Origin of the sequence: Exiguobacterium sp. UBA1053, from assembly GCF_002316465.1 — a bacterium.
Lineage (GTDB): Bacteria > Bacillota > Bacilli > Exiguobacteriales > Exiguobacteriaceae > Exiguobacterium_A > Exiguobacterium_A abrahamii.
Genome location: NZ_DCDO01000013.1, coordinates 922744 through 980414, shown reverse-complemented (window position 1 = coordinate 980414; position 57671 = coordinate 922744). Strand labels below are relative to the sequence as shown.

Genomic DNA, 57671 nt, shown 5'->3' with positions numbered 1-57671 from the left:
TTCCATCATACGCACGCCAAGTATTCGCTGAATTAATTTCAGATGGCTACATTCCGATTGTTGCGCATCCAGAAAAGAACAAGGCAATTATTCAAAATCCGTCCCTATTATTTGAATTGATTTCGAATGGTGCGATCAGTCAAGTCACATGTGCTAGTTTAGTTGGAAAGTACGGTAAGGATGTGCAACGCTTTGCGCTAGCTCTGTTAGAAAATGCACAAGCACATCTCATCGCTAGTGATGCACACCATATCGAGAAACGCCCTTTTTACTGGAAACAATGTGAACGAGTGCTTGAAAAAAAATTAGAAGACTGGCTGATTGATGAAATTTATGAAAATAATGAAGCAGTTTTGTTGAATCAGCTAATTACGATTAACCCTCCAAACCCAATTGAAAAGAATTGGAAAGGACAATGGGTATAACATTTTTTGTTAAGGTAAGGGAAAGAGAGTGAAATCACACTCTCTTTTTTCTATGTTAACGCTTACATTATGAAATTATGGAAAACTTTATAGAAAATGCAATAAGTTGTATGGTATCTTAATTTACATAAAGTATGGAATTATATTTATAAATTGGTAGTAAGAAAATGAATGCTCATTAGTGTGATTACTTAATTTGAGTAATTGAAAGGGGTTTGAAATAGACTCAATCAAAACATGATTAATGAATTCTAAAAAATATGATAAATAAAACTTCAATCTTGAAGAGAAAGGAAGTGTAATTAATGAAATTTTACTACTATTATCGAACGCTGACATTAGCATGTATTGATGCGGTAGCTCTTTGTATAGCAATTGCATTTACATACTTTTTCTTGTATCCAAGAGAGCTATTCAATCTTATTGATAGTCATGTCCTAGTTCAGTCAGCTGTACTCTTTTCTTTATTGTTTGTGACGATTGCATTTTTTATGAAGTTATACCGAGTTAATTGGAAATATGCCAGTATTCAAGAAGCATTGATTCTTTCTTTATCTTTAGGTGCTAGTTCGATTGGACTAATACTTTATCAAAAAATGTTTTTTGGACAGGTGTTTGAGCGGATCACCATTTTAAGTTTTTGTATCTCGTTACTTTTACTAGGTGCAATTCGATTAGCACTACGGTTGCTCGGAATTAGCCAACATTGGCGTAAATATGCCTTGCCGCGTCGTTTAGTTAAAGTAAGGAAACGGACATTGGTAATCGGGGCAGGAAGAGCGGGAAGAGCGCTTGTCCGTCAGTTATATTTGTCACCTTTTCACGAGCTGAAGCCTATTGCTTTTGTAGATGATGATCCTAAGAATATGCACTTTAGAATTCAGGGGATTGAAGTAGTTGGTACAACGAATGATTTAAAGTCAATCATTGATAAACACAACATAGAGGCTATAGTGTTGGCGATTCCTTCTTTAAATCAACAAAAGCGAATTGAATTGATTACTGAAGCAAAATCATTGTGTAAAGATGTTCAGACACTACCAATGATCGAAGAGTTAGTAACGGGAAAGATTTCTGTTAATGCGATTCGTGATGTTTCGATCGAAGACTTATTGGGTCGTGAACCAGTTGAATTAGATATTTCGGGTATAAAGTCGGAAATTGAAGGTCGAACGGTTTTAGTGACAGGAGCAGGAGGGTCAATCGGGTCTGAAATTTGTCGTCAAATTATTCAATTCAATCCAACAACTTTATTGTTATTAGGTCATGGAGAAAATAGTATCTATTTAATTGAGCGAGAACTGAGGGGCTTACAACTTCCGATTAATTTAGTACCAATCATTGCGGATGTTCAAGATCGTACGCGGTTGGAGCACGTTTTTGCACTACATAAACCTCATGTTGTATTTCATGCGGCAGCACACAAGCATGTACCTTTAATGGAAGCAAATCCGTTCGAGTCTGTTAAAAATAATGTTTATGGAACTAAAAATGTCGCAGAAGTAGCCGATATTTTTGAAGCCGAACGATTCGTCATGATATCGACTGATAAAGCAGTTAATCCTACTAATGTCATGGGATCAACCAAACGAATCGCAGAGATGATTGTGCAAGACTTAGGACAACGAAGCAACACTAAGTTTGCTGTAGTTCGATTTGGAAATGTATTGGGAAGTCGTGGATCAGTCATTCCACTATTTAAATCGCAAATTTTAGCGGGCGGTCCGGTTACGGTGACACATCCTGATATGACACGTTTCTTTATGACGATTCCGGAAGCAAGCCGCTTAGTCATCCAAGCAGGAATTTTAGCAGACGGTGGAGAAGTTTTTGTGCTCGATATGGGTGAACCTGTCAAAATCATTGATTTAGCAAAAAATATGATTGAATTAAGTGGGTTTACAGAAGATGAAATGCCGATTGCATTTTCCGGAATTAGACCAGGTGAAAAGATGTATGAGGAGTTGTTAAAAGAAGGAGAAGTAGATCCTGAAGCAATTTATCCTAAAATATTTGTAGGAAGAACGAAACAAAAAGAACCAATCATGAATATTCTACATTTAGTAGATCGTCATAAAAATTCTCCAATTCATTTAAGAAATATACTACTTGATATTGCAAATGATATTGAAGTGAGAGAAGAAAATTTAGTTTAAAACATAAGGAGGGCAGAGCATGAACTATAAAATGATCAAAAGACCGTTAGGATTCATACTTGCATGTATTGCTTTTATCATTTTAATTCCATTGCTTGCATGTATTACCCTTGCTATCAAATTTGAGTCACGCGGACCCGTTTTATTCAAACAAAAAAGAGTTGGTCTAAATAAACAACATTTCAATATTTTTAAGTTTAGAACAATGTATATTGAGACACCAAACGACACGCCTACACATCTTTTAGCTGATCCAGATGTGTATATAACACGTGTAGGAAAAGTTTTGCGTAAGACTAGTTTGGATGAGCTTCCCCAGTTGTTAAATATTTTAAAAGGTGAGATGAGCTTCATTGGTCCACGACCTGCTTTATGGAATCAGTATGATTTAATTGACGAACGAGATAAGTACGGTGCGAACGACACGTATCCAGGTCTTACCGGATGGGCGCAAATAAATGGACGGGATGAACTTCCGATTGATGTCAAAGCAAGGTTAGATGGGGAATACGTCGAAAAAATGAGTCTTACAATGGATGTAAAGTGTTTTATTGCTACTATTTTTGCAGTTCTTAAAAGTGATGGTGTAAAAGAAGGTGTTCATATAAATGATTCAAAGGAAGAAGTTGCCGCCACAAAGGAGATTTTGAACAAGTGAAAAAAGTACTCATTACTGGAATTACTGGAAATGTGGGTCGTGAAATAGCACATTCCTTAAAAGGTAAGTATTCAATTTTAGGAACTACAAGAAATACTGTAGTTGAATCACCATTTAAAACAATCACCTGTGATTTAAGTAATGAAAGTCAAGTTAATCAACTTTTAAACGATCATTCTGATATAGAATATATCATTCACTGTGCGGCTTTAGCACATAATAAAGGAAATGATTTAAGCGAGAGTGCCTTTACGAAAAATAACTTCATTCCAACAAAAAATCTAACGAATGCAGCAAATTCATTAAAACACCTTAAATCATTTGTATATATCAGTAGTATTTCAGTGTACGGTGAACAAATCAACAAAACCATTTATTTAGAATCAGATGAATGTTTTCCAGAATCACCCTATGCAAAAACAAAATTTGAATCTGAACAGTATTTAAATCAGAACGCCAAATTTCACTACACATCGTTAAGATTAGCACCCGTATACAGTGACACATTTTTATTAAACATCGATCGAAGAATTCGGATTCGCAACGTAAATTATATTGTTGGCAATGGGAAAGCTAAGTTGTCGATGTGCTCAATGAAAACAATTTTAAAAGTAATTAATCATGAATTACAAAAGAAAAAGGTAACTAATGAAATTTATAACGTTGCAGATAAATTACCATTGACGTATCGATTTTTAAAGCAAACATATGGTACCAAAAAAGTTACTATCGTTATTCCTAGGATAATCGTTACCTTGATGAACAAAATAAATAAACGAACGCTTCAAAATCAATTTGTTCATGAGAACACCTTGAAATTAATCGAAGATAAGATCTATCCAGCAGATAAAATTTTTAAAGAAATGGATCAGGTGTTTTAAATGAATTTGTTGTTGATTACACAATACTTTTGGCCAGAAGGATTTCGAGTAAATGATATAGCAACAGAATATCAAAAGCGCGGAAATAAAGTCACTGTATTAACTGGATTACCTAACTATCCATCAGGATCTGTTCCAAAAGAATATAAAAACAAAAAAAATCGAATTCAAATCTATAATGATGTAAAAGTAATTCGTTCATTTTTAGTTGAAAGAGGAAAAAAGTTAAGTGGATTAGCATTAAATTATGCATCGTTTGCAATTGCATCAATTGTTCCTGCTGTCACAAAAATACCTAAAAATGATTATAAGATTATTTTAGTTTATCAAGTTTCACCGGTATCAATGATTGTTCCCGGAATCGTATTAAAGTATCTATATAAAAAACCATTAGTTATTTATTGTCACGACTTATGGCCTGCTAGTCTAACGACCGTTGGTGTAAATGATAAAGGATTACTCTATAAAATTGTAAAACATATCAGTCGATTCATTTATGCACAAGCAGATGAATTGTTAATTAGTTCTAAATCATTCGAAAAGTATCTAAGAAAAGAATTATCATTAAAAAATGAAATTACTTACTTACCTGTTTATGCTGAAGATTTATTTGGAGAGGTTCAGTCTAATATAGAACAGAGTGAAAAGTTGAATTTAGTTTTTGCAGGAAATGTAGGAGAAATTCAAGGGGTAGACGACATTATAAAAGCAGCAAATATTTTAAAAAATGAAGAAAATATCGTCTTCCATATCGTCGGTGATGGAACAGCTCATGCAAGTTGTTTAGAACTAGCTCAACAATATGGGCTAAAGAACGTAGTTTTTCATGGACGTCATCCAATCGAAAAGATGAGAGAGTTTTATGATAAAGCAGATGCTTTTTTAGTATCAATGAAAAAGAACGAAGTAGTTTCGTATACGTTACCTAATAAAGTCCAGTCTTATTTAGCAGCTGGAAAACCTATATTAGGAATGATCGATGGTGAAACTAAATCAGTAATAGAAGAAGCAAACTGTGGATACTGTGTAGATGCTGAAAATTATGAAGAACTCGCAAAAGTGATTCTTCGATTCAAAGACGAGTCAATAAAGTACGAAATGTTTGGTCAAAATGCTAAAAAATATTATGAGCAAAATTTTTCTAAAGAAGATTTTTTCGAAAAGTTGGATACGATTTTACAGACAACATATAAAAGAGTGAAGGAGAATGAATATGTTTAAAGATAAAGTTTTGTTGATTACCGGAGGAACAGGATCATTTGGAAATGCGGTCATGGAGCGATTCCTCCATACAGATATTAAGGAAATTCGTATTTTCTCGCGTGACGAGAAAAAACAAGATGATATGCGTAAAAAGTATAATGATGAAAAGTTAAAATTCTACTTAGGTGATGTACGTGATATCTCAAGTATCAAAAATGCAATGTACGGTGTAGATTTTGTTTTCCATGCGGCAGCATTAAAACAAGTTCCGTCATGTGAATTTTTCCCATTAGAAGCAGTTAAAACAAACGTACTCGGGACAGAAAATGTCCTCGATGCTGCTGTAGAATTAAAAGTGAAAAAAGTTATCTGTCTATCAACAGATAAGGCTGCATACCCAATCAATGCGATGGGAATTTCTAAGGCGATGATGGAGAAAGTTTTCGTGGCTAAGTCCTTGAAAGTATCACCTGAAGAAACAATGATTTGCGGAACACGTTATGGAAATGTCATGGCGTCAAGAGGATCAGTTATCCCGTTATTCATCGAGCAAATCAAGAGCGGAAAGCCATTAACGATTACGAATCCCGATATGACACGTTTCTTAATGAGTCTTGAAGATGCAGTTGAACTAGTCATCTTTGCATTCAATAATGCAGTCGCTGGAGATATCATGGTTCAAAAAGCACCAGCCGCAACGATTCGTAATTTAGCTGCTGCGTTGATTGAATTGTTCGATGCAGACAATGAAATTAAAATTACAGGTACAAGACATGGTGAAAAATTATACGAAACATTATTAACACGTGAAGAACATCTTGTATCACATGATCTTGAAGGATTCTACCGTGTACCGGCGGATACGCGTGATTTAAACTATGATAAGTATTTCGTAGAGGGAAGCCAAGAATTATCGACAGAAACGGAATATAATTCACACAATACAAGACAATTAAATATTGATGAAATTAAAGAATTGCTTCTAACAGTGAGTTATGTACGTGAACAACTAGAACTCGTTAAAAGAGAGGCATCTGTAAATTGAAAATTTTAGTATTAGGTGCTACGGGTATGGCCGGCCATATGATTTCTTTGTATTTAAAAGAAGTCGGTCATACTGTTGTCGGTTTTTCTAGAAAAGGCGCTGACTTCCTAGACGATAATGTAATTGGAGATGTAACGGACTTCAATAAACTTCAACAAGAAGTTTTATCGAATCAGTATGATGCAGTCGTGAACTGTATCGGAATTCTAAATAGTGATGCTGAAAATCATAAAAGTAATGCTGTTTTATTAAATGGTTACCTGCCTCATTTTCTTTCAGATATTACTTCAAATATTAAAACTAAAATCATTCACATGAGTACGGATTGTGTTTATTCAGGTTCTGAAAATGTATTGTTCACTGAAAATCAATTACCAAATGGACCTACTTTTTATGATCGATCAAAAGCACTTGGAGAAATCATAAACGACAAGGATTTAACATTCCGTAACTCAATCATTGGTCCGGATATTAGTGAAGATGGAATTGGGTTGTTTAACTGGTTTATGAAACAGGAGAAGCCTGTAGGAGGATATAGTTCTGTCATGTGGACAGGAGTTACAACTCTTACTTTAGCTAAAGCAATTGACCAAGCACTACAAGAAAATTTGACAGGACTATATCATCTTGTAAACAATGACTTGATAAGTAAACATGACCTTTTAATATTATTTAATCAATATTTTAAACAGAATGAATTAGAGATTCATAAAAATGATGAAGTGAAAAGCTTGAAGGCTCTCTATAATACAAGAAGAGATTTTTCGTTCGTAGTACCTTCTTATGAAACGATGATACAAGAAATGTACGATTGGGTTATGACACATCAAGAATTATATCCATACCGAGTCGAGATGGAAGTGGGAGAATAACATGACAAAAAAGCTTAAAGTAATGACGATCGTAGGAACACGCCCTGAAATTATTCGTTTAAGTGAGACGATTAAAAAGTTTGATCAGTACTTTGATCATGTATTTGTCCATACTGGTCAAAATTATGACTATTCTTTGAATCAAGTGTTTTTTGAAGACTTCAATTTAAGACAGCCAGATCATTTTCTAGAAGCAGTCGGTGAAAACTTAGGGGAAACAATGGGGAATATCATTAGCAAATCGTATGAACTGTTTCTTAAAGAAAAACCAGAGGCTTTATTAATCTTAGGCGATACAAACTCTGCATTATCTGCGATTTCAGCCAAGCGACTTAAAATCCCGATTTTCCACATGGAAGCAGGAAATCGATGCTTCGATCAAAACTTACCAGAAGAAATTAACCGTAAAATTGTTGATCATATCGCCGATGTAAACTTACCTTATACAGAACACGCTAGAAGATATCTCATCAGCGAAGGATATCGAAAAGAACATATCTATGTAACGGGATCTCCAATGGCAGAAGTGTTACATATTTATAAAGAATCGATTGAAAAAAGTAACGTAGTACAAAAGTTAAACTTAGAAAAAAATAAATACATTTTAGTATCAGCACACCGTGAAGAAAACATTGATAATGAAGATAACTTCTTATCGCTCATGGGTGCAATCAATACGATCGCTGAGAAGTATCAAGTTCCAGTCATTTATTCTACACATCCACGAGCAAAGAAAACAATTGAAGCACGTCAATTTAAGTTTCATCCTTTAGTACAAAACCTAGAGCCGTTCGGATTTTTTGATTATAACAACTTGCAGCTCAATGCACTTTGTGTTTTATCAGACAGCGGAACAATTCCAGAAGAAGCATCTATCTTAAATTTCCCAGCTGTGTCAATTCGAACATCAACAGAAAGACCTGAAGCGCTTGATAAAGCAGGAATAATATTAGGCGGTATTAAAGAAAAAGACGTGGTTCAATCGGTCGAGCTTTGTTTATCTATGCATAATAATAAAGAAGCAGCAGCTTCAGTTATTGACTATCAAGATCAAAACGTATCAAATAAAGTAATTAAAGTAATTCAAAGTTACACTTCAATTGTAAATAAAGTTATATGGGGAAAATAATATGGGGAAAATTATAATTTTTAATGTTCCTGCAGAAAAATTAGGTGCATTAAGCATACTAAACAGGGTTTATAATGAAGCAATTAATGATTTAGAAAATGAATATGTATTTGTATTGAGTGGGAACTATTTAAAAAACGAAAAAAATATAAAACAAATTCATTTAACCTGGATAAAGAAAAGTTGGTTTCATAGATTATTTTTTGATTATTTTATAGCTCATAAAATAATCAAAAAAGTGAAGCCAGATAAAATCATAAGCTATCATAATATGATAGTCAAAAGTAATTTAGACGTTAAACAAACAATTTATTTGCACAATGCCATACCTTTTGCAGATTTTAATTTTTCCTTTATTAATGATACTAAATTATGGATTTATCAAAAAGTGATCGGTAGGAAAATATTTAGTTCAATAAAAAAAGCTGATGAAATTGTTGTTCAAACAGAATGGTTAAAAAGAAAAATTTTAGAGCGATTCAATATAGAAAGCAAAAAAATCAAAATAGAAAATCAAGAGAATAATTTTAATGCTCCAAAAATAAATAATTTTTTAAATTATAAAGAATCTAATATTAAATATTATATATATCCTGCAGCACCATTTTCCTATAAAAATCATAAGGTTATATTAGAAGCTTGTAAGCAATTAAATGAGGAACAGAAAAAAAACATAAATATTAAATTTACATTCAAAGGCGATGAAAATAAAATTTCAATGAAAATAAAAAAAGAAATAAAGTCTCATAATTTACCCATTAGCTTAATTGGAACAATAACTCAAAATGAAGTGATGGAATATTATTTAACACATCAGCTAATATTTTCTTCTAAACTTGAGACATTAGGTTTGCCACTGCTGGAAGCACAAGTAACAAATACTCCAATTATCTATCGAAGTGATGAATTATTTGAAGAGATATTAAACTCATATGATAAAAAGAATAGTTTCGAATCCTTTTTAGATCTAAAAAAATTATTGATTAAAGAGTAGGGAAGTAAATGATTAATAATGCACACAATTTAAAAGTAAGTAATTCGTTAAAGCATTTTTTAATATTAGGAGCAACTGTCATCTTTTTTATGTTCCTAATGTATGAGTTTAATGATTTGTTAACATTATCAAAAATAAGTATTGTTTTATGGTTATTCATTTTTGTAACTTGGACTATTATTGAAAAAGATATAATAAATTTTTACAGCTTTTTTTTGATATTTATCTTTATGTTTTTCTTAGGAGATTTTTTCCTATACGCCATTGACTTTAATTTTAATAACAATAGAAATATTACTTCTGGTTTAGTTCCATTTTCAGCAATTAAAATAAGTTTAATGTTTCTCATGAAATTTTTACTTATAATGCATTTCTCTGTCTTAATTGTATATTACTATCTAAACAAAAAAGGAAAAAAAGTTTTTAAGGAAAAAAAGCAAATCTCTAACAAGATGCTAGAGGCTTTAAAGATTGCTTCAACAATTATCTTTGTAATTACGTTCATACCTTCTTTTGATATTTTATTTAGAAATATTTATATTACTTTTACTCAAGGATATGGAGAAATATTCAATTCAGTAGAGTACTCTTTAGGAGGGTTTGCAAATATTAAAAGGTTCATAAGTAGTTTTTTTATACCAAACCTTTTTTTAATGCTTATTGTATTTAAAAATACAAAGTATATCAAATTAATTAGTTTTATAGTGATTATATATTTGGGACTGTACTTCTTAAGCGGATCTCGTATAAATGCAATTTTAATAATTTCAGCTTTCATTATGATAAAGCACTATTGGTACAGTAAAATAAGTAAAAAAGGCTATGTATATTTAACTATATTGCTTATCGTAATGTCTGTTCTGTTACCATTAATATCTGAACTTAGAAACATTCTTTTTAAAACAGGTTTGAGTCAAGAGATGTTTATTAGTATTTTTAATAATTTAATAGATCAAAATCCTATTTTTACATCATTAGAAGAATCAGGTTACACATTTTTAGTTATCGCAACGGTCATTAACAATGTTGGAATAAATGTAGAATATTTGTATGGAATGTCATATATGAACAATGTGTTAATGATTTTCCCTAACCTATTTTGGGATGTGCATCCCGCAACTTCTTCTAATACAGATTTAGCTTTTCAAGATTTTTTAACAATTTATGGAGGTGTCGGATCATCTTTTGTTGCTGAAGCCTATTATAATTTCGGTAAATATTCAATAATTTTAGCAATATTTTTCGGCACTATAGTTTCTCATATTACTTATAAAATAAAAAGTAGTTCTGAAAATAAAGACGTAATTATATTTTACATTTATGTTTATGCTTCTTCTTTGCTCTTAATTTATGTGAGAAGCGATACAGTTAGCTTTTTAAGAAACATGATTCTTTATGCTATAACTCCTTTAGTTTTGGGATGGTTCATTAGCAAACTAGGTAGAAAAAATGAGAGGGAATTATGAATTTACTTCTATTAATTATTTCACAAGTTTTTGGATTAACATTGGGACTAATTAAATCCTTAGTACTTCCAAAATACCTAACTATAGAGGATTTTGCTTTATGGCAAATTTATTTGTTGTATGTTGGGTATATAACGGTATTCTCATTTGGATTTAATGATGGATTGTTAGTAAGATATGGGAAGTTTAACTTGAGTAAACTTCCCGTTAGTTTAGTAGGAAAATCTATAAAGTATTTTATGAGCTTTATAATACTATTCACAGTAATATTACTTATATTTTGTTTAATATATCCTTCCGATGATAAAAAATTACTATTTATCTTTATATCCTTAAATATACCTCTTGTAGTATTAAATGGGATTTTTTTGTTTTTGTTACAGAGCACAAACCAGATAAAAAAATATAGTTTTTATTCTGTAATTGATAAATTGATAATGTTAATTACATTATCAATGTTTGTATACTTTGGTTTTAATTATTTATTTTTAATTATAATAATAGATATGTTGTCAAGGCTATTACAAATATTTTTAATGTATTTAGAATTTAAAAAGCTTTTTAATACTAACAGTACATATATTGATCGTAAAACTGTATTTTTAGAAATAAAGGAAAATATCTCTAGAGGACTCTATATTTTAGTTTCAAATTTAATTAGTATGTTGCTATTTGGATTTAGTTTATTTGTAATTGAACGCTTTATGACTTTAAAAAATTACTCAATGTATTCTTTAGGAATTTCAATAACAAATATTTTATTATTATTTATCAATGCTATTTCCGTTGTTGTTTTTCCTTATCTTAGTAGGTTAAAAGAAGATCAAGTTATGAGAAAGGCAAGTTATATTACAAACTGGATAGTGATATTATCAATAATCATCTGTAATATTTATGTACTCATAACATTTACTGTTGAAAATTTTTTAGATAAGTATGTAGAAATATTATTATTTATGCCTTTTATTTTTTTAAGTATAGTCTTGCAAATTAAATTTAGTATTATTTTTTATCCTATGGTAAAAATTTTACAATACGAGAAAAAAATTTTTAGTTTAAATTTAGTATTACTATTAATATCAATTGTTTTTACTATAATTACTGTAGTATATTTTCATTCTCTCTTGTACACTTCGATTGTGATGTATATTATACTATATTTAAGAAATTATTTTTCGAATAAAATAGTTTTTAAAATAAATTATTTTAGAGAATATATAGAACTTATAAGCCATATAGTTTTTCTAATTGTTGTTTATCGTACCAATACATTTTATGTATTTAGTTTATATTCAGTAATAGCATTTTTGTTAATAAAAAAATTTGATTATGAAAGGAAACTTTAATTGAAGACTATAGTTTTTTTGACAGGGAGCTATTTTCCAGATCATTCGGCAGTAAGCAATTGTATTGAAAGAGTGATACTTCAGTTAGAAGAATCATTTAATATAATTGTTATTTGTCCTCAAACAAGTACAGAGCAACTTTTAAATGAAAAACATGAAAATCACACCATTATTAGATTTCGTAATAAGGATATTGAAAATAAAATCAGTCGAAAAATGAAAAGGATGTTTAATCGCTATTCTTTATTAGATAATTTAGTAGATGGCTATTTGTCCGAAATGGAAAAAATAGATAATATAGATACTATATTTCCAGCTATTATGCCTTTCGAAACGGCTTTGGCTGCGATGAATTTAAAAGAAAAAAATAAAAAAGTTAATATAGTTCCGTTCATGTTTGATCCTTATTCAAATAATAGTAATCTGCATTATAATGATGTAATTAAAAAGATAAAATCTAAAAGTCTTATGAAATTAGAAAAAGGATTACTTGAAAATTCTCAATACATAATTTTTATTCATCATTTAAAAGAATACTTTAATAAAAATTATAGTAAATATAAAAAAAAGTTTGTATTTATAGAGCATCCATTATTTGAAAAAAAAGAATACTTTATAGATAATCAAAAAAACGATACTGATGATATTAATCTTGTTTATACAGGTAGCTTTTATAAAAAAATAAGAAACCCAAATTACTTTTTGGATATTATGGATAAGGTAATTAATAAAAAAAATAACTTATTTGTTCATTTGTATTATTTCGGAGATTGTAAAAAAGTGATAAAAAAGTGGAGTGCTTTAAATTCGAATATAATTGATTATGGAAGTGTAAATTCAAATATTGCAAGAGAAAAAATGCAAAGAGCTGATGTTTTGATTGGAGTCGGTAATTTAACGAATTCGCAAACGCCTAGTAAAATTTTCGAATACATATCGTTTAAGAAGAAAATAATTTACTTTTATAAAAATAAAAACGATAGAAATATTAATATATTAAAAAAATATCCATACTCTTTAATAATTGATGAATCAAAAGGTGATATAAATGAAAATATAGAAAAAATAATACATTTTTTAGAGCTTAAAGTAATTAGTAATAGTGATGTTAATAATAAAATTAATATTCTATTCAATGATGCAAATCCTAATTATATTTCTGAGATAATTATTGATAAAATAGCTAAATAAATTTTCGTTATAAAAAATTTAATGGTAGTCTGAAAACGCTTCTTTAGTCTAAAGTAATTATCTTAGGAAAAAAGTTACTTATTATTGTTTGCTTAGGAAGGATTTGTTACGATTTATATTCATTATACTATATCAAAGGAGTTCAAAATAACAACTTATCGGGAGCTCTAATAAATAGACTGTAGGCAAACCCTCATTTCATAATTGAAACGAGGGTTTGTTATATGTATTACCTATAACAATTAGCGAAGACCTAATTTCTTAAGAAACTCCACAACTAAAAAGTGTCGCGATTAGTAATGGTATACGAGAAATTTTCTGAAGAGGTGATTTACTTAATTTAATAAAAAAATAATCGATAAAATTCAGATTTCATAATTACCTTGTAGTGAATAGCTTAAAATAAACTTTATTTACTTTAATTATATTTTATGTTCTATATATCATTTTTTTTGATTTCAATTTGTATAATATTATGTCTGTTTCCACGATTCTCAGATTTTGGAATAACCATAAAGTCATTATAAAGATTAGTCAAGTAATCTTTAAATTGAGAGGGAATTTTAATTTGTATATTTTCAAATGAATCATAAATTAAAGAATCAAACCATTCTTTACGTACAACTTCTTTTTCAAACCCATAAGATCCTCCAGTACAAACCATAATATCGTTATTGCTAGCTGTTACTCTAGCTAATTTTTCAAAAGTATTTATTAAAAACTGTTTAGGAAGAAACTTCATTAACTTTCTCAAAAAGAATTGTAATTTTTGATTAGTAATAATGTAGTTTGATTTAATTAATATAATCTTATGAATTAAAGTTGAAATTTTATGTTGGAGAAATTTTTGGAAAATAGAACTGTGAACATCATCAAAAGGAAAAATATCTATATATATTCCATGATGAAAATTAACATCTTTAGTCACAAATTCTTTATAGATCGTTTGGTTGACTCTTAGTTTTGAAAAAGGCATTGCAAATTCTTTTTCAGTATGCCAATTTTGTAAAAAATACGAACTTTGTAAGTTATCATTAAATTCTTTTTCAAATAAAACTCTGAATTTCTCGTATTCTTCTCTTCTTAAGCCTATATCGATATCGTCATCCCATGGAATAAATCCTTGATGACGAATAGTACCTAGTAAAGTTCCAGCAATTACGAAATATTCGATTTGGTGCTTATCAAAATAAGAAATTAAAAATTTTAAAGCAGCAAGCTGAACTTCTTTTACACATTCGTTTGCAGTGTTTTGTTGAATAGATGGCATATTTAAAAACTCCAATATAATTTTATGTATATTAAATCATTATTTTTATTGAAATTGAATGGATAAATATAAATGATTTTAAATATTGACCTTATTATCAAAATATTTAAGTTTAAATATTGAATAAGAGTAAAATAATGGCATTAAATTAATCTGATAATGATATTTTTAGTGTATTAAGGTTTTTTTATATGATTAAACAGTTGAACTCGTTACAAAGTATCAAAACTTTTGCTACAATTTATGTTTCACTATATCGCTCTAAGAGCCCGATCCTTTGCTTAAATTACTTCAAACTGCAGTCATGAATAAAAAAATTAATAGTATAAATTTATTTAAAGAAAGTACTTATGTTGTTTATGTACTGAACCCCGAATGATAGACACTTGAAAAAAGTGCATTATTCGGGGTTTTTCGTGTGAATACAAATCGCTATAATGAATCTATTCATTCAGATGGGAGAAACAACCATGAGTAAAATTATCTTCACTATGACTCAAGTCAACCAGCTCGAAGAAAATCCGAACGTCGCTTCCTTATCAGAACGCTCGATCCAGTACATGGCCCAGTTCAAGATCAAGGCCGTACGTGAGAATATGGAAGGAAACGGACCTCAACAAATCTTCACGGAGGCCGGATTCGACCTGACGGTGATCGGGAAACGAAAAGCGCAGTCCGCGTTGATTCGCTGGCGCCAAACGGTCCGAAAAGACGGAGAGGAGGGTCTCCGGAACGATACACGTGGAAAGGTTCTGAGAGGAGGACGCCCGAATACAGACGAGTCGATGGAGAGACGGTTGGCGAAGGCAGAGGCACGGATCAAATACCTGACGGCAGAGAACGAGCTTTTAAAAAAGCTAGAGCAGTTAGAGGGGCAGGCGAAACATCCGAACTAACATCAGCAGAGAAATATCTGGCCATCAACACCGTCATCCGCATCGCACAGATTAAGAAGCTCGTCCACCCACTATGTGAGATCGCCGGAGTGAGCCACAGTGGCTATTACGCTTGGTTGAACCGTTCCGAGGCGGAGTCCCTCCGGGAAGAGCGAGATTACCTAGATGCGACACTCCTCAAGAACATCCATGATAGCCATAAAGGCAAAGTCGGCTATCGGGGGCTGTACATGGAGGTGTTCGCCACCCTCGGTTTTCCAATCAACCAGAAACGGATTCTCCGACTCATGCGCAAATATAACATCGTGACCAAAATCCGAAGGATGAACCTTTATCGAAAGCTCTCTCGGGCGACGCACGAGCATTGCGTCGTGCCGAATCGATTGAACCGCGAGTTCCAGCAGAGCGAGCCCGAGAAAGTATTCGTGACCGATATCACCTATCTCCCCATCGTCTCCGGAGAGAACGTCTATCTGTCTTGTGCGAAGGACGTCGCTACACACGAGATCGTGGCATACAAACCATCCACGGACCTTCGCATGGACCTCGTCTTTCAGACGATGAAAAAGCTCGAAGAGCATCTCCAAGGGAATCGACATTCCGAAGCGATGATTCATTCGGACCAAGCACCCATCCGGGCTACCAGCGACTCGTTGGCGATCTTGTACTGGTCCAGTCCATGTCACGTCGGGGCAACTGTGTCGACAACGCACCTATCGAATCGTTCTTCGGTCATTTGAAGGACTATGTCACCAACCGCTCGTGCGGATAAATCGAGGAGGTCCGAGAGATGGTCGGGAACTACATAAGCTATTACAACTGCGAACGCGGTCAATGTAACCTAAAAAAGTTGACCCCGAAACCATATCAGGGTCATCTGATCGCAGCACAGAAAACTCGGGCTTTTTAATAAACTGTCCATTTTACGGGGCTCAGTTTATTCTGGAAATAAATAGACTTCTTATACTCAGTATGTAATTTAAGTTTTAGGTTAAACAAAACAATTTAAATTATTCAAAGTGTATATAATTCCTCATTTCGTAATTGAAATGAGGGATTATATACGTGATAGCCATTAAAATATGAATAAGATATGGATTTCTATAGAAATACCGAGATAAATTTGGACGGTTTTAAGGTTCAAAGCCATGAGAGTAAACATCAATCGAAGATTTGATTTTTTTACTCCTAATAGTGAGGATTTGATTATGCTCACAAAGATAACATTCATAGTATTTGTCATAAAAAAATTCTTTTTTTCTTTAACATTCCTTTATTTTTTTGGGATGTGTAAAAGAAGATCGGTAAAATATCTTGTTCGCGAAAACAATAGGCAATCGAAATTGCTAATAGTCAGTATCGACGAATAATTGACCGAAGAGCTCCACAAAGGTTTAAAGAAACGAATGAATAAACACAATCGTGGGTATTATCAGGGGTTAAAACCATCCCGAGGATAAAATTACTTCAATTACAGGATATACGACTACAGGCTATACGACACAAATAAGCAAATTGCTTATCATGTTTCTTCTTCACATAATAGCCACTCTCCGGTTTTGTCGTGCTCTCTTTTATCTGACATTATCCAAGACTTTTTGTCTTATGGATGAAACATTTATTTTTCATTTATAATCTAAATTTCGTTGGCTTCTTGATCTAATTCGACTTTTTACTGTTGAGCAGCGAGTCGAACTAGTTTTTTCTTAAGCTTTCATTTGTTAACTTTCGCTTTAATGATTGATGTGAGAAAGATCTAAATTATATGAAATTTTAAGATTAAATAGTCCTTTATTGTTATATTTGTATTTATAAAAAAATACTCTAAATACATTTGTTAAAATCTATTTTGATTTACCGATATAGTTTAAAAGAGAATTTATAGGGGCACACCTTGAAAATAGGAGGCTTAGTGAATTGACTAAAGATACTAATCATACAATGATATCCTTAAATACTTATACGCTATCTTTGATAACCAATCATTCAAAAATCTGTCGAAGTGATAGTAAATTGTATTCGATGTTCTTTGAATACCATCGTTTATATCAAACAGTATCCTCAGAAAAATGGCTAGATTTGAATGCTAGAAAACAAAAAATTATACAAAAGAAGCAAACAACATTGAATATATTACGTTTCTCGACAGAATTAGTAAATGTTATTTTGTTTTTAAAAAGATATCACCTACCTGTTATTTGTTTAAAAGGTCCAGTAATTGGTGAGAAAATCTATAAAGCAATCGGTGCGCGTGTTTTTCGAGATTTGGATTTACTTGTTCCAGAAGAACGTTTATCTGAAGCAGAGAATTTATTGAAGAAACTCGGATACGTTCAAGACTCAACCTCTAACTATAGTGCTAAACAATCCCATCATCTGGTCTACATCCACGAGCAAAATGATCATATCATCGAACTTCATTGGCGGCTTCATCCAAATATCATTAATGAACCAACATTCGAAGAATTATGGACAAGGCACGAAACGGTTCGAATTGCTGGAACTGATGTACCGTGTCTAGATACGACAGAGTTATTCGTCTATTTGATTTCTCACGGCTCTAAGCATGCATGGTTTCGATTACGTTGGCTGTATGATATTCATTTATTTCTGGAACAGCCGCTCGACTTAGTTGAAATCCAAACTCGTCTAGCAAAACGGGGGTGTCTCCATATGATGGGACAAGCGTTGCTGTTACGTCAGGAGCTATTCGAAGGAGAGATTCCGGAGTCATTCGTCCACTTAACGAAAGATCGTAAGAGTAAGCGAATGGCTAAAATGGCAATGCGTATTATTGAAGAACAAAATGATCCAGGAAAAGCGAATCAGACACTATATGAGTATTGGTACTGGAAACGTTACTTCTGGTTGATTCGTGACTCTTCTAGACGTTTTGAATTCGTTTGGCATCATCTTATCCCGAATCAGCAGGATAAAGAGATAATTCCATTGCCTCAATCACTGCACGTTCTCTACATACCCCTACGTCCACTCACTTGGAGTTTACGGCGATGGAAAGGAAGGACGTCATCATGAGTGCAATTTTCGGTGTGTTAAATTTTCGGAATATTAATTTAATTGACCGAATTAATACGTTAAAAGATATCTATTCCTTACGTTATTACAGTGACCGTTGTCATCGAACGATTAACTCGAATTGTGGTCTGGGTGCGCTGGAACAGTGGATTCGTCAGAGTGACCAAGAGACGTTGCTACCTTATCAACAAAATCATTTGACGATCGTCGTAGATGCGATGCTCGATTATCGAGATGAGTTAGCAGAGCAACTCGGTGAGCCATGGAATACAGAGACAAGCGACACGGAGTGGATTCTGCGTGCCTATCAGAAGTGGGGAAAATCGTGTGTCAAACAGTTGTATGGTCCGTTTGCGTTCGCCATTTATGATTCAAGCACAGACGAACTATTTCTAGCGCGTGATCCACTCGGGGAGCGCAGTATTTGCTATGGTCAAAATGATGAGATGTTCGTGTTTGCTTCAACAGCAAAACCCGTCGCGACGTTGCTAGGGTGTACATACGATGAACAATACTTAGAAGATTATGCGATGCAACCTTTCGTCTCGAAAGATCCAAGACCTTATGCATCACCTTGGGAAGGGGTGACGTATCTTGGACCGGGACAAACGTTAGTCGTTCAAGCGGGACAGCTCCGAATTGAAACGTACTGGTCGTATGATTTGGTCGCGAGCAAAGCCGAGAAAATGAAAGAGGATTTCTATCACGAGTTCGAGAATACATTAGCAAAAGCAACAGAAGCATGTCTTGCTGTCGAAGGAGAAGTTGGTCTTCAACTCAGCGGTGGCCTTGATTCGACGACGGTGGCAGCCTTTGCAGAACCGATTCTAAAGAAACGGGGACAGGTATTACACGGATACACGCATGTTCCGCTCTCGACGTATGAAGATAACGGTGAGCTTGGAAACGAACGACCACTCGTCGAAGATTTACTAAAGGTATATAGCGGGATACGACAGACGTGGGTCGAAAACCCGTCGCGTAATAGCTACAACACGATAGACGACTGGTTATATATCCTTGAGATGCCATACGGCTTCTTCATGAATGCTCCTTGGTTGCTTGAAATCCATCAATTGGCACAGCAGCAAAATGTGAAAGTCCTGTTGAATGGAAAACATGGGAATTCTACCATTTCGCATGGCTCACTTGACGGATATCATCATGAATTGCTCCAGCAGAAGCAGTGGCGCAAACTCAAGCAAGAGTTGACGTATACGACGTCCTCGATCTTGAGACAAGGAAAATCGCTTGCTGCGTTACTGATTAAACCACGCCTCAATGAAGAACGGCTGCGCCGGTACTATTTAGCGCGGGCCAAACGAACGTTTCATCCGAACGTCTTAAAGAATACGACCTATTATCATGGTCAGTTTCCGTTTCGGTCGACGACGGATCGCTTGGCATTCGCTTATCGGATCAATGATTTGCATGATCGTGGCGTTCTTGGAACGCTGTTCTCATTACATTTTAGATGTATCGCGCGCGACCCAACGTCGGATCGGAAGTTGATTGAATTATGTGCCCGACTACCAGTAGAAGTCTTCAGTTCTAAAGGTGTTGCAAAAAAGATTGTCCGGACGATCATGAAGGAACGTTTACCAGCGTCCATTCTCCATCCGAAGCGGGCGAGAGGCAGGCAATCGGCTGACTGGGAACTACGTTTGCGTGATGAAATTGAACTAATCATTGAGGAAGCTAGTCAATTTACCAATAGTGAGGCGAATAAAATATATCGGCATGACTTTTTTGAAGCATCGAACCTAAAAAAGGTACTTCAAGATATATGGTCCGTGAAGCTGTTGCTTCGCGCGATTACACTTCATCGATTCAAAGGAGGTGAAGACAAATGAAACAAGAGTGGCAAACACCGGTACTCGAAGAACTTGATGCCAAACAAACGGAGAGTAGCTTTATAACTCCGACCGATGATGGTACGGGTCCTTTCTCGGGCTCGTAATGCGGTACATAGACTACCTGAAACTTCAGGTAGTCTTTACTCTGAAGTAAGGAAGTGACGTTATGTTCGCATCGATGAATCGAGCAAGCATGTGGCGCCTGATTCATGATCTTTTCATACATACGGGGAATCGTCTCTGGTACGTCGTCGCCTGGACCAGCCTGAACGCGATGACTTCCGCACTCGGGATAGCACTCATTCTACCGTTACTCGCGCTCCTCTTTCCGGTTCCGGGAATTGATCCGCTACAGGTCGACTGGCTGAATCCGGAGTGGTTGAACCTTGAAAGTATTTTGTTGCTTTATCTAGTACTCGTATCACTCAGTGTCTGGATCAACCGGCAAACGATGGTTCAGACGTCGATACTCGTCCAAGGGTATACGAAGCACCTTCGGGTCCGCTTGTTTGAAACGTTGTTTGCCAGTGACTATTCGTATATCGCCCACCAGAAGAAAAGTGACGTTCTCAACCTGTTCACGTTGGAAATTGCACGGATCAGCTCCAGCGTCACAGCACTGGTCGGTCTGATTTCCGGAGTCCTCATCATGATTCCGCATATCGTGCTCGCCTGGTATCTCTCGCCCCGTCTGACCGGGTTCGTCCTCGTGAGTGGCTTGATCGTCTTCATCAGTCTATATACATCGCTCGGACGCGTCCGACGCCTGGCGCTGTCGCTGTATCAATCGAATCAGACGTGGCAGCAGCGGTTGCATGAGCAACTCTACGGAATGAAGGAGATTCGCAGTTACGGGATCGAAGCGAGACAAGTCGATTTTTTCCGTCAAGCGACGGAAGAGGTGGAGCAACAACTCGTGCAGTTCGCAAAAGAGCAATCCAAACCGGATACGGTGTTTAAGATCGTCGCAGCAACAGTCATCAGTCTTTTTTTCTACATCAGCCTGTCCGTCTTACAAGAAGAGGTCAGCACCTTGCTTGTCATCGTTCTGTTGTTCGGGCGTCTGTGGCCGTTGTTCGCAGCCTTTCAAAAAAACATACAGATCTTTTTATCCGGTGTGCCGGTATATACCCTTCTACTGAACAAGCTGGAGGCAGTCCCGAAGCGAAGCGCAAGCGACGAGGAGAAACTGACATTTCACGAAACCCTCGTAATTGATCGTGTCCGTTATTCCTATGGTCAGACGACGGGGATAGACGTCTCCTTTACGGTGAACGCCGGTCAGATGGTCGCCATCATGGGCGCATCCGGTACGGGCAAAAGTACGCTCCTTGATTTGTTGCTGGGACTTCTTGAACCGCAAGCAGGAGAAATCCGCGTGGACGGAAAAACCTTGAACGCACGACGGGCAGAGTCATGGCGTGAACAGATCAGTTATATTCCGCAATCCGCCTTTTTGTTTCACGGTACGATTCGCGAGAACATCCTGCACTTCAATCCGGATTTGACGAACGAGGCACTCGTTGAAGCACTCGATTTAGCAGGTGCGACCTTCGTGTTTGATTTACCGGACGGCATCGAGACGATGATCGGTGATTTCGGAACACGCTTATCCGGTGGACAGCAGCAAAAGATCATCCTGGCGCGGGCGTTAGCTAAAAAACCACGTATCTTGTTACTCGACGAAGCGACGAATGCCTTGGATCGTGAACAGGAAGTGATGTTCCATGACACCTTGCGTCAATTGACGTCGCGCATGACGATTCTCTACATCACCCATCGTCGGGAAATCGGACATCTCGCGGACGCCATCTATCAGATGGAGACTGGAACATTCGAAAGAAGAGAGGTGAATCATTTCAAATGAAACGCATGACGTATCGTTATTCCGTGTTTGGACTGACCGTGACGTCCGAACTGGCATTACCAGAATTACCGAGCAGTGAAACAACACGTAGTGACGTACATATTCAACTCAGTGATCTGCAAGAAAAGATGAACGGACTGACGGCTGATCATCCGTATCGATTGACGGAAGAGACGTTTTCACTCTATGTTCCCGGTGTTGCCCACTACTTCGTAGCATCCGGAACAACGATCGAGGTGGACCTCGCTGCAGGAGCTGAAATCGAGGCAGTGAAACTGTTCTTGCTTGGGTCCTGTATGGGAATCATCCTGCATCAACGGGGGATTCTACCGATGCACGGAAGTGTCATCACGAACGGAGAAACAGGAGTCTTGCTGACAGGGCATTCGGGAGCCGGAAAGTCGACGACGGCACATCGTTTTTTGGCACAAGGATACCATCTTGTCACTGACGACGTAGCCGCGACACGCTTCGAGGATGATGCGGCGCTCGTCGCGCCTGCCTATGGTCATCAAAAATTGTGGGAGGATGTCTTGCCGTCCTCTGGCATCGGCTATACGCGGGTCAATCGTGAAGTGGATGGACGGACGAAATATACCGTCGACCGGGAACAGCAGTTTTGGAACGAGTCGGTCCGCTTACGGTTGATCGTTGAACTCGTACCTGCTGATATCGAGTACGTGCAGCATGAAACCGTGACGGGAATGGACAAAGTCCGCACGTTGATGCTCCATACATACCGCAACATCTATTATAAGGAGCTTCAAAAAGAGGCGTTTCAATTCGAGAGTGCGATGGCACTCGCCCGACGCGTCCGACTCCTGCGGATATATCGTCCGCAGGGAATCGCTTCAGAACAGACTGTCGTCGAATTGATAACAGCAGCAATCAAGGAGGGAATCAATGATGGAAACATTAAAAGCAAATCGTAAATTCTTACGAAAAGAGGACATTCTAGCGTCTGAAATGGATGGCGAACTTGTCATGATGAGTGTCACGCAAGGAAAATACTTCAGTATCGGTCAGAGTGGCGTCGCGATTTGGGGATTACTCGATCAGGAACGGACGATTACGGAACTTGTACACTTGTTACAGGAACGGTACGAGGTGGACGAAGAGACGTGTCGAACAGAAGTGACTCGTTTCATTGAACTATTAGTCCAAAAAGAACTTGTCGAAGTAAAATGAATAGACGTGTGCGGCTTTCAATGATAGAACTACTCCAATTCTTAGAAGCCTACCTTTGGTTAGGGATTGCCCGAGGATGTGTCGTCGTTCTTCCGTTTCGATACGTGGCCCCTCTACTCGGACGAGAGATCAAGGAAGTACCAGCTTATCCCGGGAATCCACGGAGTGATGTGAAGCGAGCGATTGAACGAAGTGCTCGTCGTACACCGTGGCGTAGTAATTGTTTGGCGCAATCCTTGGCAGCGACCTGGATGATGCGACGACGCGGCCATCACGTGACGACGTACATGGGCGTTCGGCGTGATGAGAGTAAGATCATTGCACATTCTTGGACGATGGCGGGAGAGACGTTCATGACAGGAAAGCGAGGATATGAGTCGTATACGGTGACCAAGGTGTTTTCGACGATGAGATAACTATTTGAAGCAACGATAAAGGCAGGGCTCGTGATCAATTGGTAAAGATTGACCTAAAAATGAACACCGTTTTTCACTTTCTATTTATTGTAAAATAGAGTTAAAGGTTTATATGATACATACTAGGAGTGAAAATAGTGGCAAAATCAAATTTCGGTTTAGCAAAAATGAACGAACTATTAGATTGGGGATACGACAAAGCGATTCAAGGTGGTATGGGTATTGAATCGGCTTATGAACTGGCAGAGGAATACCGTGATAAATACGGAGTGGAAAAAGGAATCGATAAACTGATCACGGTTCAATTGACGAAATGTGGAACAAGTGGTTTCTTGAGTGGAATAGGCGGTATCATGACACTTCCGATTGCCATCCCGGCGAATGTGTCTTCTGTTATCTTTATTCAATTACGAATGATTGCAGCGATTGCCCATCTTCGCGGATATGATCTAAAGAGCGATGAAGTACAGACATTCGTTTACACTGCATTAACCGGTAAAGCAGCTACGGATATCTTAAAGAATGCAGGAATTCAAGTCGGAAACAAAATCACGATTAACCTAGTGAAAAAAATTCCGGGCGAAGTCATTCTACGCATCAATCGGGCAGTAGGCATGCGACTCGTGACGAAATTTGGAGAAAAAGGTGTCATGAATCTAGGGAAAATGATTCCGTTAGTCGGTGGAGTCATTGGCGGTACGTTTGATGTCGCATCGACAAAGACGATTGCCGAAGTTACCAAAAATATGTTCGTCATGCTTGATTCAAAAGTCGATGTAGAGGACTACACGGATTTCGAAGATTTATCAGATGAGCCGGTTAAGATTTAAGCGTTTGAGAGCAGTCAGCTTCTTCTGAATTTCTACTAAGAAAAATTAGACACAACAAAGCGAGCCTGCAATAGAAGGCTCGCTTTGTTGTATTCATTAAAGTTTGCGAAGTGAGTGTTAAGTAATTCCGTTCGATCGCAACAGACTTAAATATCCAAACAAAGCTTCCTCCTTTAGCGGTCGACTGAAATAATAGCCCTGGAAATAATCACAGCCTTCTTGCGCGAGCCAATCTGCCTGCTCCGACGTTTCTACCCCTTCAATCAAGACCTCCATCTCGAGATTATGTCCAAGTTGAATCATCGATTGAACGATTGCTTGTTGATTCTTACCGTCAAATAATGAACTGATGAACGATCGATCAATTTTTAATAACTGAATCGGTAATGAACGAAGTTGTTTAAAAGACGAGTACCCGGTACCGAAGTCGTCGAGGGAAACACGAATACCGAGTTCTTGCAGTCGTGCTAATTTTTCATAGGTCGACGTCTCATAGGATAAGGCGGCGGACTCCATGATTTCGAGTTCGAGGTATGCCGGATTCATACCTGTCTCGTCAATAATCGTTTCGACGCGACGTAAGAACTTTTGACTCGCGAACTGAAGTGGGGAGACGTTAACGGCAATCGAGAATGGTTCTGGAGTCATGCCTTGCCAAGCGACCCAGCGCAGGCAAGCAGTACGTAACACCCAGTCGCCAAGAGCATGGATTGCTCCCGTATTTTCAGCGACGGGAATGAACTCGGCTGGTGAGACGAAGCCAAGCACATCATGCGTCCAGCGTGCCAACACTTCAACGCCCGTCATTCGTTCTGAGCGTACTGCAATTTTCGGTTGATAGACGAGCTCAAACGCTTCTGCTTCGAGTGCCTCTGTCATGAATTTTTCAATCTGGACGGTTCGTAAGATATCGTTTCGATTCTCGACCTTAAATTCCTTGATCGTGTTTTGCGTTTCAGTAAATGAAGCATGTAGTGCCAGTTTCGCATACTCGATCAGTTCTTCTGCTGTTGTGGCGTCTTCCGGGTAATGACTAATCCCAGCGCGCATCGTCAGCGTAATGACGGTCCCGTCGATATCAAATGGTTGCGATAAGGCAGCGTAACACTTCTCGGCTTTTTGTGTCGCGAGCTGACTCCGTTCGTCAACGAGGAGAACAAGAAATTCTGATGAATCAAGGCGTGCTAGAACATCACGCGCGTGAATCGTCGCTTGCAAACGCTCTGCGATCTGCAGCAACAGACTCTCGACGCCTTTATGTCCGAGCATATCACTTAGAGAACGCCAACGATCCATACTGAGCGCGAGACACGAAATCGGAATCGCTTGTCTGATCTGTTCCTCGATGAAGAGTGTAATCTTGTCTCGATTCGGTAAATCCGTCAACCGGTCATGAAAGGCAAGGTGTTCGAGTTGCTGCTGGGACGACACTTGATTGGTGACGTTGCGGAAGAACCACAATGTCTGATTCAAGTTCTCCCCTTTTAGCGGATGATTGACGACTTCAAGGATGCGTTCGTCAACGTGTAGCATCTGTTTCGTATGATCGGGCACATCAAGACGTAAAGCTGCGTCATGTTCCGATAAGTATGGATGACGTTCCGGGAAAAAATCATGGAACAGTGAATTCGCATATTGGATTAGACCATCAGGATTCGTCGAGACGACACCATCTTCAGTTGATTCAAGAATCGTCGCTTGGATGAAGTCACGTTTACGTAACTGGAGGTCAAACAAGACGGAAGCGAAGAAGACGATGAACAAAAAGAGTGTGACGATTGAAACAAGTGTCAACAGCATCGCTGGTTCGATGACTTGATCACTCGTAAACGATGGAATCATCTGAAACTCTAAACCGAGCATCCCGACATGATGCATTCCGGAGATTGCAATGCCCATGATGAGAGCAAAGAAGACTTTCGTCTGTACCAGCATCTGTTGCTTTGCGTAACGCGAAAAGAAACCGATGTAAAGTGCGGTCCAAGAAGCAGCAATCGCAATCAAGATTGAGAGTAAGACGTACCCAGCATGATACTGCAGAGTCATCCCCTGTAAAGCAGCGATCCCAACATAATGCATGCCAGCAATCGCACTTCCCATCAAAAAACCGCCGAGAACGAATGATTCACGGGACATACGGCGAGCGACGAGATAAAAGCCAAGGATACATCCCGTCATCGCGATGATGACCGATAGAAAGACGAGCGGGAACGAGTAGGTCGCATCCTTCAAGGTACCGTGACCAAGCATCGCGACGAAATGCATCGACCAGATGCCGAGACCTAAAATCGAGCCACCAGCAATCAACCAAAGATGTTTCGAACGATCGGTCGCCGTCTTGACGCGTCCCGCTAGTTCAATTGCGATGTAGGCGGATGTTGCGGCAATCAGATAAGATAACGTGACAAGTAAAAAATCAGTATGAGCATGCATCGTATGGTTTGGCAGGATGGAAGAAGTCACCTCGGCAGAATGAAATGTTTAATCAAAGATAAAGGTGTAATCTAGATGCTTTTTTATCTAACCATATATATTTTTTTCAAATAAGATCTGACGGGTGAGGAAAATCAAAGCGTGTCGATTATAGATGAAGACCAACGAGAATTTTATGATCCATTAATTTCGTATACTGTAGCGTATGAAAAAACGGATTTCCGAAGTCGCATGGTTGAAGATGGACATGAATCATATGATAGCTGTATGACAAGTTGGGGTTTGCCTTTAGCAGATTCAAAATCGTTTGTTCTTGGGACGCTGGGCTGATGTCATAGATATGAAATGAGATGATGTTATGACGGATGCGAAACGGGGCAATCGTGAGGGTGAACGGTTTATGATGGGCAAATCGATGTTCTGTTGAGACAGTCGATCCGGTAATTACGAGTTCGTGTGGGGTGATGCGTAGTTTTGGGTGCCAGAAGTCTCTGAATTCGATTGCGATGATGTCGCGTAAGTCTTCTTCCGTCACATACGTCGTGACGAGAATATCTGATGGATTGCCAAGATAGTCGTTATCCGTATTCATATGTAAGCTCCTTTATCAATTAGTGGATGGAATCAATGCGCTGTCGTTCAGGGTAAAGGAATGTATATGTTCTTTCCTGCTCTACAGAGAGTAGATTCAATACGATTGTAACTTTTTTCCTTATTTTTGTTTTTCATTCATTGATCGTTTAGGGAAAGCGATTCTTGATATTTCATCGAAAATCAATTGTGTGCTCCATTAGCTGTCATGTCAGTACCTACAAAAAGGAGGAATCACCTATGACCCACTATGACTATCTCGATCAGTATTTATTGACTGATTTCTCGCGGTCAGCCCATACGATTAAGGCATACCGGAGTGATCTTCGACAAATGCGTTTGTATCAGGTCGACTGGTCAGTCGCGTCCTTACGACGCTACTTTCACTGGATGAAAGCACATTATAAGCCGTCGACGATTCTGCGACGTTATCACGTCTTACACCGGCTCGGAAATGTCCTCGTCGAGCGACGACGGATCAAGAAGAACCCGATGGTCGAGATCCGTCCGATCGTCCATCAACGTCTTCAAGATGAGACCTATCATGATAGTGAAGAGCTGATCCCGGTGATTCGGCAGATTCAAAATTCAACCTATCGCCTCTTTTTCGAGGTGCTCAGCCAAACGGGCCTCCGCTTCATGGAGGCCCGTTTGTTGACGGTGCAGGATTTTGATCTGGCGAAGAATGAACTGTACGTGCGTCACGGCAAAGGCGGTCGGACACGGACCGTTCCTATCGGAGAGACCCTTTGCGACAAGATTGTTCTGTTTCTAGCAGATCGCACGACCGGCTATTTGTTTCAATCCGTCACGGGACGGATGATCAATGAACATGCGGCAAGGAAGGCACTTCGCGAGGTTGGATTTACGTCCTTGAAGCGTCACGTCCGTCCGCATATGCTGCGGATTGCCTATGCGACCTATCTCTACCAACAGGCAGGATTGAAGCTGCTCGATATAAAGCGTCTGCTTGGTCATGCCAGCATCTCAACGACGGAAGGATACATCCGTAGCCAGACAAATCACGTCCGGGACGTTCTTAATCGTCTGTCCGCTTGAGTCGATTGACTGACGTATGGGCAATGTCGTGCGACGGTAGGACGTAGTGCTGAGTCGTCCGAACATCGCTGTGACCGAGTAAGCGCATGATGGTTAGAATGTCCGTCTGATGCACGTGATAAAGTGTCGTTGCGAACGTGACCCGGATGTCATGCGGTCGCAGAATCCGTCCGAGACATCGTTCACTTGCTTCTTTTAGGACACGACGAAACTTCGCCGGATTGACCGGTCGTCCGCTGTCTTCACAAAATAGTGGGAGAGCATCTGAACGGATTGTTTCGATATAACGCGTCAGGACATCGCGTAATATATGATGCAACGGAACTTGACGTGATTGATCGCCTTTCCCACTCCGAACGAGTAACTGATCGCGCGCAAAGTCGACATCTGCGAGCTGTAAGTCACGGGCTTCCGAAAAGCGCAGTCCCGTATGCAAAAGAAGAAAGCTAAAGGCGTAGACGGTCTCATCACGAATCGTCTCGAGGACACAGTGGACGTCGTCATACGTGAAGGCAAGTCGTCGGTAGGGTGCGGGAACCGGTTTTTTGACACGCACCAATGGATTCGTCTGGAGCGAACGTTCAACGACCAGTTGATCGAACAGGATTGAGAGAGCATGCAGTCGTCGAGCGGCAGTTGCTGGAGCGTAAGTATCGCGTAGGAACTTACCATAGCGTTGCAGCGACGGAACGTCGATCCGTTCGACATGACGACAGAGATGCCGTACGTCGGAGCGATAGGCTTTTTTCGTCAAGGGGCGATAGTCCGCCTGTTCGATGATCGCGAGTAAGCGTTCTTGATAATAGGGCATCATCCGAGGAGGAACTGGACTTTCTGCCGGAGTTCCGACTTTAATGAACGGAGTCGCGCTGGTGAGTAACCGAGCGTCTCTTCCGTGCCGTGCATCAAGGCTTCGATAAACGTGTACTCTTTATTCGACAAATCCCGTTTGAGTTCACTGAGGAGATAATGAAAGGAGACGTTCGGTGTCCGAGGAAGCTCCGGCATCGTCTCGACTGCGACTTCAGTCGCAAGCGTTCGGTTACGGGACGCTAAGTAGTCGAGCATCGCTCCTTTTGCCCGGATTCGAGCGAAGGTGACAGTCATGACCTTTCCTTCTTCAATTGATTTCCAAAGTCGGAGTAGGGCAGCTTGCCGGCATTCATCATGTTCATTCGGGTGGATCGAGAGGCGTGACAGGAGGGAGTTGACGAGGGGAATCCAGTTACGTAGTAAGTCGTTCATGAGTATCCGTTTCTTCAGATATGCATATCTGTTATGTATTCCGCGGTAGTTTTAGTATAAGTAGAGTTATCCTGAAAGCAACTGCGCTAGAATGCGGGTTTATCTGAAGTGAATGGACGGAAGGATGGGAAATCACATAGCTTACGCTCTTTGAAACTTAAAGAAACCGTTGGCATAATTGAAGAAATGGAGCGTTGCGCCCGGCGGATAACTCTACTTATCCGCTGGGGTGTTCGGAGAAATTTAATCTTTTATCTTTATTATTGCATCGCTGAAATCAAGAGTTATCGAATTGAATTTTAATTATAAATAAAGATATTTCGTTGACTTATAAATGTAAAAATAAATTCGCGATAAACCTTTTAATGGTAATATTATATCATTATAGGAAAAGCAGGTGTACGAATTGTTCTACATAATCATTGGTTTAGTGTTACTGATTCTTTTTGCAATATTCGGAGGATTGGAAGGAATCGGTTGTTTCTTTTTCTTATTGATTGGTCTTATTTTATGGCGCATTGGTCTACTAGGTTTCGTAATCAGTACGATTATAAAAGTTGCGCGATGGATCATCGTTCGTATCTTCATCTACTATCAAAAATACTTTGGTACGGAAGAGGGAGCATTTTACTTATCTCGCGAACTGATTAGATATATTATTTAAAAAGTTAAAGATAAGTTGATGTACAACTTAAACGAAAAAAGAAAGTCCTTTGAAAAATAAATCTCAAGGGACTTTCTCTTATATAAGCTTAGAAAGGTTTTTCTTCAGAAGACTTAGTCGGCTTATTATCTGTAAAAATGAATTGGTAAACTTCAATAATTAAGCAACATACCACAACAATGTAGAGTCCAAGTGAAATAAACGAATAATTGAATTCAGCTGGAATCAGGTAACTCAAGAATGAAAATTGCTCGTTCACGATTGTATAAGCAAATGCTAAAATCAGTGTAAATATCATCAATCGTCGATTGAAATTAAGAGGCAAACGATTTATGAATTTTGTAACACCAATGATTAGGCAAACGAAAGAAAGTAAGAAAAATGCCGATTCAATTTGATTAACTAATAAAATTTCGTTGAATCCTGTCATTGAACTCGAAACATGAATAATCCAACCAACTAAAAGTGAGAATACACCTAGTTTTAAATTAAACGAACCGGCTCTTAATTGTGGAAGAAACTCATGCTGATGTTTAATCATAATGACTATGATTGCAATTAATGAAACTCCAAGTAAGAAAGACATGAAAAAACTCCTTTATTTTATCAATATAGATACATTATAAAGAATCTAAGGATTTTATATCTATTTTATTTGATTAAAAAGGTAATATATTGTTTTTTTATTTTAGTTTTTATTTGTTTTCGTTAGTCGGGAATTGGATATAATAAGCAAAAGCCAGTTCCTGATTATTTTAGGAACTGGCTTTTAGAGTAGCCATTAGGATGAATTTTTATCAAATCGGCTCAGTCGAGAGTCTTTCGTATAAATGATATTTACGATAGACAAGCACTTTTATCTGGTTTTATAGAAGCTTTTTCTGTGTTCAAAAGTAAGTACTCTTCCAGTGAAAAGTGAAACGTCACTAATGAAGTACGAAGAAGGATAACAAGAACAATTAAACGGCTTGAATCCTAAAGGGCTCAAGCCGTTAAAACATTGCCTATCTATGTTTTGTATAGCAGATATGAGGTATATGCTTTTAGATCATTTTTTAACGATGATTTCGATGTCTACTGTTTTTTCTCCAGGTCCTGGTGAAAGAATGAGATACGTCGTGCCTGGTTTTTTCGTTAACAAGCTTACTTTTGAAAAATCCCAGTCCATTGTGTAATGACCTTTTGAATGAAGACTATATTCATAGTCTTTCGCATCGCTCAATTGATTACGTCCTATTCCGATTCGATCTCCAACATGAACCGTATAAGTATATTTACCGATATATTTAGCTCTTCCTGATAGCTGCTCCAGTCCTAACCAAACTTCCGGTTGCTCTGCTACAATCCGATCGTCTTGACCCGTTGGTTGACCAGTCGATACCAGTTTATTTTTTTTATAGCTGTATTTGCTGAGGGTGATGGAATGATTGAGATAGTAAAGGCTTCCTTTTGCGATTTTCGCATTTCCCATCAAAAGTCCTTCCTTCGTTTGAATCGTTTTTAGTGTTTCCCCATCCGTTGATCCAATGAGATAGGAGTTCAAGAAATTTCTATTCCCTGATTTGTAGCCGACGACAGTATGTTCATATTTTCCGATAAGGCCAGCCGTAATGAACTTTACATCATATTGTTCTTTGATGACTTTTTTATAAGAATCTTTCCATTTTCCGTTTTTTAATTCGTGAACCCGGATGATATAGTCATTAAAAAATGAATCTCTTTTCTTTTTAAAGATAGAGACAATTTCCTTGGAAGAGGACTGATTCATCTGTAGTGTACGATGCATTAAATATGTATGCCCCTGAATCGACTCCTTTTTTAGTTGTTCGATTTTCTTGTCAGTTGAAGAAGCATCGACTGGAACGGTCGAGAGTGTCAACGCAAGTAATGTGAGGCCGATTCTTTTCATATCACTATTCTCCTTCATATCAATGGTTTTATATGTAAATTATAATGAAAACTTCACAAGTATTCTTTTATAAGTGAAGAACCAAGTAAATAGTTTTTTGACTTTAATGAAGTTAAAACTATTTTTTTATACGATAGATTTCGTGTTTATGATTTTTTGTAAATTCAGTGGAATATCTGTTTTTATGGATTGAAACTTTCGTTTATATTTGTAAGACCGCATTTGTATAAAAGTGACGAGAAAATATGTATTATATATTGGATGATTTTGCAAACGATTTCATGATACGCTAGGGAACAGAAAAATTAGTCTAGAAAGAAGGAATCCCAATGCATATTCTTGTCGTTGATGATGAGGCGAGCATCCGCCATCTCGTCAAATTGCAACTCGAACTTGATGGTCAGACGGTCGAGACGGCAGCCGATGGAGCAGCAGCACTCGCTTTGCAGGCAACACAAACCTTTGATTTGATCGTCCTCGATTTGATGCTACCGGATACGACCGGTTTCGATTTGATTCCAAAACTGCGACTGACGACGCCTGACTTACCGATCTTGATGCTGACCGCACGTGATCAGATGAACGATAAAATTATCGGGCTGCAGCTCGGAGCGGATGACTATATGACGAAACCGTTCAATGGTACGGAGCTCGTCTTGCGTGTCAAAAATCTATTGAAACGCACGAAGGCGGTCGCGCCACCGGTACCTGTCGCAAGTGATCCATTCTTATCTGTTGATCCCGAAGAACGAGTCATTCGGCTCGACGGTCACCCGTTACCACTGACGTACCGGGAGTATGCATTGCTCGCACTTTTCCTGACGCATCCGAAACGGGTCTTCGAGCGAGATGAACTGCTCGAACAAGTCTGGGGCTTTGACTTCTCCGGTCAGACCCGCGCCGTCGATATCATGGTCCAGCGCTTACGGAAGAAACTCGGAGCACAAGGCGAACGGATCAAGACGATTTACGGTGTTGGCTACAAGTGGGTCGACGCATGAAGCTACGTCAAGTCATCACGGAAAACTTCGTCTTGCTCCTCGTTCCGGCATTGCTCGTCCCCTTCTTGATTCTCTATGCCTTCGTCCAATCGAACCTATACGAGAACGCCGTCGAGTCCGTCCAAAAACTGAGTCGGGAAGCGGAGCTCTACACGATGAACTACCTCGCGAGTGAAGAAACGGACTCGCTCGCCGATACGGCAGTCCCGATCGCTTCCTATCTCGCGGACCGGTTCGATGCGCGCGTCCAGCTGTTTGGACCAAATGCAGAACTACTCGCTGATTCGGAACGCGATCAATTGCCGCTCCTCGCGGGAGACATCGATCAAGCGTTAAAAGGGAAGTCGAGTTATCTGTTCCTCAAGGAGACCGATGTTCCGGTGCTGTTCTTCTCGAGTCCGCTGTATGGCAAAACGGACGTCATCGGCTCGGTCCGTTTTCTTGTTGATCTGCGGACGGAAGCCGAACTGCTGCGGCAATTCACCTATGTCTTCACTGGCGTCTTTCTGATCTTGATTGTAATTGCCGTTTGGACAGCGCGTCGGATGGCAAAGACGTTAATTGGACCGATCGATGATTTACGAAGTGTCTCGCACGCCTTGACGAAAGGACACTATGCGCATGCGCTACCGGCGTATCCATATGAGGAATTGAACCGACTGGCAGCGGACTTCTCGACGCTTGCTGACGCAATTCAGCACAACATTGGACAACTCGAACAACAACGAAGCGACCAACAGACGTTCATTGATCACATCACTCATGAGCTCCGGACACCGATGACGGCGATCATGGGCTATGTCGAATTAATCCCCAAGCTGCCACCGGAGGAAGCGGCGCACTGTTATCACTACATCGAAGTCGAGAGCCAGCGCTTGTTACGACTCGTCTCGCATAATCTCGAACAGGCGAAACAACAACGCAACGAACGTCACGTGACGTCGACGATGTTCGCGCTCGATACCTTGCTTGCCGACGCCTTATTCATCATGCAATTGCGTCTTGATGGACAAGGAATTGAAGTTGAACAGGATGTTCCGTCAATCTACGTGCTCGGTCAACCGGATCAGACGAAACAAGTCTTGTTGAACCTTCTCGAGAATGCCGTCAAATACAGTGACGCGATGACGGTGACGTTTTCGACCGTCAGTACAGATACGACCCTACAACTCCTCATGACAGATGACGGAATTGGTGTTGATCCAGCAGTGCTTGCCGAATGGAAGAAGGAGCAACATAGTCTGACGACGGCGAGTGGGAATGGACTCGGTCTACCGCTCTGCCGACGTCTGATGCAGGAACAAGGTGGCGATTTTGCACTGGAAAGCGATGTAAGCGGCACACGTATCACATTAACTTTCCGATTAGCGAATCAGACTTAATGTAATCGCTTACAAATGATACATTTACGAAACAATTCGACCGGATTTACGAAACAATTGCCCCGTAATCTAAGAATCAAGCAAGGAGAGGAATCATGAAAGCATCGACCATCGCTTATCTCTTCCTAATGGGCATCTTGTTTGCCCTCGGTCTTCTTTTGCTTCAGCAGACGGTCTTCGGACGCTTATACGTCCTCGATGGACCGAAACGACTGAATGCTTCCGATGACTCGCTCCCGACCGAGTTGACGTTACGTCACCGGGCATGGGGGGAGCAGACGGTAGAAGATGGAACGGAAGTCCAGCGCATCACGACGCTATTGAAGCAAATGAAGACGGTGACAAACGAGACTTGTCCGGCGGGTACGGCGACGTTTACCGGAACGCTCCGTTTCTTGAACGGAACGACATGGACGTTCTCGCTCGGAGAAAGTATGACGCTAAATGGAAAATGTGTCGCACAACGTCCTAGCACCCAGACGACGACATTAAAAGCACGCTTCTTAAACGCCTATCACGAACCAGAACAGCTCGCGCGTCAGTTCGCTGAAGCGGAAGTCGTGACCGTGTATGTAGCAGGACGATCTCGTTCTTTGACTGCACGCGAGCGTGAAGACGTCAAGCGTCGCCTGGCGCAAGCAGAGCCGATGACGGACTATGAAGAAGTCGGTCAAGCACTCGATGCCAGTCAGGGACAGCCGCGCATTCTCAAGCTCCAGCGGTTCAAGAATGAGCAGAATACGCGTGCCAACTTAATGAATATTACTGTGTATGAGACATTGTTCAGCGTCCAGTACATGGATGATGATAATGGAAACACTTTCTATTTAAAAGGACAACTCCTGCCGACCGGGAAGGAGGCAGATCGATGAGAAAAGGAATGCTCTTCTTGCTGAGTATCATTTGTCTCATGAGCATTTGGATCGTCCGCAACAATGAACAGACGAAGCAGGGGACAGCCGCGCGGGAAACCGTTCCGCATTTGACGGCGTATGTCTCTGCGAAAGAGGACATCGGTCGCGCCTTGTTGTCGTCATATTGCGAACAAGCAGGCTGTACGTATGAGTTCGTGCGCCTGTCGACGGAAGAACTCGTCCGGCGTGTGACGAAGGAAGCGGATCATCCGCGAGCCGACGTCATCATCGGCGGAACGTGGGATGCCCACCAGACGCTCAAGCAACGCGGGTTGTCGACACCGTTCCCGAGCGACATGGATCAAGCGGAACTACAAGATCCGGACCGCTACTGGATCGGTTATGAAGTCGAACGCCTCGCGATCGTCATCAATACGGACGTTTGGAACGACCGATTAGGGGCGGCACCGTATCCTAAGACGCTCGCTGACTTGACAGCGAAGCGGTATCAGGACGACTTGATTTTGCCGGATCCGAACCATTCCGGTACCGGGGCGACGATCCTGCAAGCAGTCTTTGACGGATACGGAACGAAGGCGGAACGCGTCTTACAACAACTGATCGAGCGAACGCGGCTATTCACGGCGAACGGCTTTGCGCCGACATCATACGTCGCGAGCGGGGAAGCGATGCTTGGGGTCAATTTCATCGGGGATCAACAATCGCTACGTGAAAAGTATTATCCGGTCAAAAGCATTCCACTCGATACGTACTCGATCAACGCGATCTCAAAGCTGAAAGGACGGACGCAACAAAAGCAGGCGAATGCCTTCATGCGTTTCGTGCTTTCAGCGGACGGTCAAGCAATCTTACGGAAAGTCTCGTTCGGTACGCCGACCTATGCGATCGCGAAGACACAACCAATCCAGCAGAACGTCGGACAGGATATCGTCACCGATTACCGGGACTATCTTCGTCGATTCAATCAGCTCCAGGACAAATGATGCGAAGACTCTAATTCAGATAGGGGAAATGGAAGATGGGCTTCTTCAGCATCAAAAAATTGCCGAATGCCGGCATACCAATCGAAGTACAACGGAAACAATGGTTACAACAATTCTTAAAGGCATTCTTAGTCGTCTTCTTCTCATATATGGCGATGTATCTCATCCGGAACAACTTCAAGGCAGCGCAACCGCTCTTGAAGGAAGAACTAGGTTTTACGACGACGGAACTCGGTTATATCGGCTTCGCCTTCTCGATTACATACGGAATCGGGAAAACATTGCTCGGCTACTTCGTTGACGGGAAAAATACGAAACGCGTCATCTCATTCTTATTGATTCTCTCGTCCTTGATCGTCACCGCGATGGGGCTCTTGATGAGTGCCGGCGGAAGTCCAGTCGGTCTCTTGATGGTTCTTTGGGGACTCAGTGGATTCTTCCAATCGGTTGGGGGACCATCGTCGTATTCGACGATTGCTCGCTGGACACCGTTTGAAAAACGTGGGCGTTACCTTGGCTTCTGGAACGTTTCGCACAACATCGGTGGAGCAATTGCCGGTGGTCTCGCACTGTGGGGAGCGAACGTCTTCTTTAACGGAAGTGTCGTCGGGATGTTCATCTTCCCAGCTGCGATCGCGCTCATCATCGGAATCGTCGGTCTATTCATCGGGAAGGATGACCCGGAGGAACTCGGGTGGAATCGGAGTGAAGAAATCTTCGAGGAACCGATCGAACCGGAAAACATCGCTGCTGAAAGTATGACGAAGTGGCAAATCTTCAAAACGTACGTCATCTCGAACCCCTGGATCTGGACGCTCTGTATCGCGAACGTCTTCGTTTATATCGTCCGGATCGGGATTGATAACTGGGCGCCGCTCTATGTCACGGAACACTTGCACTTCAGCACGGAGAGTGCCGTCAATACGATCTTCTTCTTTGAGATCGGCGCCTTATGCGGCAGTATGATTTGGGGTTACGTGTCCGATTTACTCAAGGGACGCCGGGCGCTCGTCGCAGCGATTTGTCTTTTGCTGACGGCCGTCGCGGTCCTCGGTTATCGTTACGGTACGAGTGAACTTATGATTTACGCGTCACTATTTGCACTCGGTGCGCTCATCTACGGACCACAGCTCTTGATCGGTGTCTCCGTCATCAGTTTCGCACCAAAACAAGCGACGACGGTCACGAACGGGATGGTCGGTACGTTCGGTTACTTGTTTGGTGATTCAATCGCAAAAGTCGGTCTAGCGAAAATCGCTGATCCGGAAACGAACGGTTTAACGATCGGTTCAGTTACATTACACGGCTGGAGTGATACATTTGTCATCTTCAATGCGGCGTTACTGTTCGGTTTGATCGCCCTCGCGATCGTCGCCGTCGTCGAGGAGAAAAAGATTCGTCGCCTCGGACTGCTAGAGCGTCAAGCGGATAAGTTGAGTTCTTAATAAACATGAGCACCCTCGCCTAATGTAGGAGAGGGTGCTTTTTTTTAATGAGACAAATAAGCAAGCAGAAAACCTTCTTCCAGTTTAACATGACGAATCGAGCGGTAACGGGCATGACGGAAAGGAAAATAGAAGGAAAGATCGACGGTCAGGAGTCGATTTGCATAACGCAGATAAGGTGGACGAATGAGATAGGTTTCATTAAAGGATTCGGTATCATGAGGACAGACATCAAAGACTTCGAACGTGATGGTGCGTTTATCGACTGCCCGCAAGTGGAGCGTCAATTCGACCGGTAAGTCACGCTCTAGACCATAACGTGTCAACGGTACGGCGGCTTGAAGGTGAAGGTGTGTCGGTCGAATCGCGACGCAGATATCTGTCAGCTCTGGAATTTCCTTTGTCAGCACACTGGCAAGGTCGTATTCATCAATACTTGCTGCAAGCGTAAAACGACGAAAGGTCTCAATTATATGGCGCCCCAGTTTCATCAAGTAAACTCCTCTCTTATGCTTCTTAACCTTAGTATAAATGAGGATAAACCTAATTATTCCATATTATTTTTCATTAAAGTAAATTAATTCCTTTGAATTAGAGCTTCTTTTTAAAACAATATGATTTAAGCATGTTTTTGCGTCGTTCAGGGAACGATTAAGCATGTCGATCTGTCGTATTTTTTTGAAAGGAGTTTTTTGATGCCTTACTTATCTGGATTTCCCTCGTCTTATTGGAAACAAAGCGCACCTGCTACTTCACATCCCGCTCTCAATCAAGATGCTAAGCATGATGTCGTCGTCATTGGGGCTGGGATTGCTGGACTCGTCACGGCCATGCAATTGACGGAACGGGGATATGATGTCGCTGTGATTGAAGCAGGTGACGTTGCTGCCGGTACGACGGGTTATACGACGGCTAAAGTTTCCTCACAGCACGGTTTGATCTATGACACGCTGATACGCACCGTCGGCGAGGAGTCAGCGCGACTATATTATGAGGCGAACGAGGAAGCGATCTCGTTTTTACGTCATCAGGTGGAACGACTCGACATTACCTGCGAACTTGAAACGCAAGACGCTTATCTCTACGCGGCAACATCAAAAGAGCAAGCGATGGAACGGGAAGTCCGTGCCTATGAAAGATTGAGATTAAACGGTGGCGAGGCGACGGAAGAAGTCCGAAGTAAGTTGCCGTACGATGTTAAACGAGCTGTCGTCCTGCGCGATCAAGCGCAGTTCCATCCTGTGAAATATCTTCAAGGCCTCGCGCAACAAATCGTCCACCAAGGTGGGAAAGTGTATGAACAGACACGTGCCGTATCGCTCGAATCAAATCGAACGCCAACTGTCATCCTTGAGAACGGTCACCAGATTGAGGCGAAGAAGGTCGTCATCGCGACCCATTTTCCGTTTCATGACTTCAAGGGATTATACTTCTCAAAACTCGAAGTCCATCGCTCGTATATCGTGTCGGGTCAGGTCGATGAGACGTTTCCGGACGGTATGTTCATGAGTGCCGATCAACCGAGTCGTTCTCTGCGTCACACGCGAACAGAAGATGGTCGTCTGCTTGGTCTGTTCGGTGGTGAGAATCATTTGTCCGGTCACGAGACGGAGACGATGCAACGCTATGAGCACCTTGCTGACTTTGCGAGAAGTGAGTTTCATGTCGAGGCGTTCGAGCAGTTTTGGTCAGCGCAAGACTTGATCACACTCGATAAGATTCCCTATATCGGACAGATGACGGCGGATGATCCGAACGTATTTGTTGCGACCGGCTTTGCGAAGTGGGGGATGACGAACGGTATCGCAGCCGGATTGTTGCTGAGCGATTTATTGACGGGAACAGCTAACCGTTATCGTCATTTGTTTGACCCAAACCGTTCGAAGCTAAAGACGAAGGACGCAACACAGTTCGTCAAGAACAACGCGGACGTCGCCATCGAGCTCGTCAAAGGGAAGCTGACGAAAGCACGTCGTCGTGCTGACGAGTTACAGCCGGACGAAGGGGGACTCGTCACCCATCACGGCAAGACGGTCGGTGGGTACCGGGATCCGGAAGGGAACCTTCATCTCGTCTCGACGACCTGTACCCATATGGGGTGCGATACGAAATGGAATGAGGCAGAACGGTCATGGGATTGTCCGTGTCATGGTTCACGATTTGGTCCGACAGGAAAGGTGCTAGAAGGACCAGCAGTCAATCCACTCAAATCGATCGAGTAAGCAGAGGCATTTGTCTCTGCTTTTTTTATTTTTAAAATAATCCGGAGCCAATTTATAATATGTGCTATAATTACCTGGTAACAAAAATATTTTAGCGCTAAACAATTAGAGTGCCGCTTCTGAATCGTGTTGTAGAGGCACCGTCACGACCACCGCTCACTGGTTTCATATTTTAGTTTCACTATTTTACTTAGCGTCGTGAACGCTGAAACAACCCGAGGAGGAAGCACCACTATGAGTAAAGAAAAGATTGCCCAGCTGCGCAAACATGTGTCGCCGTTTGAAAAGGCGGACATCAAAGCCAGCGTCTGGCAGATGATCAACACGATCCTGCCATTTCTCGTCCTATGGTTTCTGGCATATCAGGCCTTGAAGCTATCTGTGTTTCTCGCGATTCCTTTGGCGATCCTCGCCGCTGGATTCGTCGTCCGGATGTTCATCATCTTCCATGACTGTACGCACGGTTCATTCTTCAAGAATAAGAAGGCGAATGCTATCGTCGGTACGATCACCGGGATTTTGACGTTATTCCCGTATGAGAAATGGAAGCGAGAGCATTCGATTCACCACGCATCAAGTGGAAATCTCGATAAGCGTGGTGTCGGTGACATCTGGGTCATGACAATTGAGGAGTACATCGAAGCGTCACGCTTCACACGTCTCAAATATCGTCTGTATCGGAATCCACTCGTCATGTTCGGTCTTGGACCGCTCTTATTGATTCTCGTCTCGAGCCGCTTCAACCGGAAGGATGCTCGCAAAAAAGAACGAGTCAACACACATGTCATCAATGCGTCGCTTATCGTCCTGTACGGTATCCTGATTTACTTCATCGGCTGGCAAGCATTCTTGATCATCCAAGGAACGACGATGTTCACAGCAGGCGTCCTTGGAATCTGGTTATTCTACGTTCAACACACGTTCGAAGACTCGTACTTCGAGGATGAAAGTGAATGGGATTACGTCAAGGCGGCAATCGAAGGTAGTTCGTATTACGAGTTGCCGAAGGTCTTGCAATGGGTGACAGGAAACATCGGCTTCCACCACGTCCACCATCTCAGCCCACGTGTTCCGAACTATCATCTCGAAAAAGCACACGTCTCGACGCCACCGCTTCAGAAGGCGACGAAGATTGGTTTATTCTCGAGTCTGAAGTCGCTTCGCTATAAACTATACGATGCGAAGAACAGAACGTTTGTGACGTTCCATGACATCAAACACCTCTTACGCGAACCAAAGACATCATCGTTGTAAGAAACTGCACCTCGTCCACTTGGATGGGGTGTTTTTTGTTGTGTTTGAAGCAAAAGAGGGAATCAACAGGTAATGAGAGTAAGATAAGTCCGCCTTTTGGCGTATGTTCACGATGAGCATCCATGGTAGGATGTACTAATAGAAAGGAGAGTGCAGGATGCGCCGGATACCCATTTCCGTTTATATAGGAGGAGCCATCTTACTTTCCTTATTCGTCTTCAGTTCGATGACGTACCAGCAACAATCCTTGATTCCGTTTTTGACGCAGCATATCCCACTCGACTGGGTGTATGCATTTTCCTTCGTATCGTTCCATTACGAAGTCCCGATCAGTGTCGCATCGCTTGGACCTGCGGCGTTCCTTGAGTTTTTCATTCGAAAGGGAATGCACGCTGGATTGTTCTTCATCCTTGGGGTCAGTATCATTCATTTCTTACGTGGACGAGGCTACACAGCATTACCAGCTGCCTTCTTTGCCTTCACGACGGCGATGACGATTGGTGTCATAGATGAGTTCCATCAACAATTGACGGGTGGACGAACGCCACTTGTCGGTGATGTGTTGATCGATGGCAGTGGTGCACTGATTGGTATCGTTTTGTACACAGCAATCCGTCTTTATTTGAAAGCTGATCGAATCGTACGGGAGCAAGAACAAAAGCATGCATGAAAATAACCCATCGTCTCAATCATCATGACTGAGGCGATGGGTTATTTTAGCGATTAGAACCGTTGTACCCATTCAATCTTATACTGAGTACGTCCGAATTCTTTTCTTAACATGTTGTCTGCTTTCTTTCGTGCTGCCGTGTGATCGCCTGCCCGGATGTTGAGTCGATCCGTATCAACGATCTCATCTCCGCGTAATACTTGATACTGGACGGTATAGTCCTTTTTTATTAAATTAAATAAACCCAAGAAAACCACTCCCATATTCTTCTTTCTGTTAGTTATTATATGGTATTCCAAATTTTTCTGCAATCTAAAAAAGCGACTTTTGTCCTACCTTTATATAAAATGTTAGTGGTCCTAATGGCAGGTTGTTTTATTGTGCGAATTGCTTAAAAATGCTGAAAAATCAACAAAAACCGCTCTAAAATAGAATATATGAAATTTTATTACATATATAATGAATATTAAGGAAAAAATATTGCGTTATCAACAGATTGACGAAAATATAAGTTATCTGAATAGTCTTTTGGTATGTCAGGAAAGGATTCCCTTGGAACTTCAATGGAATAACCGTTAAGATAAGAAGGAAGAGAAAACGATGAATTACGTGACAGATGAGGGAGATGACACATGGAGCAGGAGATGCATGAACGAATCGATCCCGCGCACCGGATCAGGCAAGCGGTGACCCGCAAAGAAACCGTCTACTTTAGTTTGTTGTTAGGCATCGCCATTTTGACAGTGGGTGGCATCATTGGGTTAGTGTTTGAAACCGGCGAGAGCGGTATTTATGCCATGTTTGCGCTAGTGATCCTATTGTTACTACTTTGGTTACGCCAGTGGCAACGGGTGTCACGGATTCGAAGTGAAGGGGTTCGCTTGAGTGCCGAGCAGTTCCCAGAGTTGTTCGAGCAAGTCCGTATACATACAGAACAGTTGCAACTATGGCGGATGCCAGAAATCTATTTCCAAGATGACGTGAAACGACCGCACGTCATTGGACTATTCCAAAAGTATTTGATCGTTCTACCGACGTCGTATCTGGAGTTGACAGAAACACGTCGTTTTCGGTTACTGCTTGAACTGGCACGGATCAAACGGAACCATCAGGAAAAGCAAATCTTACTATGGATTGGCAGCTGGATTCCGTTTTTACGTCCGGTTTACATGCGGGCATGTGCTCGGACCCGTCATCAGATGGTCCTACCACTTATTTCGCCTATATACGCGCGACAAGCCATGTTTGAGGATGTGCTCGGACCAACACTTCTAGCAACGACAGATACAGAGGTCTATATCGAGGAGAAACGGCAGCGACGGACGTTTTCCATCTTATTGTATGAAGCGTTAAGAACCGAACTTTCTTTACTCGAACGGTTGCACTTAACGGGTGAGCCAATCGAACGTCCGCGCCCACTCTTTCGATATGGTCAAGGCTTCGTCGTCGCAGGTAGCATTCTAATGGCAATATTCATTGTCAGCACGACTGCAGGTATGCTGTTAGACGAAGGGGCGATTGAGGCAAAAAAAGAAACGAGTGACGAGAACGTCACGACGAAGACGAATGGTCAGGATCTCAACGAGACAGAGTTGATGGCAGCGATTCAAAAAGGGAAGCTCGAAGACATACATCGACTGATTCCGGAAAGTGATATGAAGGCAGTCGATGCCGATGGCGATACGGCGTTGCATTACCTCGGATATCGTAAATCCAGCACGGGACTCGAATCGGTCTTTAAGGAATTACTTGCAGCAGGCAGTGATGTCGATGCTGTCAATGAGTTCGGCGAGCGACCGTTCATTACGGCAGTCTTCAGTAACAACGATGAACTCGTCGACCTGTACTTGAAGCGAGGCGAAAAGGTCAATCAACAAGATGCCGACAAGTTCACGCCTCTTCATCATGCTGTTGAAGGGGAAGGGAAAGAAACCGTCAAGCTCTTACTCGAGCATGGCGCTGATCCGACGATTAAAAACGCAGATGGCTTCACGCCACTTATGTTGGCACAAGAGTATGAACTCGATGAAATCATTGAGCTGTTGAAGCAAAACTCAGCGCAGACACTATAACATAACAACCGCAGGCGTTCTCGAACGAATCGAGAAGACCTGCGGTTGTTTTTTGTTCGTATTAGTTTGGAAGTTTTGATGTATCGACGATGCGACCTTCAATCTTGTAGTCGACTTGACCGAGTGATTTCGTGAAATCACGTAGGTTTTCCCAGTCTGAGAGACCGAGATCTGTGACGCGGTTGTTTTCATAGGCAGTCTTAAATGTAGTCAGACCGTCCCCACCTTTAGCTGTGAATGCATTCGTTGCGATGACATATGTTTTTGCTGGGTCAATAAGATCGTATGTGTCACCATTTTTGACTTCCATCTTCGTGACACGCTCACCTTTAGCTTTTGTACTATCGTATTCGAATTTCATACCAGAAACGTGGAGGAAACCACCGTTTTCAACAGGTGCAATTCCAACACTGATTTCAAGCAATTCTTTGATTTCTGTACCAGTCAATTTGACTGTTGCGAGTGTGTTACCGAATGGAAGCGTCGTTAAGACTTCACCGACTGTGAGTGGTCCGGCATCGATAGCAGCACGGATACCACCACCGTTTTGCATCGCGATGACTGTATCTGTATTGTATTCTTTTGCTTTTTTGAGCATGCCGTCCGTGATCAAGTTTCCGAGAGCTGTTTCGCTGTTACGGACACTGACTTCACCACGTGGGTTTGGAAGAGCATTAACGATATTCGCACCGACTTCTTCGTTTTTCAATTCAGCGATTTGATCTGCATATGGTTTGAGGATTTCAGCTGCACGAACGTCTTCAACTGCTTTTGAAACGTCGATCAGTGATCCGTTGTACTCCGTCAACTTCCCTTTGTAGTCGAACGTCAAATCAAGATTTCCGAGGAAATCACCGTATTGGTATGCTTGAGCGATGATCGTTGGTTCTGTTTTGCCTGGTACGACCGTTTCGTCGACAACGACTGGTTTTTCAAGTTTCGTATGCGAGTGACCACCGACGATGACGTCGATCCCGTCGACGTTACGTGCGAGCAGTTGATCGTTATCGATTGCTTCGTTGTCATCGAATCCGATATGTGTCAAGGCGACGATTTTATTGACGCCACGATCTTCGAGTTTCTTCACGGCCGCTTTCGCACTCGTGATGTAGTTCGCGAACGCCACCGTACCTGGGCTTGCGATATCAGCCGTTTCTTCAGTCGTCAAACCGAAGAAGCCGATTTTTTGTCCTTTGTATTCCTTGATGATCCCTTGATAGATTTTGCCACGCTCTGGTCCGGCTGTGATCGTTTTCTTTTGTAGACCGTTGAAGAGTTCGTTTTTACTGAAATCAACGTTCGCCGTGATGAACGGGAATTTCGCTTTCGTGACGAAGTTTTTCAAAGCGATGTTGTTGTCTGTATCGCCGAGATCGAACTCGTGGTTACCGAATGTCATCATGTCGTACTTCATGTAGTTCATCAGTTCAAGATCCGCTTGGCCAAGGAACTTGTTGAAGTAGAGTGATCCAGAGAAGACATCACCAGCATCTAAGAGAAGTGATGGTTTACCTTCTGCGCGGTAAGCAGAGCGAAGTTCTTTAATGACAGTGGCCCGCTTCGGTGCTTTATCGAGGTTCGCATGCGTGTCGTTCGTATGCATCAAACCGATTGAGAAGTCATCCGTGTTGACGTCGAGCACCGTGATTTTTGCTTTTAATGTAATCGTCTTACCAAGACGCGTATAACTTGCGACCGCATATTTCACACCCGCTTCGCTCGTATCCACCTTCGACCAGCGGACTGGCTTGTCATAGATGCGACCTGTCGCATAAAGAACAGCTAGTGTTTTCGGCAATTCTGGTTTTTGATCGACATAGATTGTCTGATCCGCGACCTTCTCGACGAACTTCACTGCGTAGTTCTGAATGTAGATTTTGATTTCGATTGGATTCTTTTTCTTGCCGTATGTGCCTTTGACCGTTTGATAACGGTTGAACGCATGGCGATCGTACGATTTCCACGTGATCTTCTCACCTTTATATGTAGCAGGGAGTTTGACCGGAGCACCTTTCGTGAAGACGAGTGACTTGAGTTTGACCGTTTTGACTTTGACATGTGTTGCAGCCGAAACTGTCGTTTGAGCAACTGGCACGATTGCCGATGTCGTCAGGGCGACAGCAACAGCTGCCGCGTAAAGCGGTTTTGATTTGTACATACGTAAAAATCCTCCTTCAAGAGTGGGGTATGAATGCAAGGTCGCGATGCGATCGTTGACCTCTTCTTCTACTATAAAGGGTTCGGAAAGCTTCGTGGGATGAACCTTTTGTAAATAACGTAAATTCTTAGGTCCGACGACAAGACAACCCACGGAAGTCGTTTGCTCGTAAGCTTTAGAATCCGAACGTTCGCCTTCCTAAGAAAATGATAACGCTTTCATTATATCTTGTCTTAAATAAAAATGAAACGAAATAATATTACCAATCGTTAAACATTCCCATTAAATGTCGATTTTTTAGTAGTCCTGAATTGCTAAATATTGTATGATATCAGTATACAGACAGTTCGGATGAAAAGAGGCAACGATAGATGAATGATACGATTCGAGGCGGTGTCCTCGTCGGCATTATTTGTGTGATCACCGTGCTCCTCGTATGGGGGCTCGCATCACCACCGACGACGATTGAGTTTCCACATTTTAATCATGCGTAAGGAAACAAACTAGGAGATGACCGGTGGTGTACCCGCCGGTTTTTTGTCGTGCCTGAAAAACTACAGTTTGGTGTCGGTTCGTCCAATACATTGACACGCTTTTTCACGATAGCTAGAATTGATTAAGTGTATATAGGAAGTATTGCTTCTGCCATGCACGAATGAGTGGACAAAGGAGGCGAGTCGGAATCGACCGGGCAAGGTCCCGTTCACGCGGAGAGAGCGTTCGTTTGAGCAATCGCGGACGGCATCTGTCTTTTTTTGAGTGGAATCAACGAATATGAAAATAAAATACATGTATCATGAATCGGAAGGAACTTACACTTATGCTGAAAGAAATGAGAAGTATCATCCGGGAACAGGTGGAGAATTTCCCCTTGATTCGCCGGTTGGCGCGATATGAAATCAAATCAGCGCATGCAGAGCAACGCCTTGGTCTTTTATGGGAGCTCCTCAATCCGGGTCTCCAAATCTTCATCTATTGGTTCGTCTTCGGTGTCGGTCTTAAAGGAAATAAGAACGTGGATGGCGATATTCCATTCATCGTCTGGCTCCTTTGTGGGATCGTCGTCTGGTTCTTCATCAATGACGCGTTACTTCGTGGATCAAACTCGATCAATAGTCGTCTCGCGATGGTGACGAAGATGCGTTTCCCGATGAGTGCGATTCCATCGTATGTCATCCTATCGCGGATGTATCAACATTTTGCGATGCTCTTGATCGTCTTCATCGTCATCATCGCAAACGGTATCCCGATCACATGGAAGTTACTCCAGTTGCCGTATTATATGATCGCGACGTACATTTTCGTCTATGCGTTCTCACTTTGTTTTTCAACACTTATCACACTCGTTAAGGACATCCAGCTCTTCTTACAATCGATGATGCGGATGCTCTTTTATATGACACCAATCCTCTGGAACATTGAACGGTTCCCAGACTTCTTACACGGCGTCCTTCGTTTGAACCCGGTCTTTTATCTCGTTGAGGGATACCGGGCGAGCTTGCTCGGAGGGCATTGGGTCTGGCAGGAGTGGCCGACCGGTCTGTATTTCTGGAGTGTGACGCTTCTGTTGTTCACAGCGGGAACATTCTTGCACATCAAGTTCCGTAAATCATTCACTGAGCTCGTCTAAGGGAAGGAAATCGCCATGTCTATGATTAAACTCGACCATGTCACGAAACGCTTCGACATGGTCACGACTACGAAAGAAAAATTCAAGCTCTTGTTCAAGAATCAAAGCAAGAGCGTTAAAACATTTACTGCACTACGGGATGTCTCGCTCGAGATTGGATCGGGAGAAGTCGTCGGACTCGTTGGTATCAATGGATCCGGTAAATCGACGTTATCGAACTTGATTTCAGGTATCATCTATGCAAACGAAGGAGACGTCGCGATCAATGGTGAAGTTGCGATCATCGCCGTCTCACAAGGGTTGAAGAACGTCCTGACGGGGCGGGAGAACATTCGCTTGAAGTGTCTCATGCTTGGGATGGACGACGCAGAAATCGAGCGTCGGATGCCCGGCATCATCGATTTCGCGGATATCGGTGACTTTATCGATCAGCCAATCAAGAAGTACTCGAGTGGGATGAAGTCGCGCCTCGGCTTCGCGATCGCGGTTAATGTCGACGCCGACATCCTGATCGTCGATGAAGCGTTATCGGTCGGGGACCAAACTTTCTACAACCGTTGTATCGATAAGATGAACGAATTCAAGGAGGAAGGGAAGACAATCATCTTCGTCAGTCACTCGCTCTCGCAAATCAAGAGCTTCTGTGAGCGGGTCGTCTGGCTCGAATACGGTCAAGTCCGCCTCGACGGAACGACGAAGGATGTCTTGCCGGAGTATAAGAAGTTCCTCGCTGAATATAAGAAGTGGTCGAAAGAGGAACAACATCAATACCGTCGCGATCGCTTGAAAGAACAAGCAGCGAATGCGCGGTCGGGTAAAGAGAACGCGGATTCAGCGGACACGGTCAAGCATCCAGGTTGGATTTTGTCGGGTCTTGGTCTCATCGTCCTCGCAGCAGGGAGTTTGATGGTCATTGACGAGACCCCGTCTTTAACGAACCTCAGCGACGCGATCTTGAAGTTCTTTTAATGTTAAACCAGATGCATTCGCATCTGGTTTTTTTGTTCTGTAAAGTAGGATTCTTACGTCAGTGTAGAGAAAATGAGTAACGAGAGAGAAGTAGAATCGGAAGAGCTGAGAATCCATACAAAAAAACGGAGTCGAGGACTCCGTTTGCATCAGGTTTGTGAGCGATCCATATAGGTTTTGACGTGTGGAGCTTCATACGTCGCGAAGCGTTCAAGTAGACGATCAGGATTTGACTCGACGATAAGCATCGCACGGTGTTCCGGAATCAGGAATCCTTGACGTTCCATCGTGTCAAATAGAGCGATCAAGGGATCATAGTATCCTTCGATATTGAGTACACCGCACGGTTTTTCGTGTAGACCGAGTTGCGCCCACGTAAAGACTTCAAAAAATTCCTCCATTGTACCGGGACCACCCGGAAGAATGATGAAGCCGTCAGCGAGTTCTGACATCTTCGCTTTTCGCTCGTGCATCGAGTGAACGAGATGCAATTCAGTCAGTCCGGGATGGGCAAGTTCCTTTTCTTGTAGAAAATGAGGCAAGACACCGATTGCCTGACCTTGAGCAGCAAGCGTAGCGTCCGCGACAGCCCCCATCGTTCCGACACGGGAACCGCCGTATACGAGTCCGATGCCGCGCGCGGCGAGCGCTTGACCAAGCGTACCCGCTGCCTCGCGAAAGACTGGGCTAGCACCATCTTTGGAACCACAAAATACAGCAAGTCTATCCATGAAACAGAACCTCCTTCGTTATCTTCACCATAGCATATTCGGTGATCGGGCGGCAGAGTAGACCAGAAAGGAGATCGATATGCGACCACGTACGATTGTTTGGCTCGTCCTAATTATCGCAGCAATCAATTTAGGACTTGGGATATGGATGCCGGATACGTCGACGCGAACGACGATTAGTTCAATACTACTAAGTGTGATTGTCGTCCTCGGTATCTTTTACGTCATCGCGTTACGACAATCCTCAAAATAAAGAGAGCTCGTTCGACTCGTAGGAGTTGGATGAGCTCTCTTTTTGTCTGTTACGGAATTTCATCGTGATGGAATATTCAAAAAAATCTATTTTCATACACAAGTTCGACACATTGATGGATGATTTGTAAAAAACAAACAGTAATCAGGACATATGGCTCGAGTCAAAAGTCATACAAAGTGAAAATAATGTGTAAAATACCATAATTATTCGTATTCGAATATTCAGAGGGGGTCTAAGGTTATATGATGTTGTTACGAAGCCATACGAAAAATAATAGGAGGTTAACTATATGAAATTGAGTAACAAAATAGTTATAGGATTAGGGGCGCTCCTATTGAGTGTCGGCGTTACGAATGCAAACCTAACAAATGATAAAAATCAGTTCGTTAAAAAGGATCTACCGTATGAGTATTCAATAAAGCAAGTAGCTAAAGACTTGCCATACGAGTACTCAGTGAAACAAGTAGCTAAAGACTTGCCATACGAATATTCAGTAAAACAAGTGGCAAAAGATTTGCCGTACGAGTATTCAGTGAAGCAAGTAGCTAAAGACCTGCCATATGAGTACAGAATTACTAGTGATAAAGCATAAAACTTAAGTTAGATATTCTGATTTGTTTTCTAGGATGAAATACTGATATTCTTTCATTTTTAGTAAATCGAAAAAAACGAGAGCACGCTGGTATGAAATTTTGATTCGTTGATGATGTTCATGCGCATTAAAACGCTCTAGACACGCGCCTTGTTGATAGTAAAGCTGTCCAAGCATCGACATGTCTTTATACTTCAGACTTTGCTCAATACCTTCTTCAATGACTCTTAAAGCATAGTCGGGTTCCTTCAATTGCAAAAGTGTCTTAGAAAAGTTATATAAAATACGAATACGATCTAAGACTAATTCTTCATTTTCAAAGTCTAAATCAATTAATTCTTCATAAACTTTTCTGCTATGAGTGAAATTCTTATTTTCAGAATACAGATTCGCAATTGCTGATTTTATTCGAATTATCATACTTGGAGAATAGAAAATTGAAGAGTACTTTTCGGACAGTTGACGTAAAACTACAATACATGTTCTGTAGTCAGTCATATTTAATTTATGAGCTGAAATACTATTGTAGTAGTTTAGCAATAAAGTGACTTCTTCATCTATGTTTGGTTGCTCTAACTTAGATTTTGTTTCGTAGTAAATTTTATCAAATTCGTTATTTCGAAACTTTTTCAATAATTGTTCATCTAACTGATAGAAAGCTTCACGATAATTGGCATGATCAAAGAATGAAGAAAAAGGAACTTGTAGTTTTTTAGACAGAGCGAAGAGAAGCTCGACCGTCGGCGAATGTGTGCCACTCTCGATCTTACTGATCTCTGCTTGACTGCAGATTCCGTTTGCTAAATCTTTTTGGGTCAGATTGTGTTTCTTCCGCAAGCGGCGTAATGCTAAGCCGATTTGCGGTGACATGAATTGATCCATCGGCTCCTCGTCCTTTCGTGGAGATTGAACTGGTATAGGGTATCAACTTCTATTATAGAAGCGAACAAGACGAGATACTACTGATTTACTTGATTTCGTATCAATGTTTCAACGACCATCACACTTGATTCAGAAAGGGGTACAACCATGACACTCATCTTAAAAGAAACGCGACGTAACATGACTTCATGCGCTTGGTGTCTCAATCCTGCTACCGTCTCCGTCGCCCCCCTCGCTCATCGGGAAATGGACCGGACTGCTACGAAACCTAAGGCAAACGTTAAATCGGCTTAATCCACACAAAAGGACTTCATTCGGCTATTAGAATGAAGCCCTTTTTTCAATCATTTGATGAGAAAGGAGAGAGGACATGATCGGATTATCGCTTTTATCGGAACAAGACGGCTGGCTGCAACGTTCTCTACCATCGCTTGATCTGCAAACGTTTTGTGAGACGCACCGTATTTCGCTCGACGCGTTTGATTACGACACACATACGTTCCATGATTTACTCGATTATATGGATTTTCAGGAGTATGAGCATTACGTCTTCGTCCTCCAAGGGGAAGGCGAACGGACGTTGCGACTCGTCGCGTATTTGCAACACGAGATGTTGCATGTCCAGTTCCACTTGATTCGTCCAAATGGAGAAGTCTTATTTGGACAACCGGATTTCCTGAATGGTCTCTTCTTACCGCAGGAAGACATGCCTGCTTCTGCATCTGTTCCAGCTGTCCATCATGCGCTCCTCTCATTGATGACAGGTGTGTACCCAGCATCGGTACCACATCATCCGCAACCGTTACGTCATGTCTACATCGAAGACAGCTCATTACTGGAGAAGATTCCGGCAAGCAATTTCCAGGCGATGACGATCAACAGTGTCATCTATTTTGATCATCCGATGCGCCACGATCTACCGATCATCGAACTGATGAGCCGGACACCGATTCTGTTGACGTTTTCCGATCGTCTTTCTCCCTCACTTGATTCGCAACTAACGATTTTATCGCGTGACGCGCTAGCAGAGCGATTAGTGGACTGGCAACGAACGGGACGGATTCAAAACGATCAATCGATGGGGATCCTCGATTATGCGACGTTAAGTGGATTACGCGTCTCGCATCGACTTTTCTTCTTTGCGGACGGAATTTACGCCGATCGACAGAAGACGATTCAGTTGAGCGCAGACATATCTGTTGACATCGAGTCTTTCCGAGAACAGCAACTTCAACCTGACGCGCTGGCATCACAAACTGAATTAGAGCTGTTTCCGTTGCTATATCAACTTGCCGGAACGTTTCAAGGAACGAGTCGTTTCATCACACCGTACTCTGATCTCGAATTGCCTCGGACGTCCGGGCGGATCGGACCGTTGACGTTGATCGGCATTCAAAACGAGGAAGGTTGTTTTGCGTTCGACCGGACGACGTTACGTTTATTTGAGACGAATGAAGCATTTCTCTGGATTCTCGAAGCGGATCAAAAGGAACAGTTCGACATATTACCGGAGCGACTCGGCGCAGATTATGCAGAAGCGATTCAGCACTACAAGGAGTTGATGTATCATGGGTGATGTCTTATTTGGTCCATTCTTGCGTAAAGGGAGCTACTCGCGCGTCGAGGTGCTGAATCATGTTCAGGCGGATGAACGATTCGGTCAACTGTATCAGGAAGCGCAACAGCTAACTGAAGTCGATGAGCTGATGCTGTATCGGCGTTATTTACGAAAAGGGGAGCGAATCCTGTTTCACGGAACATTTGATCCGGCGCTCTTCAATCTCTTGTCGGATGAAGGGTATGATCTTTATCTGATCGAACCGGAAGCTGCGCGGACGAAACAGATTGCGGAGAAGTATCAACATAAGATTTACGGCTGGAGTCATGACGTGACGGACGTCGTCGGTCCGGAGTACTTTGATCGAATCATCTTACCGGGAACGACGATTTTACGTTATACGCGCGGAGAGCTTTTGTTGTTCTTTCGAAACATCCGTCAATTGCTGCGGCCGAGTGGACGCTTGCTCGTGTCCTTGTATCGCGTCGATCATCTAAAATCGATCGCTCATCCGATCGCGACGCGACGTTTTCAAAAAACTTTGCTGTTCTATGGCTATCAAGTCGACGGTGAACGTTTATTGTTCAACGCCTATCTCAAATCGGAGAATGAGGAAAAAATCAGTTATGCGGTCGAATATTTGTATGAACCGAACACGCTGTTTGAATTTGCGACGCTATCGCGCTATCGTGGACAATTTTTGTACGAAGGAAAGACGACACTCGTGCTGGAGTTCGAAAAACAATAAGTATAAAATATAATGTGATAATAAAAAGAAAAATATATGTAATATACTGGTTTGAATAGGTCTAAAGACTGGGTAATTGGATACAGTAGTTTCCTTTTCACGATTCGAAGTACATCATGAGAAAGAGGAGCCGGACGCATCATGGAAAATCAGAGCGGAAGTACCTTTCAGCAAAGTTGTCTATCGTTCATTGAGACCTTGTTTCCAGACGAATCTTTTCACTTCTTAGAAGAATCGAAAGCAACGGACGCCTTTGGTCATCCCGGTCGACAATTGTTCTTCTCTTCATCTGCCCGTACTCTGAAATTCAGTGTACTCTCGCAGGCGCACCAGCGCTACACACGTGTATTCGTATCCGAGAAAACAAGTGAAAATGCGTTTTTTCGTCAACTATTAGAAGCGACATATGAAGAGGGACAATTGTACATCGACCATATCGTCCAAACAGAATAAGAAAAAGGGATCAAAATCAGCTGATTTTGATCCCTTTTTACGCCTCGATGGAAGAAAGTCCGCGTTGTAACGCTTGATCAATCGACGTCGCCATCTCGTCCCGCACGTTCGGTGAGACGAGGCGTCCATCGAAATAAATTTCCTTTGACAGACTGAGGTGAACGAGTAAGTCTTCGAGAATGAGTTTCAGATCAAGCGGTTGTGATGGTTCAAGCGCTTGTTGCATGAATTCATTCAACGAAGGATGCTGTACATACTTTGGATCGATGAGATCAATGACCGTCGTGTCTAAAGCAAGAGATAATCGTTCCAAGACTTGAGGAGAGGGCATGCGCTGACCACGTTCGTAAGCGGAGATGTCCGTTGCTGTTTCCCCACACCGTTCAGCTAAAAACTTTTGAGTGTACTTGTGTTGTTTGCGCAATTGCATGATTTTTTTACCTAGTGCACGATTCATGGCACTCCACTCCTATTCTTCAGGTCATCGTGTATAGTACTAATTAACCACTTTCATTATAAAAGAAACCTGTGAAATGTAAAATATCGTTTTTCAAGGAAACTAAAAAAATGAAATGGGTTAAACTAGAAATTGAATTTTAGAAAGAATCCGCCAATTTTCTGGGGTCTATGCTATTGTAAAATGATATTAAAAAGGAGTGTCTTCATGAAAAAAATCACGTGGTCCGGCTACGTCGTCCTTGCCGTTCTATTGATCCTCTTCATCTCAAGTTCGATGCCGTATCAAGCGCAATCCATCAAACCAGGGTTATCGCGATTCATTCCGTTAGGATTCGTCGATCATCTGCGTTTCATCTCCTTTTCCTATCATGGAGAAGTTAGTGTCGCTGCCCTTGGACGAAGTGGCTTCATTGAGTTTTTCATCCGAAAAGCTGCCCATGTCTCGACATTTCTCGTATTAGGGATCGGATTGATTGATTTGACACGTCGTCGTCTGACACCAGGACTTGCCGTCTTGTTCGCCTATTCGTTAGCGATCATGGTCGCTGTCTTTGATGAATTCCATCAAATCTTGACAGGGGACCGGACGGGACTCATCCAAGATGTCTTACTCGATGGAACCGGCGCCTTGATTGGAATCGGATGTTATATCCTCATCTATAGGAAAAAAGTACGACGCCAAGCAGGAAGTGTTTCCTTCCAGCACGAAAAGAACAGGCATCACTTTTAACGAAGGAGACTGCCCTATGAAGACTTCCCATTTGTTGATGACGAGCGTCGGTCGCCGGACGAAGCTAGTCGAGTATTTCGTCCGTGAGATGCCGGACGGTCACGTCAGTACTGCGGATTGTAGTTCACTCGCACCAGGTCTCTATATGACAGAACGCCATCATCTCGTTCCCCGCATTGATGCACCGGATTATATCGATCATTTGCTAGAGTTGTGTCAGCGCGAACAGGTGACGGCGCTATTGTCATTGATTGATCCTGAACTGGAATTGCTCGCAGCGGCGACGGAACGGTTTGAAGCAATCGGTGTCACGGTCCTCGTCTCACCGATGTATGCCTGTCGTCTCTGTTTCGACAAATACGCGATGTATACGTATTGTGTCGCGGAAGGGATTGCGCATGCGCGGACATATGTGACGCTCGAAGCATTCCGGAGCGCACTTGCGCAAGGGGAGGTCCAGTTCCCGGTCTTCGTCAAACCACGCAATGGGAGTGCCAGTCTCCATGTCCAGGCGGTCTCCTCTCTTGAAGTCGTTGAAGGACTGTTTGCTGTTCATCCGGATTTATTGATTCAAGAATACTTAAGAGGACAGGAGCTCGGTGTTGACGTCTATGTCGACTGGTTGACGCATGAAGTGACGGATATCTTCATTAAGGAGAAACTCGTCATGCGTGCAGGGGAAACGGATAAGAGTCGCTCCATCAAACGCGACGATGTCTTTGAACTGGTCGAACACGTTTTACATGGAACCGGTCTTGTCGGTCCGCTTGATTTCGACCTGTTTGATGTTGACGGAACGCTCTACTTATCAGAGATCAATCCGCGATTCGGTGGGGGATATCCACATGCTTATGAATGCGGCGTCAATTTTCCGAAAGCGATCCGAAACAATCTGCAGGGACAACGTAATTCCCGACGCATCGGAGCTTATGCGGAAGACATCTATTTATTGAAACACGACACGGTGACGCTGTTGCCTGCGTCTCTGCTTGAGCAAATTAAAAAACCATAAGCGCGCGAAAAAGGAGTGACCCGGTAGTGATACCGGGTCATTCCTTTTAGGTAGAAGAGCAGAATCAAGAAAGAGAGACGCGTGCACGCTTGAGGCATTGCACGGCGGAGGTCCAGCTACCGAAGAGGGCGTTGATCGTCGAGGTACTCGGAACCGAGCGACCTTCTGCCCATTTCCGGTAATGAATGATACTGAGGGAAGGTAATTCTTCTTGCGCCTGCCGCAGTGCTTCAAGGACATCTTCTTCGACCCATTTCCGGCGAGGCGGTGCGATGTCGAGGCAAGCGAGGGCATCTGCCCATGAACCGTATTTACGGGCAATCGTCGCGACTGTCGGATGTCCATTTTCCTGTGCCCAAATGGCATACGTCTGTGTCGTCAGACGGGGGAGGACATCGGAAGCTTCGAGTAAGGCTGTGATGATGCGTTCTTCCGTCATCGAGATGGAACGTGTCATCTCGATCTGTGCTTCTTCGAGCGCACGTGACCAAGAACCGAAACGTAAGTTGATCAATGTCAAGGATGGTCCATGTTTCGCCTTTGCCCATTCCCGGTAGCTGTTGCTATGGAAAGGGTGTAAGCGTGTTGATGCTTCCTTGATGAAAGCAAGGATCTCTTCATCTGAAAAGTACGGACGAATCGATGAGAGACCGGCCGTTTGGAGTGCTTCACGCCAAGAGCCGAATACATTGATGATCGTCGTGATCGACGGAATATCTTTTCCAATCGACCAACGTGCATACGTCTTTGCGTCGAGAGCGGGATATTCGATACTAGCTTCGATTAGGCTATCGATGACTTGTTGTTCTGTCCATTTCTTCATGATGTCATACCCCTTTCGTGTAGGTGCTCTAGGTGTGGGTACTGTCGTGAGGTGGAAGTCGACGAAGCGACGTATAAGCGAGAAGACTGAGCCAAATGAAATAAAATCCACTCGGTCTTACGAGAATGCTTTCCGTGAAT

At 41.7% G+C, this 57671-nt stretch carries 54 protein-coding genes and 1 pseudogene (2 of these 55 only partly in view); 40 read left to right on the top strand and 15 right to left on the bottom strand.

The window, feature by feature from the left end; all coding sequences use genetic code 11:
* The 12 genes from B3G15_RS12620 to B3G15_RS12565 all read left to right on the top strand — a co-directional run.
* Positions 1-425 carry the 3' portion of a tyrosine-protein phosphatase gene (locus B3G15_RS12620; RefSeq protein WP_290721559.1) on the top strand. 340 nt of this gene lie to the left of the window's left edge, so 425 of the gene's 765 nt are visible here — the last part of the coding sequence; the start codon falls outside the window, past its left edge; its stop codon occupies positions 423-425.
* Between the two features lie 305 nt (positions 426-730).
* Positions 731-2581: a nucleoside-diphosphate sugar epimerase/dehydratase gene (locus B3G15_RS12615; RefSeq protein ID WP_290721557.1), complete on the top strand. Its 1851-nt coding sequence runs from the start codon at positions 731-733 to the stop codon at positions 2579-2581.
* 19 nt (positions 2582-2600) lie between these two features.
* Positions 2601-3239 (top strand): sugar transferase, encoded by a 639-nt coding sequence (locus tag B3G15_RS12610; RefSeq protein ID WP_290721555.1) that lies wholly within the window; start codon positions 2601-2603, stop codon positions 3237-3239.
* Positions 3236-4120 (top strand): NAD-dependent epimerase/dehydratase family protein, encoded by an 885-nt coding sequence (locus tag B3G15_RS12605; protein WP_290721552.1) that lies wholly within the window; start codon positions 3236-3238, stop codon positions 4118-4120. The genes B3G15_RS12610 and B3G15_RS12605 overlap by 4 nt, the downstream gene beginning before the upstream one ends.
* A complete protein-coding gene (locus tag B3G15_RS12600; RefSeq protein WP_290721549.1) occupies positions 4121-5341 on the top strand; it encodes a glycosyltransferase family 4 protein in 1221 nt (406 codons plus the stop codon).
* Entirely contained in the window at positions 5334-6368 is a 1035-nt protein-coding gene (locus tag B3G15_RS12595) for a polysaccharide biosynthesis protein (RefSeq protein WP_290721546.1), read from the top strand. Before B3G15_RS12600 ends, B3G15_RS12595 begins: the two co-directional genes overlap by 8 nt.
* Complete coding sequence (locus B3G15_RS12590; RefSeq protein ID WP_290721543.1) at positions 6365-7240, top strand: SDR family oxidoreductase; 876 nt, start codon at positions 6365-6367, stop codon at positions 7238-7240. Before B3G15_RS12595 ends, B3G15_RS12590 begins: the two co-directional genes overlap by 4 nt.
* Position 7241: 1 nt before the next feature.
* A complete protein-coding gene (gene wecB, locus B3G15_RS12585; RefSeq protein ID WP_290721541.1) occupies positions 7242-8369 on the top strand; it encodes a non-hydrolyzing UDP-N-acetylglucosamine 2-epimerase in 1128 nt (375 codons plus the stop codon).
* A 1-nt stretch (position 8370) separates the two neighbouring features.
* On the top strand, positions 8371-9363 hold the full coding sequence (locus tag B3G15_RS12580; protein ID WP_290721538.1) for a glycosyltransferase: 993 nt from the start codon (positions 8371-8373) through the stop codon (positions 9361-9363).
* A gap of 8 nt (positions 9364-9371) precedes the next feature.
* A complete protein-coding gene (gene wzy, locus B3G15_RS12575; protein WP_290721536.1) occupies positions 9372-10829 on the top strand; it encodes an O-antigen polysaccharide polymerase Wzy in 1458 nt (485 codons plus the stop codon).
* A complete protein-coding gene (locus B3G15_RS12570; protein ID WP_290721534.1) occupies positions 10826-12175 on the top strand; it encodes an oligosaccharide flippase family protein in 1350 nt (449 codons plus the stop codon). Before wzy ends, B3G15_RS12570 begins: the two co-directional genes overlap by 4 nt.
* Entirely contained in the window at positions 12176-13366 is a 1191-nt protein-coding gene (locus B3G15_RS12565) for a hypothetical protein (protein WP_290721531.1), read from the top strand.
* 436 nt (positions 13367-13802) lie between these two features.
* Here B3G15_RS12565 and B3G15_RS12560 read toward each other — a convergent pair whose 3' ends face one another.
* A complete protein-coding gene (locus B3G15_RS12560) occupies positions 13803-14636 on the bottom strand; it encodes a LicD family protein (RefSeq protein ID WP_290721528.1) in 834 nt (277 codons plus the stop codon).
* 470 nt (positions 14637-15106) lie between these two features.
* Between B3G15_RS12560 and B3G15_RS12555 the strand changes: the two are divergent.
* From B3G15_RS12555 to B3G15_RS12520, 8 genes and pseudogenes are all read left to right on the top strand, one after another.
* Positions 15107-16442 (top strand): annotated as a pseudogene (locus B3G15_RS12555) (IS3 family transposase).
* A 1007-nt stretch (positions 16443-17449) separates the two neighbouring features.
* On the top strand, positions 17450-18568 hold the full coding sequence (locus tag B3G15_RS12550) for a nucleotidyltransferase domain-containing protein (protein ID WP_290721525.1): 1119 nt from the start codon (positions 17450-17452) through the stop codon (positions 18566-18568).
* Complete coding sequence (locus B3G15_RS12545) at positions 18565-20421, top strand: asparagine synthetase B family protein (RefSeq protein WP_290721524.1); 1857 nt, start codon at positions 18565-18567, stop codon at positions 20419-20421. Before B3G15_RS12550 ends, B3G15_RS12545 begins: the two co-directional genes overlap by 4 nt.
* Before the next feature lie 169 nt (positions 20422-20590).
* Positions 20591-22291 (top strand): ABC transporter ATP-binding protein, encoded by a 1701-nt coding sequence (locus B3G15_RS12540; RefSeq protein WP_290721522.1) that lies wholly within the window; start codon positions 20591-20593, stop codon positions 22289-22291.
* Positions 22288-23223 carry an HPr kinase/phosphorylase gene (locus B3G15_RS12535; RefSeq protein WP_290721520.1) on the top strand — a complete coding sequence of 312 codons (936 nt, stop codon included), beginning with the start codon at positions 22288-22290 and terminating at the stop codon, positions 23221-23223. The genes B3G15_RS12540 and B3G15_RS12535 overlap by 4 nt, the downstream gene beginning before the upstream one ends.
* A complete protein-coding gene (locus tag B3G15_RS12530) occupies positions 23195-23479 on the top strand; it encodes a lasso peptide biosynthesis PqqD family chaperone (RefSeq protein ID WP_290721519.1) in 285 nt (94 codons plus the stop codon). Before B3G15_RS12535 ends, B3G15_RS12530 begins: the two co-directional genes overlap by 29 nt.
* 20 nt (positions 23480-23499) lie before the next feature.
* The gene (locus B3G15_RS12525) at positions 23500-23895 is read left to right on the top strand and encodes a lasso peptide biosynthesis B2 protein (RefSeq protein WP_290721517.1); all 396 of its coding nucleotides are present in this window, start codon (positions 23500-23502) and stop codon (positions 23893-23895) included.
* 137 nt (positions 23896-24032) lie between these two features.
* Positions 24033-24725 (top strand): EcsC family protein, encoded by a 693-nt coding sequence (locus B3G15_RS12520; protein ID WP_290721515.1) that lies wholly within the window; start codon positions 24033-24035, stop codon positions 24723-24725.
* Positions 24726-24842: 117 nt separating this feature from the next.
* On the opposite strand, the gene B3G15_RS12515 is transcribed toward B3G15_RS12520, so the two are convergent.
* Together B3G15_RS12515 and B3G15_RS12510 are read right to left on the bottom strand one after the other, a co-directional pair.
* Positions 24843-27158: a bifunctional diguanylate cyclase/phosphodiesterase gene (locus tag B3G15_RS12515; protein ID WP_290721514.1), complete on the bottom strand. Its 2316-nt coding sequence runs from the start codon at positions 27156-27158 to the stop codon at positions 24843-24845.
* A 148-nt stretch (positions 27159-27306) separates the two neighbouring features.
* Positions 27307-27750, bottom strand: a complete 444-nt coding sequence (locus B3G15_RS12510) for a hypothetical protein (protein ID WP_029342677.1) — start codon at positions 27748-27750, stop codon at positions 27307-27309.
* Positions 27751-27989: 239 nt separating this feature from the next.
* On the opposite strand from B3G15_RS12510, the gene B3G15_RS12505 reads away from it, so the two are divergent.
* The gene (locus B3G15_RS12505) at positions 27990-28808 is read left to right on the top strand and encodes a tyrosine-type recombinase/integrase (protein WP_290721511.1); all 819 of its coding nucleotides are present in this window, start codon (positions 27990-27992) and stop codon (positions 28806-28808) included.
* On the opposite strand, the gene B3G15_RS12500 is transcribed toward B3G15_RS12505, so the two are convergent.
* From B3G15_RS12500 to B3G15_RS12485, 4 genes are all read right to left on the bottom strand, one after another.
* Positions 28789-29619 (bottom strand): tyrosine-type recombinase/integrase, encoded by an 831-nt coding sequence (locus B3G15_RS12500; RefSeq protein ID WP_290721509.1) that lies wholly within the window; start codon positions 29617-29619, stop codon positions 28789-28791. The two genes, B3G15_RS12505 and B3G15_RS12500, sit on opposite strands and share 20 nt — an antisense overlap.
* On the bottom strand, positions 29619-30053 hold the full coding sequence (locus B3G15_RS12495) for a sigma factor (RefSeq protein WP_290721507.1): 435 nt from the start codon (positions 30051-30053) through the stop codon (positions 29619-29621). Before B3G15_RS12495 ends, B3G15_RS12500 begins: the two co-directional genes overlap by 1 nt.
* Positions 30054-30805: 752 nt before the next feature.
* Positions 30806-31303, bottom strand: coding sequence for a hypothetical protein (locus B3G15_RS12490; RefSeq protein ID WP_290721505.1), 498 nt, complete (start codon positions 31301-31303; stop codon positions 30806-30808).
* Between the two features lie 462 nt (positions 31304-31765).
* Positions 31766-32626: a hypothetical protein gene (locus B3G15_RS12485; RefSeq protein ID WP_290721503.1), complete on the bottom strand. Its 861-nt coding sequence runs from the start codon at positions 32624-32626 to the stop codon at positions 31766-31768.
* Positions 32627-32955: 329 nt separating this feature from the next.
* Between B3G15_RS12485 and B3G15_RS12480 the strand changes: the two genes are divergently transcribed.
* The 5 genes from B3G15_RS12480 (at position 32956) to uhpT (ending at position 38312) form a co-directional block, all read left to right on the top strand.
* Complete coding sequence (locus tag B3G15_RS12480; protein ID WP_290721501.1) at positions 32956-33627, top strand: response regulator transcription factor; 672 nt, start codon at positions 32956-32958, stop codon at positions 33625-33627.
* Complete coding sequence (locus tag B3G15_RS12475; protein ID WP_290721499.1) at positions 33624-35009, top strand: sensor histidine kinase; 1386 nt, start codon at positions 33624-33626, stop codon at positions 35007-35009. The genes B3G15_RS12480 and B3G15_RS12475 overlap by 4 nt, the downstream gene beginning before the upstream one ends.
* Before the next feature lie 95 nt (positions 35010-35104).
* Positions 35105-35881 (top strand): DUF3919 family protein, encoded by a 777-nt coding sequence (locus tag B3G15_RS12470; protein WP_290721496.1) that lies wholly within the window; start codon positions 35105-35107, stop codon positions 35879-35881.
* Complete coding sequence (locus B3G15_RS12465; RefSeq protein ID WP_290721494.1) at positions 35878-36867, top strand: ABC transporter substrate-binding protein; 990 nt, start codon at positions 35878-35880, stop codon at positions 36865-36867. Before B3G15_RS12470 ends, B3G15_RS12465 begins: the two co-directional genes overlap by 4 nt.
* Positions 36868-36902: 35 nt before the next feature.
* The gene (gene uhpT, locus B3G15_RS12460; protein ID WP_195864416.1) at positions 36903-38312 is read left to right on the top strand and encodes a hexose-6-phosphate:phosphate antiporter; all 1410 of its coding nucleotides are present in this window, start codon (positions 36903-36905) and stop codon (positions 38310-38312) included.
* 44 nt (positions 38313-38356) lie between these two features.
* Here uhpT and B3G15_RS12455 read toward each other — a convergent pair whose 3' ends face one another.
* Positions 38357-38803, bottom strand: coding sequence for a hypothetical protein (locus B3G15_RS12455; protein ID WP_290721490.1), 447 nt, complete (start codon positions 38801-38803; stop codon positions 38357-38359).
* Positions 38804-39007: 204 nt separating this feature from the next.
* Here B3G15_RS12455 and B3G15_RS12450 point away from each other — a divergent pair, with 204 nt between their 5' ends.
* From B3G15_RS12450 to B3G15_RS12440, 3 genes are all read left to right on the top strand, one after another.
* A complete protein-coding gene (locus B3G15_RS12450) occupies positions 39008-40534 on the top strand; it encodes an FAD-dependent oxidoreductase (protein WP_290721487.1) in 1527 nt (508 codons plus the stop codon).
* 234 nt (positions 40535-40768) lie between these two features.
* Positions 40769-41788 (top strand): fatty acid desaturase, encoded by a 1020-nt coding sequence (locus tag B3G15_RS12445; RefSeq protein WP_214807774.1) that lies wholly within the window; start codon positions 40769-40771, stop codon positions 41786-41788.
* Between the two features lie 157 nt (positions 41789-41945).
* A complete protein-coding gene (locus B3G15_RS12440; RefSeq protein WP_064299308.1) occupies positions 41946-42458 on the top strand; it encodes a VanZ family protein in 513 nt (170 codons plus the stop codon).
* A gap of 53 nt (positions 42459-42511) precedes the next feature.
* On the opposite strand, the gene B3G15_RS12435 is transcribed toward B3G15_RS12440, so the two are convergent.
* Entirely contained in the window at positions 42512-42706 is a 195-nt protein-coding gene (locus tag B3G15_RS12435; RefSeq protein WP_133207773.1) for a hypothetical protein, read from the bottom strand.
* A gap of 384 nt (positions 42707-43090) precedes the next feature.
* Between B3G15_RS12435 and B3G15_RS12430 the strand changes: the two genes are divergently transcribed.
* Entirely contained in the window at positions 43091-44530 is a 1440-nt protein-coding gene (locus tag B3G15_RS12430) for an ankyrin repeat domain-containing protein (RefSeq protein WP_214807772.1), read from the top strand.
* A gap of 61 nt (positions 44531-44591) precedes the next feature.
* Here the strand turns inward: B3G15_RS12430 and B3G15_RS12425 are convergent, their stop codons facing one another.
* Complete coding sequence (locus B3G15_RS12425; protein WP_214807769.1) at positions 44592-46688, bottom strand: 5'-nucleotidase C-terminal domain-containing protein; 2097 nt, start codon at positions 46686-46688, stop codon at positions 44592-44594.
* Positions 46689-47059: 371 nt separating this feature from the next.
* Here B3G15_RS12425 and B3G15_RS12420 point away from each other — a divergent pair, with 371 nt between their 5' ends.
* The 3 genes from B3G15_RS12420 (at position 47060) to B3G15_RS12410 (ending at position 49287) form a co-directional block, all read left to right on the top strand.
* Positions 47060-47182, top strand: a complete 123-nt coding sequence (locus B3G15_RS12420) for a hypothetical protein (protein WP_255359374.1) — start codon at positions 47060-47062, stop codon at positions 47180-47182.
* A 326-nt stretch (positions 47183-47508) separates the two neighbouring features.
* Entirely contained in the window at positions 47509-48318 is an 810-nt protein-coding gene (locus B3G15_RS12415; RefSeq protein WP_050678164.1) for an ABC transporter permease, read from the top strand.
* A gap of 15 nt (positions 48319-48333) precedes the next feature.
* The gene (locus B3G15_RS12410) at positions 48334-49287 is read left to right on the top strand and encodes an ABC transporter ATP-binding protein (protein ID WP_058705433.1); all 954 of its coding nucleotides are present in this window, start codon (positions 48334-48336) and stop codon (positions 49285-49287) included.
* Positions 49288-49436: 149 nt separating this feature from the next.
* On the opposite strand, the gene B3G15_RS12405 is transcribed toward B3G15_RS12410, so the two are convergent.
* Complete coding sequence (locus B3G15_RS12405; RefSeq protein ID WP_290721468.1) at positions 49437-50018, bottom strand: TIGR00730 family Rossman fold protein; 582 nt, start codon at positions 50016-50018, stop codon at positions 49437-49439.
* Positions 50019-50097: 79 nt separating this feature from the next.
* On the opposite strand from B3G15_RS12405, the gene B3G15_RS12400 reads away from it, so the two are divergent.
* Together B3G15_RS12400 and B3G15_RS12395 are read left to right on the top strand one after the other, a co-directional pair.
* Entirely contained in the window at positions 50098-50271 is a 174-nt protein-coding gene (locus B3G15_RS12400) for a hypothetical protein (RefSeq protein WP_290721465.1), read from the top strand.
* Between the two features lie 292 nt (positions 50272-50563).
* On the top strand, positions 50564-50866 hold the full coding sequence (locus B3G15_RS12395; protein WP_290721463.1) for a hypothetical protein: 303 nt from the start codon (positions 50564-50566) through the stop codon (positions 50864-50866).
* Between the two features lie 3 nt (positions 50867-50869).
* Here the strand turns inward: B3G15_RS12395 and B3G15_RS12390 are convergent, their stop codons facing one another.
* Complete coding sequence (locus B3G15_RS12390; RefSeq protein ID WP_214807757.1) at positions 50870-51748, bottom strand: helix-turn-helix domain-containing protein; 879 nt, start codon at positions 51746-51748, stop codon at positions 50870-50872.
* A 370-nt stretch (positions 51749-52118) separates the two neighbouring features.
* Here B3G15_RS12390 and B3G15_RS12385 point away from each other — a divergent pair, with 370 nt between their 5' ends.
* The 3 genes from B3G15_RS12385 to B3G15_RS12375 all read left to right on the top strand — a co-directional run bounded on the left by B3G15_RS12385 (position 52119) and on the right by B3G15_RS12375 (position 54507).
* A complete protein-coding gene (locus B3G15_RS12385; RefSeq protein WP_290721457.1) occupies positions 52119-53324 on the top strand; it encodes a hypothetical protein in 1206 nt (401 codons plus the stop codon).
* Positions 53317-54054, top strand: a complete 738-nt coding sequence (locus B3G15_RS12380) for a hypothetical protein (RefSeq protein WP_290721454.1) — start codon at positions 53317-53319, stop codon at positions 54052-54054. The genes B3G15_RS12385 and B3G15_RS12380 overlap by 8 nt, the downstream gene beginning before the upstream one ends.
* A gap of 141 nt (positions 54055-54195) precedes the next feature.
* Entirely contained in the window at positions 54196-54507 is a 312-nt protein-coding gene (locus B3G15_RS12375) for a hypothetical protein (RefSeq protein ID WP_290721453.1), read from the top strand.
* 37 nt (positions 54508-54544) lie between these two features.
* Here B3G15_RS12375 and B3G15_RS12370 read toward each other — a convergent pair whose 3' ends face one another.
* On the bottom strand, positions 54545-54964 hold the full coding sequence (locus B3G15_RS12370) for a helix-turn-helix domain-containing protein (RefSeq protein WP_290721451.1): 420 nt from the start codon (positions 54962-54964) through the stop codon (positions 54545-54547).
* Between the two features lie 207 nt (positions 54965-55171).
* On the opposite strand from B3G15_RS12370, the gene B3G15_RS12365 reads away from it, so the two are divergent.
* Both B3G15_RS12365 and B3G15_RS12360 read left to right on the top strand, forming a co-directional pair.
* On the top strand, positions 55172-55696 hold the full coding sequence (locus tag B3G15_RS12365; protein WP_290721449.1) for a VanZ family protein: 525 nt from the start codon (positions 55172-55174) through the stop codon (positions 55694-55696).
* A gap of 16 nt (positions 55697-55712) precedes the next feature.
* The gene (locus B3G15_RS12360; RefSeq protein ID WP_290721447.1) at positions 55713-56708 is read left to right on the top strand and encodes an ATP-grasp domain-containing protein; all 996 of its coding nucleotides are present in this window, start codon (positions 55713-55715) and stop codon (positions 56706-56708) included.
* A 64-nt stretch (positions 56709-56772) separates the two neighbouring features.
* On the opposite strand, the gene B3G15_RS12355 is transcribed toward B3G15_RS12360, so the two are convergent.
* Together B3G15_RS12355 and B3G15_RS12350 are read right to left on the bottom strand one after the other, a co-directional pair.
* Positions 56773-57531, bottom strand: coding sequence for a hypothetical protein (locus B3G15_RS12355; protein ID WP_290721445.1), 759 nt, complete (start codon positions 57529-57531; stop codon positions 56773-56775).
* A 28-nt stretch (positions 57532-57559) separates the two neighbouring features.
* Positions 57560-57671, bottom strand: partial view of an O-antigen ligase family protein gene (locus tag B3G15_RS12350; RefSeq protein WP_290721443.1) — the 3' portion only. 1157 nt of this gene lie beyond the right edge of the window; 112 of the gene's 1269 nt are visible here — the last part of the coding sequence; its start codon lies beyond the right edge, outside the window; it ends in the stop codon at positions 57560-57562.

What these genes read in the sequence shown, in the direction of transcription:
- B3G15_RS12615 (WP_290721557.1), top strand. Translation starts at nt 731, where the DNA reads ATGAAATTTTACTACTATTATCGAACGCTGACATTAGCATGTATTGAT.
- B3G15_RS12610 (WP_290721555.1), top strand. Translation starts at nt 2,601, where the DNA reads ATGAACTATAAAATGATCAAAAGACCGTTAGGATTCATACTTGCATGT.
- B3G15_RS12600 (WP_290721549.1), top strand. Translation starts at nt 4,121, where the DNA reads ATGAATTTGTTGTTGATTACACAATACTTTTGGCCAGAAGGATTTCGA.
- B3G15_RS12595 (WP_290721546.1), top strand. Translation starts at nt 5,334, where the DNA reads ATGTTTAAAGATAAAGTTTTGTTGATTACCGGAGGAACAGGATCATTT.
- wecB (WP_290721541.1), top strand. Translation starts at nt 7,242, where the DNA reads ATGACAAAAAAGCTTAAAGTAATGACGATCGTAGGAACACGCCCTGAA.
- B3G15_RS12580 (WP_290721538.1), top strand. Translation starts at nt 8,371, where the DNA reads ATGGGGAAAATTATAATTTTTAATGTTCCTGCAGAAAAATTAGGTGCA.
- wzy (WP_290721536.1), top strand. Translation starts at nt 9,372, where the DNA reads ATGATTAATAATGCACACAATTTAAAAGTAAGTAATTCGTTAAAGCAT.
- B3G15_RS12570 (WP_290721534.1), top strand. Translation starts at nt 10,826, where the DNA reads ATGAATTTACTTCTATTAATTATTTCACAAGTTTTTGGATTAACATTG.
- B3G15_RS12560 (WP_290721528.1), bottom strand. Translation starts at nt 14,636, where the DNA reads ATGCCATCTATTCAACAAAACACTGCAAACGAATGTGTAAAAGAAGTT.
- B3G15_RS12545 (WP_290721524.1), top strand. Translation starts at nt 18,565, where the DNA reads ATGAGTGCAATTTTCGGTGTGTTAAATTTTCGGAATATTAATTTAATT.
- B3G15_RS12540 (WP_290721522.1), top strand. Translation starts at nt 20,591, where the DNA reads ATGTTCGCATCGATGAATCGAGCAAGCATGTGGCGCCTGATTCATGAT.
- B3G15_RS12535 (WP_290721520.1), top strand. Translation starts at nt 22,288, where the DNA reads ATGAAACGCATGACGTATCGTTATTCCGTGTTTGGACTGACCGTGACG.
- B3G15_RS12530 (WP_290721519.1), top strand. Translation starts at nt 23,195, where the DNA reads ATGATGGAAACATTAAAAGCAAATCGTAAATTCTTACGAAAAGAGGAC.
- B3G15_RS12525 (WP_290721517.1), top strand. Translation starts at nt 23,500, where the DNA reads ATGATAGAACTACTCCAATTCTTAGAAGCCTACCTTTGGTTAGGGATT.
- B3G15_RS12515 (WP_290721514.1), bottom strand. Translation starts at nt 27,158, where the DNA reads ATGCATGCTCATACTGATTTTTTACTTGTCACGTTATCTTATCTGATT.
- B3G15_RS12510 (WP_029342677.1), bottom strand. Translation starts at nt 27,750, where the DNA reads ATGAATACGGATAACGACTATCTTGGCAATCCATCAGATATTCTCGTC.
- B3G15_RS12505 (WP_290721511.1), top strand. Translation starts at nt 27,990, where the DNA reads ATGACCCACTATGACTATCTCGATCAGTATTTATTGACTGATTTCTCG.
- B3G15_RS12500 (WP_290721509.1), bottom strand. Translation starts at nt 29,619, where the DNA reads ATGCCCTATTATCAAGAACGCTTACTCGCGATCATCGAACAGGCGGAC.
- B3G15_RS12495 (WP_290721507.1), bottom strand. Translation starts at nt 30,053, where the DNA reads ATGAACGACTTACTACGTAACTGGATTCCCCTCGTCAACTCCCTCCTG.
- B3G15_RS12490 (WP_290721505.1), bottom strand. Translation starts at nt 31,303, where the DNA reads ATGTCTTTCTTACTTGGAGTTTCATTAATTGCAATCATAGTCATTATG.
- B3G15_RS12485 (WP_290721503.1), bottom strand. Translation starts at nt 32,626, where the DNA reads ATGAAAAGAATCGGCCTCACATTACTTGCGTTGACACTCTCGACCGTT.
- B3G15_RS12480 (WP_290721501.1), top strand. Translation starts at nt 32,956, where the DNA reads ATGCATATTCTTGTCGTTGATGATGAGGCGAGCATCCGCCATCTCGTC.
- B3G15_RS12475 (WP_290721499.1), top strand. Translation starts at nt 33,624, where the DNA reads ATGAAGCTACGTCAAGTCATCACGGAAAACTTCGTCTTGCTCCTCGTT.
- B3G15_RS12470 (WP_290721496.1), top strand. Translation starts at nt 35,105, where the DNA reads ATGAAAGCATCGACCATCGCTTATCTCTTCCTAATGGGCATCTTGTTT.
- B3G15_RS12465 (WP_290721494.1), top strand. Translation starts at nt 35,878, where the DNA reads ATGAGAAAAGGAATGCTCTTCTTGCTGAGTATCATTTGTCTCATGAGC.
- uhpT (WP_195864416.1), top strand. Translation starts at nt 36,903, where the DNA reads ATGGGCTTCTTCAGCATCAAAAAATTGCCGAATGCCGGCATACCAATC.
- B3G15_RS12455 (WP_290721490.1), bottom strand. Translation starts at nt 38,803, where the DNA reads ATGAAACTGGGGCGCCATATAATTGAGACCTTTCGTCGTTTTACGCTT.
- B3G15_RS12450 (WP_290721487.1), top strand. Translation starts at nt 39,008, where the DNA reads ATGCCTTACTTATCTGGATTTCCCTCGTCTTATTGGAAACAAAGCGCA.
- B3G15_RS12445 (WP_214807774.1), top strand. Translation starts at nt 40,769, where the DNA reads ATGAGTAAAGAAAAGATTGCCCAGCTGCGCAAACATGTGTCGCCGTTT.
- B3G15_RS12440 (WP_064299308.1), top strand. Translation starts at nt 41,946, where the DNA reads ATGCGCCGGATACCCATTTCCGTTTATATAGGAGGAGCCATCTTACTT.
- B3G15_RS12430 (WP_214807772.1), top strand. Translation starts at nt 43,091, where the DNA reads ATGGAGCAGGAGATGCATGAACGAATCGATCCCGCGCACCGGATCAGG.
- B3G15_RS12425 (WP_214807769.1), bottom strand. Translation starts at nt 46,688, where the DNA reads ATGTACAAATCAAAACCGCTTTACGCGGCAGCTGTTGCTGTCGCCCTG.
- B3G15_RS12420 (WP_255359374.1), top strand. Translation starts at nt 47,060, where the DNA reads ATGAATGATACGATTCGAGGCGGTGTCCTCGTCGGCATTATTTGTGTG.
- B3G15_RS12415 (WP_050678164.1), top strand. Translation starts at nt 47,509, where the DNA reads ATGCTGAAAGAAATGAGAAGTATCATCCGGGAACAGGTGGAGAATTTC.
- B3G15_RS12410 (WP_058705433.1), top strand. Translation starts at nt 48,334, where the DNA reads ATGTCTATGATTAAACTCGACCATGTCACGAAACGCTTCGACATGGTC.
- B3G15_RS12405 (WP_290721468.1), bottom strand. Translation starts at nt 50,018, where the DNA reads ATGGATAGACTTGCTGTATTTTGTGGTTCCAAAGATGGTGCTAGCCCA.
- B3G15_RS12400 (WP_290721465.1), top strand. Translation starts at nt 50,098, where the DNA reads ATGCGACCACGTACGATTGTTTGGCTCGTCCTAATTATCGCAGCAATC.
- B3G15_RS12395 (WP_290721463.1), top strand. Translation starts at nt 50,564, where the DNA reads ATGAAATTGAGTAACAAAATAGTTATAGGATTAGGGGCGCTCCTATTG.
- B3G15_RS12390 (WP_214807757.1), bottom strand. Translation starts at nt 51,748, where the DNA reads ATGGATCAATTCATGTCACCGCAAATCGGCTTAGCATTACGCCGCTTG.
- B3G15_RS12385 (WP_290721457.1), top strand. Translation starts at nt 52,119, where the DNA reads ATGATCGGATTATCGCTTTTATCGGAACAAGACGGCTGGCTGCAACGT.
- B3G15_RS12380 (WP_290721454.1), top strand. Translation starts at nt 53,317, where the DNA reads ATGGGTGATGTCTTATTTGGTCCATTCTTGCGTAAAGGGAGCTACTCG.
- B3G15_RS12375 (WP_290721453.1), top strand. Translation starts at nt 54,196, where the DNA reads ATGGAAAATCAGAGCGGAAGTACCTTTCAGCAAAGTTGTCTATCGTTC.
- B3G15_RS12370 (WP_290721451.1), bottom strand. Translation starts at nt 54,964, where the DNA reads ATGAATCGTGCACTAGGTAAAAAAATCATGCAATTGCGCAAACAACAC.
- B3G15_RS12365 (WP_290721449.1), top strand. Translation starts at nt 55,172, where the DNA reads ATGAAAAAAATCACGTGGTCCGGCTACGTCGTCCTTGCCGTTCTATTG.
- B3G15_RS12360 (WP_290721447.1), top strand. Translation starts at nt 55,713, where the DNA reads ATGAAGACTTCCCATTTGTTGATGACGAGCGTCGGTCGCCGGACGAAG.
- B3G15_RS12355 (WP_290721445.1), bottom strand. Translation starts at nt 57,531, where the DNA reads ATGAAGAAATGGACAGAACAACAAGTCATCGATAGCCTAATCGAAGCT.